Below are 57,671 nucleotides of genomic sequence, written 5' to 3' on the forward strand. Positions count from 1 at the left end.
GTATTTCGTTCGGCGGGTTTGCTTCACTACTTCTCCTGGTCGAAAGTGGTGATGCATTCACCGCCTGAACCTACCGGCTTGAAAGTGTCATAAACTCACACAGTTTCACATCTGCAGCCCATAATTCTTGGAGTTGTCAGTTCTTGCGGCTAAGTAGCAAAAAATGTGCCCGCCAGCGATACGCCAAGCGGACACAATTTTGCTGCCTTCCCCACCCTGCCCCCCCCTGCTCAGGAACTTCCTGATCTTACGGTTTGTCTACTCCTTGCGCTTCTTGTTCTGGTAGACGATTGCGCCGGCAATGCCGATAAACACGGCGACCACTGCTACAACGGTGCCAATGACCAACGGGCTCATGCCCTCATCTTCCATGTCCGACGAGGATGCGGATGCCTGAGAATCCGTATCCGAGGAGTCAGATTCATTCGACGCATCTTCTGACGAGTCCTTTGACGTTTCCTGTTCCGACTCTCCCTTGGCCAGAATCGGCTTATCGGATGGAGTCGGGCCGTTCTTGTCAGTCGGTCGCCAGTCAGGCCCCTTAGTTGGCTTGTTGTCCAGGAGGAATGCGAGCTGGAACGGCTGATCGATGCCACTGACCTCTTCATCCGGGCGATAGTTAGCCATTCGGACAGTCGCGTAGTAGTAGCCGGCGTTGGCTACAGGTCGTCCTCCAACATTAGATTCTCGGTTGTTGTATTCGACCGGACGATCTGTTGACAAGTTCAGGTCCTCGGAATCCTGATAAAAGTGCATTGTTCCATCCGCAACGGAAACCTCGAACGGATTCAGCAGGGCAACTCCCATGGAATCGGCATTATCGCGCTCCGAATTTCCAGTGCGGGCAGCAATCACTGGTCGCTGACCCCACTCGACAGGGATCTTGTAGAACTTCTGTTCACCGGGCACGATTGTGTCAGAGATGGTATCCCCAGATTTAACTTCCGGCGCTTGGGCTGCGTTATTGCCACCGTTTACGGGCTTGGCCTCTCCAAAAGTGGCCTTTTTGTAGGCTTTGTCGCCGGTCGAAGAAGACCGCCCCTCATTTAGCTTGCCAGCATCCTGCTTCTTCAGGACTGGCTCAAACTGGACGCTAACCTCGACCTTCACCGGTTCATCACGATAGTCCGCTACTGAATCACCGTCATAGACCCACACGTTATTTGCGACGAGCCACTTGGTTTGATCGCAACTGGATTCGATGCGGTCACTATCCCATGCAAGAATGCTTGCATCAGCCGAAGTTGGAGTCCACGAATCGGCACTAGCTTCGGCGCCAGTCAGCGACCCCATACGACCGTCGTCCTGGCATTTTCCGCCAGTTTCATTGATGATTTCGTCAACTTCAGTTCGGACATCCTGCTGGCCTTTACCCTCAGCATCGATATTCGCTAACACCTTTGAGGTAACAATCGCGTTGTGTCCCTTCGGCACTGCGATTCGGTAGTAGAGCGGGGTGCGATCGTGCTGGGCAACCTCTGGCACCAGCGTCGTCTGGTACTTGCCCTCGCCGAGCCATTTCGCGCCTTCCTTAGTCTCGGAGAACTCGAAAGGAGTACCCGTGGTTTCGTAGCCCTGCACTGACCGCTGAGTCAAGAACTTCATGTGGTCTGCAAGCTGGGTAGCATCGTCCGCAGTCATGCTCTGTCCACCGGATACCTGCGCAACACACTCCAGCTCAGCGCGAGCTTCTTCATCGACCTTGAAGCCCACTGTGTGAATCGTCAGGCCAACACCCTGCCCTGCCAGTTCCTTCGCAACCTCACACACCGGTGGCGGCGCGCAGGTGTCGATACCGTCAGAGACCAAAATAATTGACCGCTCACCGTCTGGGCCAAGCTCATCAGCCGCCTTACGCAGTGCATTGCCGATCGGCGTATAGCCCTGAGCTTCCAACCCGGCAATCCTGCTCTTCAGGCCTTCTTTGTCGACCTTTTGGACAGGCGACAGCACCTCGATGTCCTGGCAACCACGTTCGCGGTTGGATTCATCACTGGATTCGCGCTGGCCATAAACCAGCATGCCAAGCAGCGCATCATCCGGGAGGGAGTCAATCAGCTCCGTGGATGCGCGCTTTGCCGCATCGAGGCGGGTGCCTCCGGCGTCGTCGGCAAGCATCGAACCAGACAGATCCATGATTAGCTCTGCTTTTGCTTCGCCCGTACCCCCTTCGCCCGTAGGAGCGGGCTGTTCCACCCCGGACGGCGAAGGCGAATCTTGGGCTGCCGCCACCGGAGCCGGAATCGCACTAAACCCAATCGTCCACGCAGCCAACAACAGAGTGACAACGATGGTTACCCTTAGGCGCTTTGAACTACTTGACGAAAAACTATCTTTAAAAAAGTCTTGAACTACCACCATCACAGCGCCTCAAACTGTTTTCCCAACTACAAAAATCAATCGTGTTGGTAGTTTTTCACAGTGACCCCGGTCACGCTAGAGGTGTTTTTAACGGCTAAACAAATGCCGCCTGAACAATTCATGAACCATGAGAAAATCGCACAGCCGTTGGGGAGCCAGCAAAGCAAAAACGCAGCCCCTGAACAGCGAATACTGAACAGGGGCTGCGAAAGTACTAATTCTAGTAACCACTATTAAATTTTTCTTAGCCGACCTACGCCGAAACTAAGCCTCAACGAGCTTGTAAATCCAACCGTGGGTATCCTCAACCTCGCCGTGCTGGATACCGGTCAGCCGCTCGCGCAGCTTCATAGTCCACTCACCGGTCTCGCCGCCGTTGATCTCGAACTCGCCCTCAGCGGACTTCACAAAACCGACCGGGGTGATGACTGCAGCAGTACCGCAGGCGAATGCCTCGCTCATAACACCGGAGGTGGCATCATTCTTCCATTCCTCGGTGGAAATGCGACGCTCCTCGACATTCATGCCCAGATCCTGAGCAGCCTGCAGCAGCGATGCCCGAGTAATGCCCGGCAGCAGCGAACCAGACAGCTCTGGAGTCACCAGCCGAACACCAGCGTCAGCATTCTCATCCGGGTAGATAAACGCCAGGTTCATGCCGCCCATCTCCTCGATGTACTTGCGCTCGACAGCGTCCAGCCACACAACCTGGTCGCAGCCCTTTTCCTCTGCCTGCTGCTGAGCCGCCAGCGAAGCTGCATAGTTACCTGCGAACTTCGCAGCACCGGTGCCGCCCGGCGCGGCACGCACGTACTCGTGGGAGATCCACACGGTCACCGGGTTAATGCCACCGGAGAAGTACGCGCCGGCAGGTGAAGCGATGAGCAGGAAGGTGTAAGAGTTCGACGGGTGCACGCCCAGGGTGCTCTCGGTGGAGAACATGATTGGACGCAGGTACAGGGATTCTTCGCCACCAGCTGGCGGCACCCATGCTGCATCGGCTTCAACCAGCAGGCGGATTGCCTCGAGGAAGGTCTCCTCCGGCAGCTGCGGCATTGCAATGCGGTCAGCGGAGCGCTGGAAGCGACGAGCGTTCTGCTCCGGGCGGAAAGTAACAATGGAACCATCCGGCATGCGATACGCCTTCAGTCCCTCAAAAATCGACTGCCCGTAATGCAGGACCGAAGAAGACGGCTGCATTTCAATCGAACCGTATGCCTGCAGCTTGGCGCCATGCCAGCCTTTGTCTGCAGTCCAGTCAATTCGGACCATGTGGTCGGTGAAGTGCTTACCGAAACCAGGGTTGGCCAAAATCTCCTCGCGCTCGGCATCAGAGAGTGGATTCGGGTTACGTTCGATTGCAAATTCCAAAGCAGACATGTCTTTCATCCTAAACCGTCGAGGATCGAGTCGTATCAATACTCGCCCCCGAAAGACCGTGTTAGTCAGGGCAATGTCAGCGTCGCGGGCACTAGGCGCGGGTACATTCCAATAGTCGTGGCGCTGGCTCGTCAGTCCGCTGTCCAGGGGTGAAGGACACGAACCGGCAAATAGGGATACGGTGGTGTACCACATAGTACGACTACAAGGAGATGCAACTACATGTCAGTCCCCGCTAACAATGATTCGGCACAGCTCGGCGCCTCTCGCAACGCCGCTATTTTGTCCAATTACCTGCCGGCTATCGGCACTCGCGTGGTCATCGCTGCCGACAACTCTCTGCCCGCGGACGCCGACGCGGTTCTCGTCGCGCTTATCGACGGCGAGGATGGCCTCGAGCTGGTCGCACCCGAGGCCATCGGTTCGGTTGCAGAGCAGCTGCTCGCCTCCTTTGAGGCAGTCTCCGCCAGCGCTAAGTCCGAGTCCGTGACCACCATCCCGGCTCCTGCTGGCCTGGATGTCGACAGTGTCACGGGCGTTGGCGTGGGTTCTGAGGATCTGGATGCCGAGGACATCCGCCGTGCCTGCGGCGCCGCTGCGCGCCGTATGACCAAGGCCAAGGTGGTCTTTAACACTCTCGGCGCCATCGATCCGCAGGCTGCAGCCGAGGGCTTTGCGCTGGGCGCTTACGCTTACTCCGGTCAGAAGAGCGACGAAGAAAGCAACGAGGCCACCCAGAAGGTGGTTGTGTTGGGCGCTGATGACGACGTCGTAAAGCGCGCTGCAGCGATTGTGGATGCCGTTGCCACCGCGCGTGACTTCGTCAATACAGCATCGTCGCACCTCTACCCCGAGACGTTTGCTGACGCTGCTGCAGCGCTAGGCCGTGACGCGGGGCTCGAGGTCGAGGTGCTTGACGACGACGCTCTGCGCGCCGGCGGTTTCGGAGGCCTCAATGCCGTGGGTGGTGGATCCTCGCGCGGGCCGCGCCTGGTGCGCCTGATTTGGAAGGGCGATGAGTCGGCAGAGAATTCGCTGGGACTGGTCGGTAAGGGCATCACCTTTGATACCGGCGGTATTTCGCTGAAGCCGGGCGCCAGCATGGAGAACATGATCTCCGATATGGGCGGCGCTGCGGCTGTTATTGCCACAGTCGTCCTGGCTGCTCGCCTAGGCGTATCCACCCCGGTGACCGCAACTGTTCCAATGGCGGAGAACATGCCGGGTGGTAAGGCGTACCGTCCGGGCGATGTCATTACGCAGTACGGCGGTAAGACCATTGAGATTCTGAATACCGACGCTGAGGGCCGCCTCGTACTCGCAGACGCCATTGTCCGCGCCTGCGAAGACAAGCCGACTCACCTGATTGACACCGCTACCCTGACCGGTGCGCAGCTAGTCGCTCTTGGCGAGCGCACCCCGGGCATCCTGGGTAACGACGAGTTCCGTGACCGTGTTGCAGAGCTGTCTCAGAGCATTGGTGAAAATGGTTGGGCAATGCCGATTCCAGTTGAGCTAGCAGAGGCCCTGAAGTCGCCGGTAGCTGACCTGCGGAATGTCACGAACTCTCGCCTTGGTGGCATGAGCGTTGCAGCTGCATACCTGCGCGAATTCGTTGGCGAGGATGTTGAATGGGTTCACATCGACGTTGCCGGTCCGGCCTTCAACACCACCGGGGAGTATGGTTATACCCCGAAGCGGGGCACTGGTGTTCCGGTTCGGACGATGTTCTCTGTGATTGAGGATTTGGCAACGAAGTAGCCGGTCATCCGACTGCGTCCCGCCCGGCTGGAATCATGGCTGGAATGAGCTATTCCAAGCACCAGTCGAAAGCGGGCGCAGCCCACGGGGCAAGCAGAGTTTTCAACCTGTAAGCTAATTTGTAATAACCGTCTTAAAACGAGATTTCTTAACTTTTCGAGGAGTGCACAAACATGGCGACCTCTATTGAGATGCCGGAGCTCGGTGAATCAGTTACCGAAGGCACCATTACCACCTGGCTGAAGAAGGTCGGCGACACCGTCGAGGTCGACGAACCGTTGCTCGAGATTTCCACCGACAAGGTCGACACCGAAATTCCATCTCCGGTCGCCGGTGTTCTCACCGAGATTCTCTTTGAAGAAGACGACACCGTCGATGTTGGCGAGGTCATCGCAAAGGTCGGCGAGCCGGGCGAAGAGCCGGAAGGCACTGACGATTCCGCTGAGGAGACCGAGGAAGAGGCTCCGAAGGAAGACGCTGAAGAGCCAAAGAAGGAAGCACCGAAGGCTGCCTCCGGTTCCGCTACTGATGTTGAGATGCCGGAGCTCGGCGAGTCCGTCACCGAAGGCACGATTACCACTTGGCTGAAGAAGGTCGGCGACACCGTCGAGGTCGACGAACCGTTGCTCGAGGTTTCCACCGACAAGGTCGACACCGAAATTCCTTCCCCGGTCGCAGGCACCCTGCTCGAGGTCCTCTACGACGAAGACGACACCGTTGACGTCGGCGAAGTCATCGCTCGCGTTGGCGATGCAGACGCTGCTCCGGCCGCCAAGGAAGAGGCCGAGGAGGCATCTGCCGCAGTCGAGAAGGACGAGGAGCCAGTAAAGGCTAACGAGGAGACTGAGGAAGACTCCACTGACGTTGACGCTGGCGACGCTACTGACGTTGAGATGCCGGAGCTCGGCGAATCCGTCACCGAAGGCACCATCACCACCTGGCTGAAGAAGGTCGGCGACACCGTCGAGGTCGACGAGCCACTGCTCGAGGTTTCCACCGACAAGGTCGACACCGAAATTCCTTCCCCGGTCGCAGGCACCCTGCTCGAGGTCCTCTACGACGAAGACGACACTGTTGACGTCGGCGAGGTCATCGCTCGCGTTGGCAGTGGCCAGCCAAAGAAGGCTGCACCGAAGAAGGAAGCTCCAAAGGCTGAATCCAAGCCGGAGCCAAAGAAGGAAGAGCCGAAGGCAGAGTCCAAGCCGGAGCCGAAGAAGGAAGAGCCGAAGAAGGAGACTCCGAAGGCTGAGGCTCCGAAGGCTGAATCCAAGCCTTCCGCTAACAAGGACGTTCCTTACGTCACCCCGCTGGTCCGCAAGCTGGCTGACAAGCACGGCGTTGACCTGACTAAGGTCGAGGGCTCTGGAATCGGCGGCCGCATTCGTAAGCAGGATGTTCTGCGCGCTGCCGAGGGCGGCCAGGAGACTACTGCTGAGTCCGGCTCCAACTGGTCCACCAAGGGCGTTCGCCCTGAGCTCGCTGAGCTGCGCGGCACCACCCAGCGTGTCAACCGCATCCGCGAGATCACCGCTGCCAAGACCCTCGAGTCTCTGCAGACTTCCGCACAGCTGACCCAGGTCCACGAGGCCGATATGACTGCCATCTGGGATTTGCGCGCTACTAAGAAGGCTGAGTTCGAGAAGAAGCACGGCGCAAAGCTGACCTTCCTGCCATTCTTTGCAAAGGCAATCGTTGAGGCTCTGGTCAGCCACCCGAACGTCAACGCTTCCTGGAACGAAGAGACCAAGGAGATTACCTACCACGAGCAGGTCAACCTGGGTATCGCTGTCGATACCGAGCGTGGTTTGCTCTCCCCGGTCATCCACAACGCTCAGGATATGTCCCTGCCGGAGCTGGCTGCTGCTATTGCGGACATCGCAGACCGCGCTCGCAACAACAAGCTGACCCCGAACGACCTGTCCGGCGGCACCTTCACCATTACCAACATCGGCTCCGAGGGCGCTCTGACCGACACTCCGATTCTGGTTCCGCCGCAGGCCGCAATGGTCGGCACCGGCGCGATTAAGAAGCGCGCAGTAGTCGTCACCGAGAATGAGGCAGATGCCATTGGTATTCGCGCCATGGTCTTCCTGCCAATTACCTACGATCACCGCCTGATCGACGGCGCTGATGCAGGTCGCTTCATGACGACCGTTGTTGACCGCCTCGAGGTTGCTAACTTCGAATCGGATCTGCAGCTCTAAGCAGCTTGCTCCCCTCCTGGGGTAGTAGCGCCGCGGGAATCTAGCTGGCTTGCTAGCAGGAGGTTCTGCCTCTTCCCTGCCCGCGTTAGTCGCACTTTGCGGCTGACGCGGGTATTTCTTTTGCCGCATTCGTCCCGCAGTTGAACCTAATCAGCGATTCCTTCAAATGCGCAGGCCCCCTATTCTTGGCTAGTGCTCAGATTTCACGTAGCCACACATAGCTAGCAAAGGCTCCATCGGCACAAAGAATTAACGTGCTGTTATTGCGCCGTTAAGCCATTAGCAGACAGCGGGAGGGTCGAACCGAAAGCAAAGCTGCAAGTAGCAAATGCGCATACTTTTTGTCCTGCCGAAATGCGAGAACACCACACACCCCCGCACACAGTTCCGGCTATCGCTTTCAGCTACACCGACGAGAGCTGAAGATAGCGATAATTAAATTCATTATTTGTTAACCTCGCCGTCACCTAGTTAGCAATTAGCCTTTACCAATCTAAGAAATCATTAGACAGCAGGCTTCTTTGGCGTGCCTATTTTTGCTCTCTGTACGTAACTTAGAAAGGTGGAGCATGTCCTCGGCTCCAGCGAATACTAGTTCGTCGACCGGGACCACATCATCTGAGCAATCGAGCTCCTCAGATAAGTGGTGGCACCTCTTCTTCGGCGGGCTTCTCGCAATCAACATCGTAATTTTTGTCTTCTGGGCTTATGACTTTGTGGGCCCGCAGGCAAATACGGCAATCCTTCTGATTACCATCGCGTTCGCCGTCTTCATGGCGTTCAACATCGGCGGTAACGACGTTGCTAACTCCTTCGGTACTTCAGTCGGTGCCGGCACCCTGAGCATGAAGCAGGCGCTTGTTGTCGCTTCAGTCTTTGAGGTTTCGGGCGCCGTCCTCGCTGGTGGCGAGGTTACTGACACCGTCCGTTCCGGCATTGTGGACCTGAACGCAATCCACGGTTTGGACCCGATGGAGTTCGCCTTCATCATGATGTCCGCGCTTCTCGGCGCGGCAGTGTGGCTCCTCGTTGCCACCCGCATGGGTTGGCCAGTCTCCACTACCCACTCCATCGTCGGCGGTATCGTCGGTGCCGCACTGACGGTCGGTTTCATCACCGGCAAGGGTGGCTGGAGCATGGTCCAGTGGGATCAGATTGGTCAGATCGCCGTTTCCTGGGTCCTCTCTCCGCTCCTCGGCGGTTTGGTCGCGTTCCTCCTGTTCGGCGGCATTAAGAACTCGATTCTCGTCTACAACGACAAGGCTTCCAAGCAGCTGCAGGCCATCCACCAGGAAAAGGCGGACCTCAAGGCGCAGCACCGCGACGACTTCGAAAAGCTCCCTGAGCACGATCAGATCTCGTACACCAACGCGATGCTTCGCGACGCTACGACGATGCGTGACAACGACTGGAATCCGGATGACCTGGAGTCTGAGTACTTCCGCAAGCTCGTCCACATCGAATCCAAGGTTGATGATGTCCGCGCTCACCGTGCGCTGGAAGCTTGGGTTCCGGGTCTAGCAGCCCTGGGCTCTATTGTCATCTCCGCGATGATGCTGTTCAAGGGTCTGAAGAACCTTCACCTAGGGCTTTCCAGCCTGGACAACTTCCTGATTATGGGCATGATCGCCACCGCAGTGTGGCTTGCCGTTTACATCTTCGCGCGTACTTTGAAGCGTCAGGATTTGGATCGTTCCACCTTCCTGCTGTTCAGCTGGATGCAGGTCTTCACCGCTGCTGCGTTCGCTTTCTCCCACGGCTCGAACGACATCGCTAACGCGCTTGGCCCGTTCGTGGCAATTCTGGATGTTCTCCGTACCAACGAGATCTCTTCCGAGTCCGGCGTCCCGCTGGCAGTCATGACCACCATGGGTGTCGCTCTCATCTCCGGTCTGTGGTTTATCGGCCGCTTCGTTATCAAGACCGTCGGATCCGGCCTGACTGAGATCCACCCAGCATCGGGTTTTGCCGCAGAGCTTTCCGCTGCTGTGGTCGTTATGATTGCTTCCCTGCTGGGTCTGCCGGTTTCCTCCACCCACATTCTGATTGGTGCCGTTCTCGGTGTCGGTATCGTTAACCGTGCCGCTAACTGGAACCTGATGAAGCCGATTGGTTTGGCCTGGGTTATTACCCTTCCGGCCGCTGCAGGTATCTCGGCAATCACCGTTTCCATCCTCCGCGTCGTCTTCGGCTAAGCCCACAAAAGCACGCCACTTTTACCCCGGTGGTCACTTTCTAGTGACCACCGGGGTATTTTTACGTCTGGCGCTATCCAAGTAAGTTTGGCGCTATCCAAGTAACAAGTAATCTGAGGCCTACAGAATTTCGGCGTATCCTATAGGCCACCATGACTGCCCCAAGAAAACCTTTTACTCGCGCAGATAAATCCATTCGGGAATCAAGCTCCGACATCGAGATTCAACATCTCGGCCTTGTCGACTACGAAGAGACCTGGCACCTACAGGCAGACCTTGCTGCCAAGCGTGCGAAAGACCTAATTCCAGATCAGGTTCTCGTGCTTGAGCACCCGAGTCTTTACACAGCAGGAAAGCGCACCCAGCCGGAGGACCGTCCTACCAATGGGTTGCCGGTCGTCGATGTCGACCGCGGTGGCCGCATCACCTGGCACGGCCCGGGCCAGCTTGTGATGTATCCCATCATCAAGCTCGCTCAGCCGGTCGATGTGGTGGACTACGTCCGCAGACTGGAAGAAGCCCTCATTCAAACCGTTCGCCGAGCCGGCATCGCGGCTGCTGGGCGCATCGATGGCCGCTCGGGGGTATGGGTTCCCGCATCAAACGGACTGAGCGACCGAAAGATTGCGGCACTGGGAATCCGCGTGACCCATGGTGTAACCATGCACGGACTCAGTCTGAACTGCGACAACTCTATGGAGTTCTACAACTACATCATCCCGTGTGGCATCTCCGATGCTGGAGTGACCACCCTATCCCGGGAGCTTGACCGAAATGTTAGCGTGTCAGAGATGACAGAGCCGCTTCTGGCAGATTTGCAAGATGCTTTGGAAGGCCGTTTGACCGTTGCCGACCATTCCTTCGGCTCCGCGCCCGACCCCACGAAGGACCTGCCACACCGGGTGAAGCACAACTCCACCACCGGCATATTCGAGTACTCATCAACAAAAGAGTAGGATGAAACTGTGACTGTTAAGCCAGAAGGACGTAAGTTACTGCGCGTCGAGGCACGAAATGCCGAGACCCCTATCGAGAACAAGCCCCGGTGGATTCGCAACCAGGTTCGTCCGGGCCCCAGCTACAAGGACATGAAAAACCGTGTCTCGGGTGCCTCTTTGCACACGGTCTGTCAGGAGGCTGGCTGCCCGAACATTCACGAATGTTGGGAAGACCGCGAGGCCACCTTCCTCATCGGCGGCGATAAGTGCACCCGCCGCTGCGACTTCTGCCAGATTAACTCAGCCAAGCCCGACCCATTGGATAAGGATGAGCCGCGTCGTGTTGCGGAATCCGTCCGCGAGATGGGTCTTCGTTACGCCACTATCACCGGTGTCGCCCGCGACGATCTGCCCGACGGTGCATCCTGGCTCTACGCTGAGACCTGCCGCCAGATCCACGAACTCAACCCGAATACCGGAGTCGAGCTCCTTGTCGATGACTTCCGTGGCGACGAATCTGCAGCACAGCAGGTATTCGACGCCAAGCCCGAGGTTTTCGCCCACAACGTGGAAACGGTGCCGCGTATCTTCAAGCGCATCCGCCCCGCATTCCGCTACGAGCGTTCCTTGGAACTCATCACTCGCGCTCGCGAAGCTGGGCTAGTTACCAAGTCCAACCTCATCCTGGGCATGGGCGAATCCTACGACGAGATCATCTCCGCTATGCAAGATTTGCACGATGCCGGCTGCGATATTCTGACAATCACTCAGTACCTCCGCCCCACTCCACTGCACCATCCAATTGAACGTTGGGTTAAGCCGGAGGAGTTCGTCAAGCTCTCCAAGACCGCTGAAGAGATGGGCTTTGCCGGCGTCATGTCCGGCCCGCTGGTCCGCTCTTCCTACCGCGCTGGACGGCTCTACGCCCGCGCACTGGCGCACCGCGGTCAGGAGCTGCCTGCGCATCTGTCCGCGCTTGCCGACGACAACGACAACAACCTCGCGCTTCAGGAAGCCTCGACTCTGCTTGACCGCTATGGCGCATCGGAGGATACGCCAGTCACTTCGGCTATTCCGGCTTCCTAGAGGCTGACGGCCACAGCGCCGTCGTAAAGCGAAACGGCGCTACGGCGCGGTCTATTGCCTAAAACTACATCGCATGCCCTAAAGTTGGTGATTATGGCGACCAATGATGCGAAAGAAATGAAGAAGGCGAACCGCGCCGCCAAGCGCGCTCAGCGTAAGCAGACTCGTAGCCAGATGTGGCAGGCGTTTAAGCTGCAGCGCTCGCGGGACAACAAGCTCGTGCCTTACATGGCACTGGGCTTCTTCGGTCCGATCATCCTGCTGTTACTGATTGGTCTGCTCATTGGTGGAGTCTGGCCCTGGATTCTGACGATTATTGGTATTTCGATCGGCTTTATGGTCGCGATGTACATCTTCTCTAAGCGTCTTGAGGCCTCCTTCTACACAGAGGCGGAAGGCCAGGCCGGCGCTGCAGCGTGGACGCTGGACAATATGCGTCAGGGCGTTGGCTATGTCTGGCACGTCAAGACCGGTGTTGTCGCTAATCAGCACATGGATGCTGTTCACCGTGTTATTGGTAACGCCGGTGTTGTGCTGGTCGGTGAAGGTGATCCGAACCGCGTCAAGCAGATGATTGCTCGTGAAAAGAAGTCGCTGGCACGCATTGCGGGCGAAGCTCCGATTTACGACATGATTGCTGGTAGCGACGAGGGCCAGGTCCCGCCGAAGAAGCTGCAGCGCGAACTCATGCGTTTGCCGCGCAACCTGAATAAGGATCAGGCTAACGCTCTGAATGAGCGCATCCAGTCGATGGACCGTATTCGCGATGCGCGCGCGAACATGCCCAAGGGTCCAATGCCGAAGGGCGCTAACCCACAGGCCGGCATGAACCGTCGTGCGCGCCGTGCCGCCAATCGCGGCAAGAAGCACTAGAGGTTTTAGCTAGGTTTCACCAGGGTCGGTTGCTCGGGCAACCCACCGAGGGGCAATCTAGGTTGAAGCAGAAAAAAGGGGCTTTCGGGCCCCCTTTTTTTGTGCTTTAAAGCTTTAAAACGATGCCTAAAGCCATGTCTTCACACACAGTTATTGATGTCTTGTTGAAGTGATTGCTCTCACTTATCACGCTGTCAGCAAAGGTCGTATCCTTGCTGGAAACAATGCTTAATGAAGATTACTGCTAGTTGTGCCACCATGGGATATGTGCAACTCTTGGCTGAAAATGAACTCTTAGCGCTTCTAGTGATTTTGTTTCTTGGCCTGGCAATTGGCCAGATCAAGATCTTCGGCTTCAAGCTTGGCGTGGCTGCCGTCCTCTTCGTCGGCCTTATCCTCGCGACTATTGAGCCGGAAATTCAAATCTCCCCGTTGATTTACATCGTGGGCCTGGCATTATTCGTCTACACCATCGGGTTGGAGGCGGGCCCCGAGTTCTTCAGCTCGTTACGCTCGCGCGGTATCAAGCACAACCTGTTCGGCATTGGTGTGCTCGCAGTTGTCACTATCGAGTCTTTCTTGCTGATCAAGTTTTTGCCTATCGACCCGGTGGAGGGCGCAGGCGCCTTCACAGGCGCCCTGACCAACACCCCGGCTATGGCCGCAATCGTCGATGCTCTTCCTAGCCTCATTTCGGATAAGGGCGAGCTGGCCGCTGCCCACGATATGCCGGTGATTGGTTACTCCCTGGCCTACCCAATCGGCGTGCTGGCAGTGATTGCCTCTATCGGTATTATGTCGAAGGTCTTCCGCGTCGATCACGACCAGGAAGCTATTGACGCAGGTGTCGCCGCGCTTCCGCTACATACTCGGGACATCAAGATTCTCAAGGACGACCTGCCTTCCATCACTGACCTTCCGTCGAAGTTCGGTTTGGACATTACGGTTTCGCGCATTGAGTACAAGGGCCACCTCTACATTCCGTCTCCGGGTGACACTGTCTCCGTCGGCGATATTATTTCCGTCGTCGGTACAGAGGAAGAAATTGCTCGTGCCGCCGAGTACATTGGCGAGCTTATGCCGGGTGATCCGACACACGACGGTCGCCTGGACTTCCGTCGCATCTTCGTCTCTGCATCTGACGTGGTCGGTGTACCCATTGCGGAACTTCAGACTCGCATGGACGGCATAATCATTACGCGTATTCGCCGCGGCGACCACGACATCGTCGCAGAGCCAAACATGCGCCTAGAGCTTGGTGATCGCGTCCGCGTAGTTGCACCGCCAGAGAAAATCAAGGACGCAACAAAGTTCTTCGGCGACTCCTACAAGAAGCTTTCCGACGTCAACCTCTTGCCCCTCACCCTTGGGCTTACGCTGGGTGTCTTGGTGGGTCTCATCAAGATTCCGCTTCCGGGCGGCAGCTCGCTCGCCCTGGGATCCGCTGGTGGTCCACTGGTTGTGGCGCTGATTCTGGGTGCTGTCGGTCGCACTGGCCCGTTGGTCTGGCCTATCCCCTACTCGGCCAACCTGGCGTTCCGCACCATGGGTCTAGCACTGTTCCTGGCAGGTATCGGCACCACTGCCGGTAAGGGATTCCAGGCTGCGTTGTCTGACCCGGCATCACTGACAGTTCTGGGTCTTGCCGCCATCATCGCGTTTAGCTCCGCACTGTTGACCCTCATTGTCGGTCACCGTGTGCTGAAGATTCCATTCGGCCAAACTGCGGGTATCCTCTCGGGCTTGCAGACTCACCCGGCAGTGCTCTCATACGTCAACGACCAGGCCAAGAACGAGTTGCCGGCAATGGGATACACAACGGTGTATCCAATGGCCATGATCATGAAGATTATTCTCGCCCAGGTCCTGGTCGTGTTGGTGCTATAGCGCTAACCCAAAATGACGGCCGTGCCAGTGGCACGGTCGTGCATGCCGCGCATATCCGAGTCGGTGATTGCTGGCGGCAGCAAGAAAAGAGTAAGCAAGCTGCGGAAGAAGGCACGAACAAAGCCAACTCGCTCGCCGGGCTTGTCCACGCGAGCGACACCCATCTTCATCATCCACTGGCCCGGAGTGCGGGCGAACAGCCAAACCGACACCGTGCCAATAATGAGGAAGACAACTGGCGAATAGGTCGCAAGGAATGACTGCCAGGCGATAAACGAATCCCCGAACTGGTCAATCTGCGCCTCGCTCGGGCCGAAGAACATCGAAAAAGCGCCGGCAATCATCAAGGAAATAATCCAGTCAATGAGAATGCCGCCGACGCGACGCATCAACGTCGCTTGCGATCCTGGGCCATCGGGGGCAAGACCCAATGCCTGGCCGGGATAGTCCGAGAGCTTGTCCGGATTATCGAACTCTCCCGGAATCTGAGGGCCATCTAGCCAACTGTGCTTTTCTTCCATGTGTTCATAGTCTAATGCAGCAATCCGGCTATCAAATCACGGGCTGGGACAGCCATTCAGCGCGTGCGGGGGTAATCCGGGGGCGATGTTGCGTCGCCTTTTCCATTTTCTTATCAGCACGGGAGCTAAAGGCGCGTCGTAAAGCGTGTGTGACATGAATGCGCAGGGTATTGCCTTGTTTCCACAAATAGATAACCTGCTCCCTATTTGCGTAACCTGTTCCGTATTGGCGAATTTCTCACGCACCATGCCAGAAATTCGTGGTTCTAATTCCAGAATGAATGCGTGGTTCGTTAAGCTTGAAGGCGTCAACCGGCCAGTCCTTGACAGCGCGGCAGGTGCACGAAACATCGTGCAAGAATTCCCTACTGCGTACTAAACAAGGCCAACTAAGGAGACCGCACATGTCCTTCAAAACTCCCGAGGAAGTAGTCGCGTATATCAAGGAAGAGGGCGTCGAGTTCGTCGACGTCCGCTTCACGGATGTTCCCGGCATCGAGCAGCACTTCACCATCCCGGCATCCGCATTTGACGAGGACGCGATGGCCGAAGGCCTGGCATTCGACGGTTCCTCGATTCGTGGTTTCACTTCCATCGACGAGTCCGACATGGCACTGCTGCCCGACCTGAGCACCGCGCGCATTGACCCGTTCCGCAAGGCAAAGACCCTGAACGTCAAGTTCTTCGTCCACGATCCGTTTACCCTCGAGCCGTTCTCCCGCGACCCGCGTAACGTCGCGAAGAAGGCGGAGGAATACCTCATCTCTACCGGCATCGCCGACACCTGCTTCTTCGGCGCTGAGGCGGAGTTTTACATCTTCGACAACGTCAAGTTCGAGACCGACACCAACCGCGGCTTCTACGAAGTTGATTCCATCGAAGGCTGGTGGAACCGCGGCAAGGACCAGAACCCGGACGGCTCTGCAAACCTGGGTTACAAGACCCGTCTAAAGGGCGGCTACTTCCCTACCGCTCCGTACGACCACTACCAGGACCTGCGCGACAAGATGTGCCTGAAGCTCGCTGACGCCGGCTTCGACCTGGAGCGCGCCCACCACGAGGTCGGCACTGGTGGCCAGCAGGAGATCAACTACAAGTTCAACACGATGTTGCACGCTGCAGACGACCTGCAAACCTTCAAGTACATCATCAAGAACACCGCCTGGGAAGAGGGCAAGTCCGTCACCTTTATGCCGAAGCCGCTGGCTGGCGACAACGGCTCGGGCATGCACGCTCACCAGTCGCTGTGGAAGGACGGCAAGCCACTGTTCCACGATGAGGCCGGTTATGCAGGCCTGTCGGACATCGCTCGCTGGTACATCGGCGGCATCCTGCACCACGCAGGTGCGGTACTGGCCTTCACCAACCCGACCCTGAACTCCTACCACCGCCTGGTCAAGGGCTTCGAGGCTCCGATCAACCTGGTCTACTCGCAGCGCAATCGCTCTGCCGCTGTTCGCATTCCGATCACCGGCTCCAACCCGAAGGCAAAGCGCATCGAGTTCCGCGCCCCGGACCCGTCGGGCAACCCGTACCTTGGCTTCGCTGCCATGATGATGGCCGGACTGGACGGCGTGAAGAACCGCATCGAGCCGCACGCTCCGGTCGACAAGGATCTCTACGAGCTCCCGCCGGAGGAAGCTGCCGACATCCCGCAGGCTCCGACCTCTCTCGAGGCCGCACTCGAGGCCCTGCGCAATGACCACGAGTTCCTGCTCGAGGGCGATGTCTTCACCGAGGACCTCATCCAGACCTACATCGACTACAAGTACGAAAACGAGATCGAACCGGTTCGCCTGCGCCCGACTCCGCAGGAATACGAAATGTACTACGACTGCTAAAGTTTTCGCTTCACGACGGCCACAGCAAGCACCCCCCATTGCTCCTCATGGCCGCCCAACGAGCTTGTTAGATGCCGCCTGACCACAGTTAATGTGGTCAGGCGGTTTTTCATTGCGGTCATGCTGGCTGCGGGCGCCTGGGCCCGCATACGCGCGCGTATGTGAGCACGAATTTGTGCGCGGTTCCGGGCCACTCCCCTGAACAGGGTCATACACCACCACAAAAGGGCCGCGACCCCTGCACGAGTAGAGTTGCACACTCTCCGCCCCAGTCTTATCGATGCAATATTCACTTGTCGATGCGCTATATCGTGGCCATAAGTGAACAGCGCATCGACAAGTGACAGGGTGGGGAGGATACCGTGCGCATAAGTGCCGGACAGCCGTCGATAAGTGACGAAAAATCGTCGATAAGTGAAGGAAAATCATCGATAGTGCCAGAAAACTGGCCATAAGTGCGAGGGGCGCTAGGGACAACACGAGGGACGGATGCGAGGGACACCGCAAGGGGGCGGACACCAAGAGCGGATGGGGCATGCTGCGAAGGTAGGACGCCAGGCAATCACGCCCGTTGAACCAGAAATGTGTCGCAACTTAATGACATGTGACAAAGTTCATAAACATTGATGCGTGGGAGGATAATTCACTCATCTGTAATCGTTCTCAAAAAGTATCAATTGTGCATGTCGAAGTAGTTATTACGGGCAACTTATTGACGGAAGTTGGGCTCTGTCGCTGTGACCGTCGTAAAGCGGGAATGTCGTGCTGAAAACTGCGTAAACGCCCCTACGCTGTGGTTTTTCCGTATGGTGGTACGCCATACCCCTCGGAAATGGCGACTCGAGAGCCCACGCCGAGGCGATTTGATTGATTCTGGAGAGCATGCATCTGGAATTTCTTAAGCAGAGCCGCCGCATAGGGTGGCCGATGAACATTAAGAAGGATTTGAGCATTCTTGACTAACGAAAACGCTGCCAACCCAGAAAACTCAACTCGCATTGATTTTCTCTACCTCAGCGAACCGGACATGGTTGAAGCTGGTGTCACGGATTTCGCCAAGTGTGTTGAGACCATGGAAGAAACCCTGATTCTGCTGGCTGACGGCGACTACCGCATGGCCGGTGCTTCCGCTAACTCCCACGGTGCCCAGATCAACTTCCCGGATAACCCAATCCATGAGGGTATGCCGGCAAATGGCCCTGACCGTCGTTTCATGGCAATGCCCGCTTACCTCGGTGGTCGCTTCAACGGCGCAGGTGTGAAGTGGTACGGCTCCAATGCCGATAACCGCCAGAACGACCTGCCACGTTCGATCCACCTGTTCATTCTCAACGATGCAATTACGGGTGCCCCGAAGGCTGTCATGTCGGCAAACCTCCTGTCGGCATACCGCACTGGCGCTGTTCCGGGTGTCGGCGTCAAGCACCTTGCCGTCGAAGACGCCGAGGTCGTTGGCATCATTGGCCCGGGTGTTATGAGCCGCACCATTCTCGGCTCTGCCATGTCGCAGCGTCCGGGCATTAAGAAGGTCAAGGTCAAGGGCCGCTCCCAGGCCTCGACTCAGAAGGCTGTCGATTGGATTAAGAACGAGTTCCCGCAGCTGGAAGAGGTCCGTATCGTCGAGACCGAAGAAGAGGCCATCCGCGACTCCGACATCCTCATCGCCGGCACCTCGACTTCCTCCGATGGTCCGGCCGGTTTCCCGTACTTCAAGAAGGAGTATCTGAAGCCCGGCGCGCTGCTGCTCATGCCGGCCGCTGCACGCCTCGACGACGACTTCGTGCGTTCCGACGACTGCAACCTCGTCGTTGACTACACCGGCCTGTACGAAGAGTGGTTCAACGAGAACGGCCCAGACGTGACCTATGAGCGCTTGCTCGGTATTCCGGGTAACCGCTGGTGGGACATGAAGGAAGAGGGCACCCTTCCCGCCGAGAAGCTTGTCAACATTGGTGATATCGCTTCCGGTAAGGCTCCGGGTCGCCAGAACGACGAGGAAATCTTCTGCTACTCCATCGGAGGCATGCCAGTCGAGGACGTCGCCTGGGCCACCGATGTCTACGACAACGCCCTGGCAAAGGGCATCGGCACCAAGCTGAACCTGTGGGATGTTCCGCTGCTGAAGTAGTAGTGACCAGTAAGTTCGACAACACGATTAGTAAGCTCAACAAGCTAGACGCGAAGTAGGCGAGTTTTACCAATGGGTAAGTTCAAACCCAGCAGTGACCAGACAACTCCGGAAGGAATCCAACGATACATCCGGGACAATGACATTCGCTGGGTAGACGTCCAGTTCACCGACGTTCCCGGCATCGAACAGCACCTAACCGTTCCGGTATCCGAGTTTGATGAGGACTCCGCTTACGAGGGCCTTGCCTTCGACGGATCGTCCATTGCGGGTTACACCTCGGTGGATAACTCCGACATGATGCTGCTGCCCGACCTGGACACGGCTTTCATCGACCCGTTCCGCAAATCGAAGACGCTGAACATGAAGTTCTTCGTCCATGACCCGCACACCCGCGAGCCATTTAGCCGCGACCCGCGCAATATTGCCCGTAAGGCCGAGAACTACCTGAACGAACTGGGCTTCGCCGATACCTGTAATTTTGGCGCTGAGGCAGAGTTCTACATCTTCGACTCCGTCCGCTACGACTCCAGTTCAAACAAGTCATTCCACGAGGTGGACTCGGTTGAGGGCTGGTGGAACTCCGGTGTGAAGGTAAACCCGGACGGATCGCGCAACCTCGGCCACAAGGTGCGCACCAAAGGCGGCTACTTCCCTACTGCTCCGTATGACCACATGCAGGATCTTCGTGACGAAATCGGCGAGCACCTGCAGGATGTTGGCTTCCATGTTGAGCGCTCCCACCACGAGATGGGCTCCGGCGGTCAGCAGGAGATTAACTATCGTTTCAATACCCTGCTGCACGCCGCCGATGACATGCAGACTTTCAAGTACGTGGTGAAGAACACCGCCAAGTTCAACCAGAAGTCCGCTACCTTCATGCCGAAGCCGTTGGCCGGCGATGGCGGCTCTGGTATGCACATCCACCAGTCACTGTGGAAGGATGGCAAGCCACTATTCCACGATGAAAACGGTTACGGTGGCCTGTCCGACATGGCGCGCTACTACATTGGCGGCATCTTGAAGCACGCCGGTGCAGTCCTGGCTTTCACCAACCCGACAATGAACAGCTACCACCGCCTGGTTCCGGGATTCGAGGCTCCCGTCAACTTGGTCTACAGCCAGGAGAACCGCTCGGCCGCCATCCGAATCCCGATTACCGGCGCAAACCCGAAGGCCAAGCGCATCGAGTTCCGCGCTCCGGACCCGTCGGGCAACCCGTACTTGGCTTTCACCGCCGCAATGATGGCTGGTCTCGACGGCATCAAGAACCGCATCGAGCCTGGCAAGCCGATTGACAAGGATCTCTACGAGCTGCCACCAGAGGAACTCAAGGACGTCCCCACCGTCCCGCATTCGCTGGAGGGTGCGCTGAAGGCGCTGGAAGAGGACCACGAGTTCCTGCTTGCCGGCGATGTCTTCACACAGGATCTCATCGACGCGCATATCCGCTACAAGTTCGAGCAGGAGATTATGCCGGCACGTCTGCGCCCGACGACGCAGGAGTTCGAGCTCTACTACGACTGCTAGCATTCGCCCCGTAAAGCTCGCTTGACGACGCCCACACCGCTACCCCACCTAACCGTCTTGGGGTAGCGGTGTTTTTAGCTGGGGCATACTTTTTAGTCGGCACATTTAGTAGAGCTAGCACCACTGCGAACTAGACGGATCAGGGCTACCCTTGATTGTTATGAACAACAAGTCACTGACCCGTTCCACCAATAACAAAATGGTTGCAGGTGTGCTCGGTGGATTCGCTGAGTATTTCAACTGGGATGCGACTTTGCTGCGCGTTATATTTGTCGCGTCTTTCCTGATGCCTGGTCCGCAGTTTCTTCTCTACCTCGCAGCATGGATTATCATGCCGAAGGAAACTTACGTATAAGCGCGGTCGACCGAAAAATGCCTAAATAGCCATACCTTGGAGTTTTTATCTGATGAGCGACGCCGCTCCCGAAAAGTCCACCAAGAAAACTTACCGCTCGCGTAATGACCGCCTCCTCGGTGGCGTCCTCGCAGGAATCGCGGAAAGCCAAGGCTGGGATATCACTTTCACACGAATGGTCTACATCATCCTTCCCTGCGTTGGATCGATGATTGGCTGGAAGATTGGCGCTGGGTTCCTAGCTCTTTACCTCTTGGCCTGGTTCGTCCTGCCAGATGGCGAGTACACGCTTGACGACGATGCTCGCGGCTCCAACCCCGCAGGGAAAGAAAATAAGCAATAAACGTCAAGCTTAATAAGATTGATACCTTTCCGTTACTCGCAACGCCCTCACCAGCACTATTCCAATTTCGCAATCACGCAAATTCGGTAACAAATAGTGCATAGAGTGCACAGATTCACGCTATTTGACTTGCGCAAGCCTCAGAATTACCTAGTGTTCCTTCTGTACGGCTTTAAAGCCACGCCCTCTTCCAATGCCTGATATTCAAAAGAATTGTCAATTTCTCTTTGAATTTAATTCTGGCGAATAGTGGAAGATGCCAATAATTGAATAGGTAACTTAGTTAGCTCTCAAGAAAGTGGTTTTGAAATGCAGAACAAGAAGATGACCCGTATCGCTACCGCAATCGTCGGCTCCGCCGCCCTACTCGGCGGCCTGGCTGCATGTTCTTCCGATGATGCACAGGATGCTGCTAACAACGCCAAGGATCAGGCTGGCCAGGTAGCAACCGACGCCACTGATAAGGCTGGCGACGCTATGGACGGCGCTAAGGACAAGGCCGGCGAGGCTGCTGATGGCGCTAAGGACAAGGCCGGCGAGGCTATGAACGGTCTGGGTCTGGGCGACGCTGCTGGCGAGGATGTGGCAGAGGCTGACCTGCCTGAGTCCATCACCGAGGCAGCTTCTTCCTTCACCTCCCCGTACGATTCTGAGGCTGGCGAGTTCAAGTCCGCTAAGAAGGTCGGCGACGCAGTTGCCGCTGAATACGAGAACGTCACCTTCGTTGAGTCCCCGGAGACCAACGGTGCACAGCCGCTGATTGGTAAGATTCGCGAGACCTGGGTTGCCAACGGCGCACTGGAAAACGAGATTGGTCTGCCGACCGCTCCGGAGTCCGAGATTGAAAACGGCTGGGAGCAGCCGTTCACTAAGGACACCATGAAGTGGACCTCTGAGGACGGCCAGAACTACTCCGACTCCTACGAGAACAAGTAGTTCTACACGAACCGAAAGATTTTGAGCGTGCCGGGTGGCACGCTCTTTTCTTTCCCCCTAGCTAGTTAAATCCCCCTTTCCCCTAGCCAAAAACGCCAGAGGCACCGCGCCGATGTGCGCCAACAATGTTGATATCGACAATCCCCACGGCAGCCATTGATGCAAAGACCGTGGTGGGGCCTACGAACTTAAAACCAGCTTTCTTCAATGCCTTGGCAAGCGCCTTGGACTCCTCGGAGTAGCTGGGCACCTCTTCGATTGAACGTGGCTCGGGAGACTTCTCCGGTTTAAACGACCACATCAACTCGGCTAAGCCGCCGTTTTCACGCAGAGCAATCGTCGCCGCGGCGTTATTGATTACCGCGGTAATCTTCCTGTGATTCCGAATGATTCGTTCATCATTCATCAATCTTTCGACATCTTCGTCATCGAAATCAGCAACCGCATCGGGGTCGAAGTTCGCGAAGGCTTCCTGAAACGCGGGCCGCTTCTTCAGCACTGTCTCCCACGACAACCCCGCCTGAAATACCTCCAGGCTGAGCCGTTCGAATAGTCCTTGCTCATCGCGCACCGGCATCCCCCACTCGGTGTCGTAGTACTCTCTCAGCAGCTCACTGTGAGCAGCCCATACCGGTCGAGCCAATCCATCCTCACCGATGATGAGCCCATTGTTTTCCGTGTAGTCCGATCCAATTTTCATCAGTCTTTCCAATCCCCCAATTCCGGTTTGACTTAGCTGAGCACCGCAGCTCTTAATTCTTATGCTTGTGTTGACGCCCAACCAGAGCGCCATACACCAGATCCAGCGTCGGCGTTTCCACTTTCGCCTTCTGCCCCATCCGGCGGATTGCGCCAATCTGGGCATCGAGCTCATTGGTAAGTCCCGCGGTGTAGTCGCGCTGCATCGACGAGGTGTTGTCGTACCCTTGATCATCAGTAAAGGCCAAGGTCCGCGACACGATGTCCTCTGGCAGCGCAACGCCGCAGGCTCGACCGACTGCCTCGGTTTCTTCAAACATCCGCGTCAAGCTGTCGCGCATTTCCGAACGCAAGTAACCAATCGGACTATCAGCCAGGGCACCTAGGGCACCGAGGTTAGCCACGAACATCGCTTTTGCCCAGATATCGACCCAGATATCCGGGAGCTGTTCGCCACCGAGCCCAGCCATGTGCAATGCCTCGATAACTGCCCCGACCAGGTCATTAGTGGAGTCATCGAATGTGCCGATGTTCAGGCTCATCGGTCCTGGTCGGAAGGTGACTTCTGCCGGGCCAGTGTGGATAAAGAAACCGCGGATAACACCCGGGAACACCTTGTCCTCACCGAACCGCCCCGCTGCCAAATAAGGGATTTCCACCGAGTTATGGGTGGTCACCACTGCTGCACCAGCCGGAACTTGCGGGAAAGGATCGTTGCCCGGCAGCGCCTTGGTTGCCGCAATCACAACATCGACGTCGACGCCATCGGCAGTGAGTTCACCCCAATTGTCGGCTGCTTTGACGGGGATAATGCTGCGTTCCCCGTGCTCGTCGATAAGCGTGAGCCCCACCTCACGAAGACGTGTCAGAGTCTCGCCGCGGGCGAGAAAGACGACATCATAACCCGCTTGCACGAGGCGACCGCCAAACCAGCCGCCGACAGCTCCTACACCTAAAACTCCAATCCTCATAGCTGCCACCTTACGGCTTCCGCACTGAGCGCGAAATAGGTTGCATGCGGTTGTCCACAGGCAATCCAGGCTATCCCCAAATGTGAAATTTGAGCTTGATTTACTACCTTGTCAAAACTATGTAAAGCGGAGTAGGGTCGAAGTTAATAGATATCAACCCAGGGTTGTTACTCTTTTGAGGCAAGACCTGAGGCCCACAGTTTGTGGCGCCTCGGGTCTTTTTGCGTTTAACGGCCCTGCTTACTGTGAAGGAAGGTCACGATGGGGTCGTCAAAAGATTCCAGCGCGAGGGCAATAGTTGAAAACCTCGGTGGACCCGGAAACATCACAAGCATGACGCACTGTGCGACGCGTCTGCGTTTTGAACTCGGTGATGTCTCCAAGATCAACGAGGACAAGATTGACAAGGTGCCGGGCGTACTCGGTGTCGTTCACCAGGGCGATAACCGCTACCAGGTCATCTGTGGCGGTGGCGTCGAATCGATGTACACGGCAATTAAGCATCTACCGGAAATGAAGGGCGCCGGCGCAGTCGCCACTAAGTCCGACGCAGACGTTAAGGCAGAAGCTCGCTCGAAGGCACGCGGCAAGTACTCCTGGTTGGACAACTTCTTCGAGTACCTCTCCGATTCGTTCCGCCCAATCCTGGGCGTGCTGTTGGGCGCATCGCTGATTATCGCTATTGCCGCGGTTCTCGACGGTCTGAACATCGTCGACTTCCGCGCTGAGGATAAGTCCGCTACTTGGATCTTTGTTGACGCCATGTGGCGCAGCGTCTTCTACTTCCTGCCAATCATGGTCGCCTACAACGCAGCGAAGAAGCTGCGGGTAGATCCATGGCTGGGCGCAGCCATCATGGCTGCCCTAATGACGCCGGAGTTTATGAGTCTGCAGGATACCGATCGCTTCTCGGACACCATCAAGACAGTCAACGAGGAACTCGGTACCGAAACTTTCACCGCCAACATCTTCGGCCTGCCAATGCAGCTCAATGACTACGGCGGACAGGTCTTTGTACCGCTGATCATGGTCGCCATCCTGGCAGTGGTCTACCACGGTTTGAAGAAGATCTTCCCGGAGAATGTGCAGATGGTCTTCGTGCCGTTTATCTCCATGTTGATTATGATTCCGCTGACCGCTTTCCTCATCGGCCCACTGGGAATCTGGCTGGGTAACGGCATCGGCTCCGGCCTGGCATGGATGAACTCGAACGCACCGTTTGTGTTCGCAATTCTCATCCCGATGCTCTACCCGTTCCTGGTGCCACTGGGTCTGCACTGGCCACTGAATGCGCTGATGCTGGTCAATATCCAGACTCTCGGCTACGACTTCATCCAAGGCCCGATGGGTGCCTGGAACTTCGCCTGCTTCGGAGCAACTGCCGGTGTGCTGGTTCTTTCCATGCGCGACCACGACACTCAGATGCGCCAAACTGCAACGGGTGCACTCGCTGCCGGTCTCTTCGGTGGTATCTCCGAGCCGTCCCTCTACGGTATTCACCTGCGCTTCAAGCGGATCTACCCACGCATGCTGCTCGGTTGTTTTGCCGGCGGTCTGACTATCGCCATCCTGTCGGCTCCGTTCGGTGGTGTGACAACCAACGCCTTCGTCTTCACCTCCCTCATCACCACTGTCGTGTTCAAACCGATGTGGGTCTACCTGATTTCCGTCGCCGTGGCATTCTTCGTCGCCATGTTCGCCATCATTCTCACCGACTACCGCACGCCGGAAGAGAAGGCTGAGGCCGAGGCCGCACGCGCCGCAGAGCTTGACAACGAACCCAGCGACGCCACCCCACACGCTGCCACCAGTGGCTCCGATTCGGCTCCAGCTGAGGCTTCCGGTGACGCTGGTACCAACGCCGAGGCTGCCGCACCGGCTGCTGCGGCAGCTGGCGCCGGTGGTGTCGCAACTGCCGTTGATACCAAGCCTGTACAGGTGCAGGCCCCGGTTGCCGGTGAGGTTGTCAGCCTTGCCGAGGCCGGCGACGCGGTCTTTGCCTCCGGTGCTCTCGGTGACGGTGTCGGTATCAAGCCAACCAGTTCTACCGTGGTCGCACCCGTATCGGGCACGTTGATGACTGTGGCAAAGACCGGTCACGCCTTCGGTATTAAGACCGATGACGGTGTAGAGGTACTCGTCCACGTCGGTATCGACACAGTCAAGATGGCCGGTGAAGGCTTCGATGTCCAGGTTTCCAAGAAGCAGCACGTCGAGGCCGGCGATGTACTTGCCGAGGTCGATTTCGACAAGGTCAAGGAAGCTGGTTACCCAACCACGACACTGATGACCATCACCAATACCAAGAAGCTGACCGAGGTTTCCCCGGTCACCGGCATCTCCGTCCAAGCCGGCGACACGGTCATCGAAGTTCAGCCATAATTGATTTCTAGAAGGCATACCGGCCTGAAATCCCTCAACTTATGGAGGAGTTCACGGTTACCGACATGGAAATCCTGAGAGTATTCAATAACAACGTGGTCCTGGCCAAGGACGCGACCGGCGAGAAAATCATCACCGGCCGCGGCATTGGCTTCAAGGCCCGCCCGGGGCAGCCGGTTGATTCGAGCAAAGTTGTTCGCATCTTTGTCCCAGCGGAAGGCCGTGATCCGGACCATATTGCCACGATGCTCACAGAAATTCCGCTGGCTCACATGACTCTTGTGACCGATGCGGTAACCGCAGCCGGCCTGCCGGAATCGATGACGAAGAACGCTTCCCTCCTTGTGGCGTTAGCCGATCACATTGGTTTCGCCATCATGAGGGCAGCTAACGGGCAGCGAGCAGATTACCCGCTGCTCGCGGAAGTCAGCCAACTTTATAGTGAAGAATACGCGCAGGCGCAGGCGATTTTGTCGCATATCAATCACGCTCTCAATGACCGTCGTATAGCACCATTGCCCCGTTCCGAAGCAGTGGCTATTACGTTGCACCTGGTCAACGCCGGGTTTGCCACGGGTGATTTGAGCTTCACCTACACCATGACGGGCGTGCTGCAGCAGCTGCTCACAATCATTGAAAGTGATTTTGGCATCACGCTGGAGCCAGAGACTGTCAATGTAGGGCGCTTCATCACGCACCTGCGCTACTTGTTCGTCCGGATTGCCAAGCATGAGCAGTTGAAAGATCACTCCTCCGCTATTGGCCAGGCCATCCGTGACTCCGCCCCAGAGGCGTTTCGCTGCGCACAGCGTATCTCCGCAGTCATTGAACTGCGTCTGGGGTCGGGGCTGACGGAAGACGAAGTTTCCTACCTCACCCTGCACATTGCACGCATTGTGCAGGCAGCGGCTGTATCTCCCACCGCCTCCAGGGTTTCCCGGAGCGTGCGCGACGTTGATGCTAAGCAAGCACCAGCGGTGGGGTGTACAGGCACTGTGCCTGAGTCAGAAAATTTCACATATTCGACCCGAAAGGATTCAACCATGATTACTCGTACCGCTACCATCGGTTCCTCCGTAGGCCTGCACGCTCGCCCGGCTTCCCTGTTCACTCAGGCTGCTGCTGAGTACGACTACGACATTGTCATTTCCCTTGACGACGAAGAGGCCGATGCCGCCTCGATCCTGGAGGTCATGACCCTCGGCGCTAAGCACGGCGACGAAGTCACGCTGAGCTGCGAGGACGACTCCGCAGCTGCAGCTCTGGACGAGCTTGCAGCCATGCTCGAGCGCGACCTTGATGCCGAGTAAGCCCAGCTAGAACGCTCCTGGATAACACCACGGCACACCACGACCGACGAGTATCCCCGCAGAGGTCCCGAAAAGGAGATCGGAAGCAATGAACGAGCAGCACACTGTCATCTATGGCATCGGTGTCTCGACCGGTACGGCCAGCGCTGAAGTAGTAAAGGTACTCCCCGCCCCGGGAGTTGATACTCAAGAGCCGTCGTCGACCGATCCCGTCGCCGATGGTGAGCGCGTCCGCGCGGCGATGGCCAACGTCGCAGAGTCGCTGAAGAAGCAGGCTGAGCACTCCAGCCCGCAGGCACGCCCGATTCTGGAGGCCACTGCGCAACTGGCTTCCGATAGGGCGCTCGCCAAGGCCGTGGTGAAGAAACTCAAGGCAGGCTCCGGCATCACCCAGGCCGTTCACGATGCCGTTGAAGACTACGCGCAGCTCCTAACCAGTCTCGGTGGCTACATGGCTGAACGTGTCACCGACCTCTACGATGTTCGCGACCGCACAATTTGCGAGCTGCGTGGCCTGCCAAAACCGGGCGTCCCGGATGTTTCCACCCCAACTATTCTGCTTGCCGACGATCTCGCGCCCGCCGAAACCGTGGGTCTTGACCCCGAGTTTGTCGTAGGCATTGCCACCGCCGGTGGCGGGCCGACCAGTCACACGGCTATCCTCGCAGCACAGCTGGGCATTCCAGCCGTCGTTAAGGCGAAGGGCGTCATGGAACTCGAGGCCGGTACCTTCGTCGCCATTGACGGCGGCGCCGGTGAGGTAATTGCGAATCCGACCGCCGATGAGGTCGCCGCGTTAGAAGAGCGCGCTCGACGCCGGGAAGCAGCCCTGGCACAGTCTGTGGGCGCAGGCAAGACCGCTGATGGGTACCCCGTGAATCTGCTGGCCAACATTGGTACGGCGGAAGATGGTGAGTCTGCAGCAGCGCAAGATAATGAGGGCACCGGCCTGTTCCGTACTGAGTTCCTTTTCCTCGACCGCGACAAGGCTCCGAGTTTGGAGGAACAAACGGAAACCTACACTCGTGTGCTGAAGGCATTCGGTGAGCGACGCGTGGTTGTGCGCACGCTGGATGCGGGTGCGGATAAGCCGCTGAGCTTTGCCGACCTAGGCGAGGAAGAAAACCCGGCGCTGGGTCGCCGCGGACTGCGCCTGTCGCAGGCTCGGGAAGATTTGCTGGATACGCAGCTGGATGCACTCGCCGCTGCGTTTGACGCCACCGGGCGCAAGGCTGACCTACGGGTTATGGCTCCGATGATCGCAACGGTCGAAGAAACAAAGTGGTTTGCGGACAAAGCGCGTGAGCGTGGCCTGCCGAAGGTCGGCATCATGATTGAGGTCCCCGCAGCAGCGATTCGTGCGAAGCAGCTGCTGTCCATTGTGGACTTTGCCTCCATTGGTACTAACGACTTGTCGCAGTACACTATGGCGGCCGACCGTATGCAGGGGGCTCTGGCGGATCTCCTATCGCCATGGCAGCCGGCTGTGCTGCAAATGATTAAGTCCGCATGCAAGGGCGGCAATGCTACCGGCAAGCCCATTAGTGTCTGCGGTGAAGCCGGCGGTGACCCGCTGCTGGCACTGGTCCTGGTGGGCCTCGGCGTGAGCTCGCTGTCCATGGCTTCCAAGAAGGTGCCGGCCGTCCGCGCCGCTCTCCGCCTCCACGACCGCGCTACCTGCCAGCAGATGGCAGCATACGCTGTCGATGCCGAAACTGCGGCCGATGCGAAGGCCGCAGTGACCGCGCTGGTGGATCCGAAGGTGAAGGATCTGCTGTAGAGCGACGGAATTAGCACTAAGCCTGGCGTACACACGCTGTCAGCGTAAACGTGTGCGCCAGGCTCTTTCTCTTATGTTCGCTGCCCCATCACAGGCAGCAAATTTTCTGGGAAATTTCTTGATTTTCTCTCTCTCGAACGCCCCATTAGGATAAATAGAGTGCCTTCGTCGGCACCACCAACGCCGTCGAAGCCCCTTAATAATTCCAATAAAGACGGCTCATACAAGCCGCAACTTAATTCACGCATCAGGCTCCACCCAGCCCGTGAAAATTCACAATTTCACATTAAGAGTGTCAGTTTTCGACATCGTGGCCTTTCATCTACATGGGCACACGAACTGCAATTGCGCTGTTGTAACGGGCGTTTGCGCCACCGCAGCACAGGCAACAACGGCGTCGCCACAGCAGCTTGCAGCATCGCCCTTGACCTTACGGGCGACACTAATTTAGAAAGAACACAATTCTCATGACCAAGTCGAGCGGAGTGGAGTCCCCGAAGTCTTTCGCTTCCATTATCGTTGTTACAGCTCTCATGCTGTTTTCGATGTTCTTCGGCGCGGGCAACCTCATCTTCCCGCCGAAGCTCGGAGTGGATTCCGGTACCAATTTTGGCCCCTCAATCACCGGCTTCCTGCTCACCGGTGTGGCGTTGCCAGTTCTGGCCATCATCGCCATCGCCATTTCAGGCAACAACCTGCGTGACCTAGCGTTTCGCGCAGGCCGCATCTTTTCCTTGGGCTTCCCGGTAATCGCATACCTTTCCATCGGTGCTTTCTACGCTCTGCCGCGTACCGGTGCCGTGTCGTACGAAACCGGTGTCCAGCCGATTTTCGGCAGTGATTCACTGGCCGTCGCTGCGGCCTTCTACTTTGTTTTCTTCGGTATCGCCTTAGCATTGGCGTGGAATCCGAATGAGATTGTGTCCAAACTGGGCAAGATTCTCACTCCGGCTCTGCTGATTCTCTTGGTTGTATTGGTTGGAATGTCGGCATTCAAATTCGATGCCGCTCCAGCTGCGCCAATTGAGAAGTACTCCTCTACCCCATTTGCCTCCGGCCTAGTCGAGGGCTACCTCACCATGGACTCCATCGCCGGCCTGGCATTCGGCATTATTGTCATTTCTGCCCTCCGCGTCAGCGGTGTCCCAGAGGGCAAGCGTATGGTTCGCGGCACAATGATCTCAGGCCTGTTCGCCGGCATTTTGCTGGCCATCATCTACTTGGGTCTGGGCTATGTCGGCCAGGTGCTGCCGAATGCCGCCTCCTTCGATAACGGCTCGGGCATTCTCGCAGAGGCTTCCAAGCTGGCCATGGGCCAGGTCGGACAGATTGTCTTCGGCCTCATCGTTCTGCTCGCATGTATGACCACCGCTGTCGGCCTGATTGCCGCCACCAGCGAGTTCTTCAACCTGCTACTTCCGGGCATCAGTTACAAGGCCTGGGCGATTATCTTCACGGTCATGTCCTTCGTAATGGCAACACAGGGGCTGTCTCAGGTACTGGCGATTGCCGCGCCAATCATCACCTTTATTTACCCGCCGGCTATCACGCTGATTGCACTGACTCTTCTCGACCCGGTCATTTCCTACTCCTTCAAGCTGCATTACACCTACCGCCTGGGCGTCTGGGTTGCCACCATCTGGTCGGGTATCTCGGTGCTCTCCGGTTTGGGTGTCGGTGGTTCTGCTTTGGCGGACTTCCTCAGTCTCGTACCTGGTCAGACCATCGAGTTCGGATGGTTCCTGCCAACTCTGGCAGCGACGGTAATTGGTTACGCAATTGACGTCGTCACGCGAAAGCAGCGCGCAAATCGCCCGGCGAGTGTGCTTGCCGACGAGACCGTTGCAGAAGAGGTAGCCGAAAAGGCGTAAAACCACACCCGGTTATTTGCGTTGCATAACGTAAATACCGCACGCTAGAGAAGTAAATTCCATCCGAACAAGGATTGACTATGAGTACCCGAATGCGTTTTACGCAAACGCTCCTATTCCGCGTTATTGTCGCGATTATTCTGGGCATTGTCTGCAGCTTTTTCTTCCCGGAATGGCTGGCTCGAATTTTTGTCACTTTCAATGGCCTCTTTGGTAACTTCCTGGGCTTCTTTATCCCGGTGCTGATTTTTGCCCTCATCACGCCGGCGATTGCCAGCCTGGGCCGCGGCGCCGGAAAGTGGCTGGGTATTACCACTGCTATCGCCTACGGCTCGACGGTGTTTTCAGGCTTGCTGGCCTACGCCGCCACCCAGGGGCTCTACCCTTGGCTGCTCGGCGCTGACCAAGCCGGCGCATCGGTGGATATTGATGAGGGCGCGCTGGAGAGCTTCTTCAATGTGGAGATGCCACCGCCGTTTGACGTCATGACCGCCCTGTTGCTGGCTTTCACGGTCGGTGTGGCGATGACCACCGTGAAGTCGGACTCGCTCTACCGCGGTGCGACGCAGCTGCGCGACGTGATTATGAAGATCATCTCGGCGTTTATCATCCCGCTGCTGCCGATTTACATCTTTGGCATGTTCCTGTCTATGGGCATGAACGGCAACCTGACCACGACGCTGTCGATGTTCTTCAAGGTGCTGCTTCTGGCAGTCATCGGCACCGTGCTCCTGTTGGCAATCCAGTTCTCCATCGCTGGCGCCATCGCTGGCCGTAGCCCGTGGACGTCCCTGAAGAACATGCTGCCGGCTTACGTCACCGCACTCGGCACCTCCTCCTCGGCCGCTACCATTCCGGTGACGTACAAGGCCGCGCTGAAGAATGGTGTCTCGGAGAAGGTCGCTGGCTTTACCGTGCCGCTGTGCGCAACCATCCACCTGGCCGGTTCGATGATGAAGATCACGCTGTTCGCGTTTGCGGTGATGTTCATGGCGGACAAGCCGCTTTCGCCGGGCATGGCCATCGGCTTCATTCTCACTTTGGGTATCACCATGATTGCGGCTCCGGGCGTTCCGGGTGGCGCAATTATGGCCGCGGTCGGTGTGCTGCAGTCCATGCTGGGCTTCGATCAGGAGCAGGTCGCTTTGATGATTGCCGCCTACATCGCCATCGACTCCTTCGGTACCGCATGTAATGTCACTGGTGACGGTGCAATTGCCATGATTGTTAACCGCTTTGCCAAGGATGATGTCATCGACCGTTCCGAAGAGCTCAGCTTCGACGCTGAAGAGGCCAATTCCGCATCTTCCACAACCGAGGCCTAACTGGCTTCGGTGCATATGTAAAAATTAAAGAAAACATCCACCGGTCAACCCCGTCGCAATCTTTCAAAAGGCCTTCTTATGGGCCGATGCGGCGGGTGTTGGCATACATGTAAGGGGCCCGCCTTGGACTTCATTTCGACTCGCGACCCAGAGCGCACGCCGCACAAGTTCTCAGACATTCTCCTGGGAGGTCTCGCTAACGACGGTGGCCTCTACCTGCCGGTCGAGTACCCACAGGTTGACGATGCCACTTTGACGCGTTGGCGCTCCGTGCTTGTCGACGACGGTTACGCAGCCTTGGCTGCAGAGGTCGTCAGCCTTTTTGTGGACGACATTCCACTGGAGGATTTGCGCGGTATCTGTGCACGGGCGTACACCTACCCGAAGTTCTCCGATCCGGATATTGTGCCGGTGACGAAGCTGGAAGATCAGCTCTACATCGGTCACTTGTCCATGGGCCCCACAGCGGCATTCAAGGATATGGCGATGCAGCTGCTCGGTGAGTTCTTCGAGTATGAACTGGCTCGTCGTGGCGAGACCCTGAACATCCTCGGCGCCACCTCTGGTGACACGGGTTCCTCGGCCGAGTATGCAATGCGCGGCCGTGAGGGAATCAGCGTGTTCATGCTAACTCCGGCTGGTCGAATGACCGCGTTCCAGCAGGCTCAGATGTTTGGTCTGCAGGATGCCAACATTCACAACGTCGCCCTCGACGGTGTCTTCGACGATTGCCAGGACATCGTTAAGGCCGTCTCCGGTGACTTGGAGTACAAGGCCAGCCGCCACATTGGTGCAGTCAACTCGATTAACTGGGCTCGCCTGATGGCTCAGATCGTGTACTACGTCTCCTCGTGGATTCGTGTCACTGGCGGCAACGGTGCTGAGGCGAACAACGCGCAGAAGGTCAGCTTCAGTGTGCCGACCGGCAACTTCGGTGATATTTGCGCCGGCCATATTGCGCGCCAGATGGGTGTGCCAATTGACCGCCTGATTGTGGCTACCAATGAAAACGATGTCTTGGATGAGTTCTTCCGCACGGGTGCCTACCGCGTGCGCAGCGCTGCGGAGACTCAGGCTACCTCTTCCCCATCGATGGATATCTCCCGCGCGTCTAACTTCGAGCGTTTCATCTTCGATCTGCTGGGGCGCGATGCTGAGCGCACTGCAGACCTCTTTGGTGTCAAGGTCAAGGAGGGCGGCTTCTCTCTTACTGCTGATCCGATCTTCCCGGAGGCTTCTGCCCAGTACGGTTTCCTCTCCGGTCGCTCGACTCACGCTGACCGCGTCGAGACCATCAAGGACTGCTGGGAGCGCCTAGAGGTCATGGTCGATCCGCACACCGCTGACGGCATCCACGTCGCCCGCGGCCTGGTAGACCAGGTATCCACCCCAATTGTCTGCCTGGAGACCGCTCTGCCGGTAAAGTTCTCCGAGACCATCCTGGAGGCCACCGGACGCGAGCCGGACTGCCCGGAGCGTTTCGCGGACATCATGAATGCCCCGCGCCGCGTTACCGAGCTGCCGAATGATGTCGATGTGGTGAAGAAGTTCATCGACGACAACGTGGCTTAAAACCGGGCATAGCCCAACGTCCCCCCCCCCCATCCGCGCAGCAGCGATGTGGAATAGTGCCCTCTTTTTTAAGGGCAAACGGCATTATCTTGGGCTATAGGGCTGTTATTACCCCCGTGATTACCTCACAATTGTTCACATGAGTTTCACTCGAGTTAATAGCCGTCCTATGCCCCACGCGCCAGCATCTTCCCCGCAGGAAGGTTCCCAAAAGACCACCACGGTCTCGCGGGCGCTGGCCGACACACTGGCCCAGCACTGCGACCACTGCTTCGGTCTCATCGGCAACGCGAACTCCCACTTCACGTCAGCCCTTACTGAATCGGGATTCGGCTACTCCTCCGTCCGACACGAATCGGCTGCTGTCGGGGCCGCCGATGCCTTCCACCGTGCAGGTGGAGGGCTTGCTATCGCGACCGCCACTTGCGGCGCAGGATTCACCAATGCGCTGACTACTCTGGCCGAGGCTCGGGTAGCCCGTATTCCGCTGGTTTTTGTCGTCGGCACGCACCCGGAACGCCCACGTCCCTTTGACCTCAATCAGGCGGCGCTCCTCGACGCACTCGATGTCTGTCATCGCACCGTTACTCCCGAGTCCGCGCTTGACGACGCAAACTTTGCGGTTCAGCACGCACTAAGCTCTCGGCAGCCTGTCGTGCTGCTGCTCCCCTATGACATCCAAGAAGCACCGATAACGACATCTGCATCTGAAACACAGTCGGCTAACCAGGAACATCTGCACACGGGCCGACCAGAATGGCTGGAGTCAACTGTCACGTCGCTGGCCGAGGAACTGCAGACTGCCCGTCGCCCACTCATTATTGCTGGTAGAGGTGTGCTGCTCTCTGATACCGCAGACCTAGTCCGTCGCATCGGGGACAGTGCAGGGGCACTGTTTATGCACTCAGCGATGGCTCGTCATGTGCTTTCCAGTCCGTGGCAGATTGGCACCGTGGGCGGTTTTGCGCATGCGTGGCAGGTGGAGCTAGCTCGACAGGCCGATGTGGTGCTGTTCCTAGGAGCAAGCTTCAACGCTTTCCAAAACCGTGGCGGCAACATGTTTGCACCGGACGCGAAGATTATCCAGGTTGTCGACGAGCCCCATCCCGCTGCTCAGCCGTCGGTGACACCGCTATTGGCTAAGTTGGAGGAACTTCTGCCCGTACTGGCAGAGCAGCTGGAGAAGTCCCGGGGGGCGTCGTCAAGCACATGGCGTGCGGAGTTGAAGACACTGCCGACGACAGCGGAGGTCGAGTCGCTGACGTGCGCGGATGGCCGGTTGGATCCGCGGGCGTGCCTGCAGTATCTGAATCGTATCCTGCCCAATCAGCGCGCTGTGTGTACTGACGGTGGCCATTTCCTGGGGTGGGTACCGAAGTATCTCGATGTGCCTGGTCCGCAGCAGCAAGTGATTGTGGGCACGGCGATTCAGTCAATTGGTTTGGGCATGGGGTCACTTGTCGGCCTCGCGGCAGCACGGCCCGAGGACTATTGCGTGCTAGTCGCCGGTGACGGGGGCGGCACGATGGGTATTGCGGATTTACCTGCGGCGATTGAGCAGCTGCGGCGTGGTCGTGGCGGTTGCGTGGTGTTCATTAACGATGCTGCCTATGGCGCGGAGCTGCACCAGTTTGGCGATGTCGGGTTGGACACCTCGTCTATGGAGATTGCCGACTACGACTTCGCCGCAGTCGGACGTGCCTATGGCGCTCACGGTTTCAGTGTCGGCAAACCTGAGGACTTTACCCAACTCGACGCCTACTTCCATGACGTTTCCAACTCCGATGAGGCTTCCGTTGCCGTAATTGATTTCAAGGTCTCACGGCTGGTGGTTGCGGACTTCGTGAAGGAAGTGCTGGCTAAGGCACAAAGGTAGTTTGCCGCAGGCATAATCGGGCTGCCTAGAACCCCGGTGCGACCCAACTTCAGGCCGGTTGGTTGATGGGGTCTACAATGTGGCGAGTGGTAAAGCAGCGTAACGGTAAAGATCAGATTTCATCAACAGATCAGCCCGCCACCGCAGTGGCAAAGGACCCGCGCGAGCACGTCACTGGCCGCGCGATTGCCGTCTGGCTGGCGGCGCTGATTACCTACATCGTTGCCATCGTCGGCCGCACCTCCATGGGTGTCGCTGGCGTCGAGGCGCTCGATCGCTTCCATATCAACGCCTCCCAACTCGCGCTGTTCACCGCCGTGCAGGTTGGCGTCTACGCCCTGGCGCAGATTCCGACGGGCATCATCATTGACCGCGTCGGCGCCAAGAAAACGATGGTCGTGGGCGCACTGATCATGGCACTGGGCCAGGTCATCATTGCGTTCACGACATCGTATCCGCTGGCTGTCATTGCTCGTGTGTTCATCGGCGCCGGCGATGCCACCGCATTCCTCGGTGCTATGCGGCTGCTTCCCGCGTGGTTCCCACTGCGCGTCACTCCGCTGTTCACGCAGCTCACGGCTGGTCTTGGCCAGCTCGGCCAGTTCATCTCTGCGGTCCCGTTCCTCGCGATTCTGCACGCCGCGGGGTGGGTGCCCGCGTTCTTGTCACTGAGCACCGCGGGTCTTCTCATCGCTATCGTAGGCATGATCGCGCTTGCCGACGTCCCGGAGAACTCCTCCACAGCCAAGATGTCACTTCGTAAACGCCGCGCCGCCGAGAAGGCCGCGAAAACGGCTGCCGATGGCGGAGCCTCTGCCGCAGCCGATGAGAAACTAACTATCGGCCAGACTCTGAAGATTGTGACCACTCACCCGGTGTGCTGGCAGGGTTTCTTCACTCACTGGACTGGTTTGATGCATCAGTGCATCTTCACATTGCTGTGGGGCATGCCTCTGATGATGCTAGGTATGGGTCTTAAGCCCTCCGAGGCCAGTGTGGTGCTGGTCGTTAACACGCTGTCAGTAATTATCGCCGGGCCGTTGATGGGCATGGTCTCGGCACGCACCGGCCGCGACCGTATCAAGGTTGTTGTCGCAATCGCGTTTATCAACATGGCCGTCTGGCTTGTGTTCCTGGCACCGAGCAACCCACCAGCGTACTGGGCAATTATCGTAGTCAACATCCTAATGGCCGGTCTTGGTGCAATGTCCAACTTCGGCTTTGACTCAGTGCGCGAAGAGGTCGATCGCAAGGTACTCGCCACCGGCACTGGGTTGGCGAATATGGGCGGTTTTGTGGCCACCATGCTCGCTGCACAAGGTGTCGGCTTCCTGCTGGATATTGCAGCTCCCGATGGAAATTACACCTGGGAGACCTTCCGCATTGGCTGGTTGGCTGTCGTCGGTGTGTGGGTGATTGGTTTCGTTGGCCTGCTGGTTGCAAAGCGTGCGGCGGCACGCTTTGTCGCCCAGCAGAGCCGTTTTGAGCTGGAACCTACGGAGTAGGAACTACAGGAAGTCGAGAGACGGAGCGGCTAGAACAGCGAAAGCTGCTCTGGTCCTTCCAGTCCCTCCGAGTCATCCGAGTCCTCCGAGTCCTCCGCTTGCTCGGAGGAGTCTGCGTGGCCGCTATCCTCCGTGCGTTCGCTGCCATCAGTCTGAGCACCATGGGAAACGCGCTCACCGGTGTCAGTTTCGGAGGCTGCGTTCTCCGGGACGTCGTCAAGCGAAGGCGTTGCTGCTACGGCCTCACGCTCATACATTTCCTGCAGCTTCTCGGTCTTGGTAATACGAACTAGCTCGGCGTAGATGACCAGCTTCATAGAACTATTGACCAGTGGCCCCAGCTGGGAAAACAGGACATCGACATCACCGTCAACCGCGAGGCATGCGCGACGCAGGCTCTCCTCGGAAATAATCCAGCGGGAGGTTTCCGCGCAGGTTTCGCGGTCACCGATGAAGTCCAACGCGAGGGCAACCTGGTTGCTGGCGACGCCATCCAGTGTGGCAGCCAGGCGCTCGTTAGGTGCGGCATCCTTGAACAGGCGGGCAATCTGGACTGCCTCCGCCGTCGGCACCTGGCCAGCGGCATACTCAGCGATGAGTTCGGCCATGCGCTGAGCACCGACGTGCTGATCAGTCAGCCAGATGTCGTGCAAGGCATACATGATGGCCATGGCTTGCCAGGAGGCGTGCCCATGATAGAGAATGCCCAAGATGCCGGCCTGCTCCAGCAGCCAACCGACCATCGCTTCCCCATCGGCGCCATTGCGAGCGCAGAGGTTGTCGACATTCCAAGCCATATGCCCTTCGACGCAGCAGCCATAGAACTTCTGATCTTCCTCCAGCTGCGCGGCCAGTGACACTACTTCACGCGCGGCATACGGGTAGCCGTAGGCAAGGGTGGCATGCGACAGATCATCGACGCCCATGGTCACCCACGGAAACTCGCCGTGCCACGGACCGCGACCAACGAGGAAGCCCGCCGCGAGATACGCCCATCGGGTCGAGGCATCAGCGTTGTACCAGTACTGCAGTGCGCGCGGCGTCGGATGCCCGCTGTCAGCGTGAATCAATCCCGCGTTGACCAGCATCTCCACAATCCAGGGCGCCGCGAAAGCACTCGCCCCTATTGACGCTGCGAAGTCCTGAATCCACAGCAGGCTCGATTCCTCATACATGTGCAACGGGTCCTTCAGACGTCCGTCGCCGCTGCCCGCAGCATCCATAAACGCCGAAGCAAACGCCACCGCAGCCACCGAAGCTTCGGTCAATTCCTTTGACTCCAGCGTTGCCGGGAAAGACTCCGTCGGATGCGGCTTACGAATCGACCACATGTCGCCCTTGAGCGCCAACGCGACTGCGCCCACCAGGCGGGCAACCACTGTCGATTCGTTGCGTGCTTCCGATTCTTGCTCAAATGTCGGCATCGCCGGTTCTTCTAGCACAGTCAGCAGCAGACGCTCTTCGGCCCAGCGCACCGCGTCGGCACGTAGTTCAGACCACATATAGGAGGGCAAGTACTTCTCGTCGGTTGCCATCCAGCGCAGCTCATTGCGAATATCCACCGGAGCTGTCATCACCAGAGCCCGCACCTTCACCGGATCGCAGAGGAAGCCTGCAATGAGCTCCACCTGGCGAGCCTGCACATTCCGCACCGTTAAATCGCTGGCGTTCAGGGCTCGCGGTGTGCCCTCTCCCGGCGCGTTATCCGGCTCCAGCCCCATGCGCTCCATACGGCGACTCAGCACATCCGCTGGCATATTCGCCACTAAGTCGGCGACGCGGAAGCTAAGGCTCGGTTCCGCCGGGAACACCTCCGAAATATGTGGCGGCACATGCCACACGCCCGCCGGTTCCTCCCACACGAGCCCCTGGCGCTGGCCACGGCGTAGCACATGCTCAAGCTGCTGCTTGCCGACGCGACGACGCTTGCGGTCAACGCCCTTCGGCGTATCGTGCGCCATCACGTCCGCATCCGATGCCCAATAGGCCACTTCTGTGAGGGTATCCAGCGATGCGGAATCCTCCAGAATATGAACCAAGTGGGCCACATCGAGAACATCGGGATCACAAAAAGACAGCGCCGTATGCGCTGAATCCTGTGACATCAGCAATTCCACCGCCTCTTGCCCAGCAGCTGAGGTATCAGCGGCTGGGCACGTGCGGCTCAATAAAAAACGCAGGTCAGTGCCATCGAGGTTGAGAATGAAATCCTCATACCTAGGGCGTACCGAGTAATCGACGTTGCGTTCCATAGCCCACCATTATGCCCGGTCGCCGTGCTAAGACAAAGGCTGCACCCCGCTGCCACATATTGAGCCTCGCAGCGAGGTGCGGCAGACCTCTGCCCGGCCTACTCGTGGTCGGGGTTCTCCTCACCCCAAAACACACGATTGACGACACGGCTGGAGTGACGAGTCAGACGCAAATAGTGCTCAATAAAACCGTTGGAATCCGATGCCTCCCACCCCGCCGCACCGGCGACCTGAGTCAGCTGACGCCCCGGCTGGGGCAGCTGATCCGTGCGCTTACCACGGGTGAGCACCAGCGCATTGCGAGCATTCGTCGCCATCAGCCAGGCATCCCGAAGTGCGTCGGTATCCTCCGCATCTAGAATTCCGCGGTCTTTCAGCACTTCCAGACACTCCAGCGTCGACGTGTTGTGCAACTCCGGCACCTCGTGGGCATGCAGCATGATTAGCAGCTGCACAGTCCATTCGATATCGGTCAGTGCACCGGAACCGAGTTTGGTGTGGGTACGGCGATCGGCTCCGCGAGGCAGTCGCTCGGAATCAACACGCGCTTTCATACGACGGACATCGCGGACCATCTTGGCATCAGCTCCGCCCTGTGGGTACCTCAGCGGATCGATGGCCTTAAGGAAGCGGGTGCCCAGGTCTTTGTCGCCGGCAATCCAGGTAGCCCGTAGCAGTGCCTGAATCTCCCAGGTTTCACCCCAGCGCTCGTAGTAGGTCACATAGGAATCCAGGGTCCTGACAATCGGGCCCGAGCGTCCTTCTGGGCGCAGGTCCACGTCGACCTCCAATGGCGGGTCCTGGCTTGGCTTTGCCAGCCGACGACGCAACGAGTCACAAATCCTGGTTGCCCACTTGACCGCCTCGGAATCGTCGACAAGCGGCGCTCCATCGGCGTCCTTGCGGGGTTCACAGATGAACATCACGTCGGCATCGGAGCCGTAGCCCAGTTCAGCACCGCCGAGTCGCCCCATACCGATTACGGAGATAATGCCCGGGACCTCCGAGTCAGGATGCTCCAGCGACCACGCACGGATTTCGGCGGCGAGGGCAGCTTCGAGTACGTTGTCCCACACCATCGACAGAGAATGACAGACCTCTTGCACATCCATCAGTCCGAAGAGATCTGCGGAGGCAATGCGCGCGAGCTCTGCACGGCGCAACGCACGTGCCACACCAATGGCCTTAGCTGGACTGTTGTGACGAGCAGCCGCTGCGACCAGCGCACGCCCGACTGCATCGGAGTCGGTATTCAGTAGCTTCGGCCCGGACGCGCCGTCGCCGAACCGTTTAATTACGTCCGGCGCACTCATAATCAGATCAGACGCGTACGGCGAAGAACCGAGCACCCGCATCAACCGCTGGCCGACGACGCCCTCATCGCGCAGCGTACGCAGGAACCACGTTTCGTCGTGGAGCTTCTCAGAGAGCTTGCGATAATTGAGCAGACCCGCGTCGGGGTCTGGCGTCGACGATAGCCACTCCATCAGCGTCGGTAGCAGCATCGCCTGAATACGCGACTTGCGCGAGGTGCCCGCCGCCAGCGCAGAAAGATGCTCGTAGGCGCGATCCGGGTACTGATAGCCCAGCGCGGCCAGCTGGCGCTTTGCCGCATCGGCCGATAGCTGCAGGGTTCCAATGTCCTGCTCCACCACGGAGTTCAGCAGTGGACGGTAGAAAAGCTTGTTGTGCAGGGAGCGGATCTGTGAGCTGGCCAGTCGAACCTGCTTGGCCAGCGGTTTGCTGGCATCGGTGCCGCCCTCACCGACGATGCCAGAGGCGCGACCGAGCCACTGAAGAGCTTCGGTGTCGTCGTCGGCAGGCAACAAATGCGTCCGCCGCATCTTTTGCAGCTGCAGGCGGTGCTCCAGCAGACGGACGAACTCGTAGGCGTTAATCAGCGCGGCACCGTCTTCGCGACCGATATAGCCAGCCTCGACAAGTGCGTCGAGTGCCATCACAGTTGGCAGCACGCGGAGGCTATCGTCATAGCGACCATGGACCAGCTGCAGCAGCTGCACCGCGAACTCGACATCACGCAGACCACCGCGACCGAGCTTGAGCTCTCGGTAGCGAAGCTCTTCGGGGACGTTTTGGACCACACGGGCGCGCATGCGTTGAACATCATCGACGAAGGATTCCCGCTGAGAGGCGGTCCACACCATCGGAGCTAGAGCATCGATGTATTCGCGGCCCAGCTCGATATCGCCTGTCATCGGCCGCGCCTTCAGTAACGCCTGGAACTCCCAGGTTTCAGCCCACCGCTTGTAGTAGGCGACGTGGGAATCCACGGTGCGTACGAGTGCACCCGACTTACCCTCCGGTCGGAGATTCGCGTCGACCTCAAAGAAGCAGTGGCAAGAAATCCGGATAAATTCGCTGGCCAAACGGGTGGCTCGGGCATCCGCCGGCTCTGCGACGAAAATGACATCCACATCGGAGATGTAGTTCAGCTCTTCCGCACCGCACTTGCCCATGGCGATTACGGCCAGGCGTGTTGAGACCGGCGACGAAGGAAAGACCTGTTGCACCGCGACAGAGAGTGCAGCCGTCAACGCCGCATCAGCCAGATCACTGAGTGCCTCCGAGACCTGACGGAATGGGACTTGTGGCTGTCCCGGACGGCGAGGGCCCCGTGGGTACGTGCCAGCCAAGTCGTAGCACGCAATACGCATAATCAAGTCGCGGTAGGCGCACTGCATCGCAACTTCGGCCTCACGGCCGGTTAGCTTCGCACGGTACAAACCGGGGCCTTCAAGCGTGGCGGGCGCAACGACGGGGTTGCGATACTCGGGATCCTCCTGCTTTTCCAGACTGGCCTCATCAGTGAGTTCGATGACCTCGGGCACAGCCCCGACGCTGGAGAGCATCTCGCGGAACATGTCTGCCTCAGTTGGAAACTCAGCTTGGAGCAGAACCCACTTTTCTGGGTGTGCAACCAGGTGATCGCCCAGTGCACTCGAGCCGCCGAGCAGCGCAAACATACGCGTACGTAGCGGCACCTGCTCGCGCATGGCTTCATCGAGACCGGACCAGGTGGCCCAGTTCTCCAGCTTTCCCTGCTGCTCCAGCTCGTCGAGAGCGCCTTTCAGCCGCACTAGCGCCATAAGCGCCAGCTTGGGGTCGCTGGCTCCGGCAAGACCCCACAACAGATGTAGGGACTCCTCGTTGTACCACCCCAAATCTTCCAGGTCAGCCCGCGTCCGATCGTCATTACGCAAGCCCAGCGCTGCGGGCCGCGGCACTGATTGGCGAGATGTGCGAGGTCGATTCATCACCATTGAAACTGGTCACCCAAAAAACAAATTAAAGACGAAAAAGGAAGGGGGCGGTACGGGGAAACTAGTAATCCAGAGTTGTGCGCAGCTCCCACTGCGTCACCTGACGCTGGAACTCGCGCCACTCGCGCCACTTATTGAGCAGGAAGAACTCGTAGACATGGTCACCGAGAGCATCGGCCACCAGATCGGAGCGTTCCATCTCCTGCAGCGCCACCTCCAGGGATGTCGGCAAATCGCGGTAGCCCATCGCACGTCGTTCCCGCTTGGTCAACTCGGAGATGTTGTCCTCTGCCTGCTCCGGAAGCTGGTAGCCCTCCTTAATTCCCTTCAAACCGGCGGCCAAAATCACCGAGTAAGCAAGATACGGGTTACAGGCCGAGTCCAAGGAACGAATTTCCACCCGGCGCGAATGTGCCTTACCCGGTGAGTACATGGGCACACGCACGAGAGCCGAGCGGTTGGCCATGCCCCATGTCGCGGACGTCGGAGCCTCATCGCCAAATGCCGTGCGCTTGTAGGAGTTGACCCACTGATTGGTCACAGCGGAAATTTCGCTGGCGTGAGTCAGAATGCCGGCAATGAAACCCTTTGCGGTGTCGGAGAGCTGGTTTTCATCATCCGGGTCGTGGAATGCATTAGTGTCCCCTTCAAAGAGGGAAATATGAGTGTGCATGCCATTGCCCGGCAAATCCTGGAAAGGTTTCGGCATGAATGTCGCCTGCACACCGTTTTTCATTGCGATCTGCTTAATGATGTAGCGGAAAGACATCACGTTATCCGCCATAGTCAGCGGATCGGCGTAGCGCAGATCGATTTCCTGCTGACCCGGCGCATTTTCGTGATGGGAGAACTCCACAGGGATTCCCATGTCTTCCAACACCGTGATCGCTTCTTGGCGAAAGCGGGGTGCGCGGTCGTAGACCGCCTGGTCAAAGTAACCGCCATTGTCCGTTGGCACCGGCGGCTTTCCATCAGTAGCCAGGCTCTCTACTAGGAAAAACTCAATCTCCGGGTGGATGAACGCGTGGAAGCCCTCGTCGGCAAGCGCCTTAATTTGGCGGCGCAGCACCTGGCGTGGATCTGCCCACGACGGCTGACCATCGGGCATGACGATGTCGCAGAACATGCGCGCGGACGTGATTGTGTCTTCTTTATGCAGACGCGGCATGACCTGGAACGTCGAAGGATCCGGTTGCGCGATAGTGTCAGCCTCGGAAACGCGGGAAAAGCCCTCCACCGCGGAGCCATCGAAACCAATGCCCTCTTCAAAGGAGCCCTCGAGCTCAGCCGGTGCGACGGCAACGGACTTCAGATACCCCAAAATATCGGTAAACCAGAGGCGGATATAACGGATATCTTGCTCTTCGATTGCGCGGAGGACGAATTCCTGCTGACTGTTCATACTTTCCAACGTTACCCAGGTGCCCGGATTCGCGGTACACATTTTGACCATCCGGCGTGGCTAGCCAACTGCCGCGCCCGTGTCATAACCGCTGCCCTCGTGGCCTCGAATTGCGGGTGACTATGGCATGCTCTATTGACATGAGCGGAAAAAAGATTCGTCTGAATAATCTGGCCGAATGGAAGGCTGAGTCTCGCCCCTGGGCAATGCTGACTTGCTACGACTACTCCACCGCGCGCGCTTTTTCCGCCGCCGGTGTCGAGCTGCTGTTGGTCGGCGACTCTGCAGCAAACGTTGTCTACGGCTACGACACCACCACCGAGATCTCGCTGGAAGAAATGATCCCGCTTGCTCGCGGTGTCGTCCGGGGCGCTGGCAACGCACTTGTGGTTGCCGATTTACCCTTCGGCACTTACGAGGCCTCCGATGAGCAGGCCGTGCTGTCCGCCGCGAAGATGATGCGCGAAACCGGCGCACACATGATCAAGATCGAAGGTGGCGTGCGTATCGCCCCGCGCATCCGTGCGCTGGTCAACGCCGGCATTCCGGTCATGGCGCACATCGGTTTCACCCCGCAGTCCGTCAACGCGCTGTCCGGTTTCAAGGTCCAGGGGCGCGGTGCGGGGGCGGACCAGCTGCGTGCCGACGCCCATGCGGTAGCCGATGCTGGTGCCGCGGCCGTGGTCCTTGAGATGGTGCCTGCGGATCTGGCCACCGAGATTACCCGCGAGCTATCCATCCCAACCTGTGGCATTGGCGCTGGTAACCAGTGCGATGGCCAGGTTCTCGTCTGGCAGGATGCCTTTGCAGTTCCGGCCGATGGCCGCAGGCCGTCGTTTAGTTCGGTGTTCGAAGAGGTCGGCGAGATGCTGACCAAGGGAGCGAAGCAGTATGTCGACCAGGTGCACTCCCGCGAGTTCCCTACTGAGGCGCAGAACTTTTCGGGTTAGCTCTTCGATTCGGGGGTAGAATTAGTGGTTATGGCATCTAAGTCTGGTTCTAAGTCCAAAACTCCAACTGCGGCGTTGGAGGTGGAATCTAAGTTCTCAGCTACCCCAGAAGTGGTAGCCCCATCGTTCGATTTCGTTCCACAGGTTGGCTCCACCACCACTGAGGTGCGAAATCTCTCCGCGATTTACCTGGACACGGCGGACCTGCGTCTGACCCGGTCCAAGCACACTCTGCGTCGCCGAACGGGCGGCCCCGATGAGGGGTGGCATCTGAAGGCGCCGGGTACCGGCGGTCGCCTCGAATATGGCGTCGGCCTGGAAGAGGGCTCTGTTAACGGTGAAGGCCGCGATGCTGACTACATCGTGCCTACCGAGTTGCTTGCTCCCGTGCGCGCAATTGTGCGCAATCACCCGCTGCAACCAATCGCGCAGGTAGACAATGAGCGCCACGTCACCACGGTGTTTGCCCTCGATGGCACGCCCATGGCGGAGTTTGCGGATGATCACGTCACGGCGACTTCCTTCCTCGATGGCGGCGAAACCACTACCTGGCGTGAGTGGGAGATTGAGCTGCTCGGGGATTGGGCAAATCACCCGGACGGTAAGGCCGTAATGGCAGCGATGTCCAAGGTCGCTGAGGTGGCTGGCGCCGTGCCGTCGGAAAGCCCATCGAAGTTGGCGACGGCGTTGGGTGACTCCATCGACTCCGCTCCCCTGCCGCCGGTTCCAGCGAAGCTGCCGAAGGGCACTCCGGGGCGCACTGTGGTCGATGCGCTGGCCGCTAACGTGGCCAAGATGGTCGAGTACGACCCGAAGGTACGCCGCGATGAGTTCGACTCGGTGCATCAGATGCGCGTCGCCACTCGCGAGCTACGCAGTCACATGCAGACCTTCCACGGCATTGTTGTGGGCGATAAGGTCGCTGAGTTGGAGAGCAACCTCAAGCAGCTGGCGGGTGTTCTCGGCGTGGCTCGTGACGCTGAGGTCGTCGCTATGCGCTGGGAGGAGTTGCTGGCCAATCGCGAAAGCGCCGCTTTGGGCGAGGAGCTGCGTGCGAATCTCGTCGAAGATGTCCAGAAGGACTACGACCGCGCTCATCAGCGCGTCATTTTCGCACTTAATTCAAGCGAGTACCTGCAACTTCTCGACGATCTCGATGAGTTCCTCGCCAATCCGCCAATTGCCGCAAATGCGGACGAGGCCGAGGCTGGGGAAAAGAAGTCTAAGAAGAAGGATGATTCGCTTGTCGACGGCGCGGAGAACGCAGCCGCAGAGGATTCTTCGGCAGCCGACTCCGAGGTCGCGGCTGAGGCTGATACTGCAGCCGCCGATGCAGCAGCTTCCACGACCTCAGACAAGGCCGCACCGGAGAAGGTAGCGGCACCGAAGGAACTCGACACCACTGCGGTGCTGCTCGATCACCTGCGCAGCGCGTTTTCGAAGTTCCGTCGTCGCCACAACCTGGTACTCGATGGCCGCGAGGATGCTGACCTGCCAGAGGCAGATCTGGACGAGCGTTACCACGATGTCCGCAAGGCTGCGAAGAAGCTCCGCTACAGCGCGGAAGCTGCTCAGAACGCGGACCTGCCGACCGAGAAGCTCTACGCTGCCTGCAAGAACCTGCAGTCAGTTCTCGGTGACTTCCAGGACACCTGTACTGCGCGCGACTTCGTGCTGGCTCGCGCTAAGCGTGCCTCCCGTGCGGGCAGGGACACCTTCGGCTACGGCGTGCTTTACCAGATGGAGTACTACGACGGTCTGAAGGCCCTGACTGAGTACGACGATGCCGTGGCAAAGGTTTTCAAGGCCTTCCGCAAGATGGAAAAGAAGATTAAGAAGGGCAAGAAGGCCTAAAGGCAAAGCCTTATTTCTCAGCTACGCCCCAGTCGTCATCTTCTTCATCCCAGTCGTCGGCCGCCTTGTTGCGCTCGGCGACTTTTTCCATGGCAGCGCGGGCTTCCTCTTCGGAATCGTAGGGGCCCATTCGGTCGTCCCAACCGGTTTTCTTCCCCTGAAACACCGTGCCCGTCGACGGCTGGTAGTACCACTTACTGCTGTTGTCGCTCACGATTTTTCTCCTCTTCCACATCGAGAACATGTCGAGTTATCAAGCGGTTCTGCCACCGCCAACTCCACACATAAGCAAACTTGCAGAGAGGCAACCATTTGCCTGCCATGTGCGCTGCGGCGACATAAAATCCCAGTATATAGGTTTGTCACTGTCCCCCGACCCGGGTATTATCGACGGAATTGTTCACCTTAGAACACAAGCGTTGAACGCGAACACTGCACACCAGCACTATGAGTCCGATCTCTGGAGAGGTTTCACCCATGCCCGCCGCACCCGCTGTCGTAAACGACGTCTTCGATGCCGTCGGTTCCAATGCTTCAGTTGCATACGCCCCGGGTTCCATCAACCTGTTGGGTGAGGACTGCGCGTCCTCCGGCGGCATGCTCCTAGCCACCGCCATTCCGGCCTATGCTGCGGTCGGTATCGAGGAAATCGACGAGCAGCAGCTCATTGTCGTGTACAAGCGCGAAACTACCAAGATGGATTTCCCGGATAGCGTCCCCGCCGCTTTTTCTCAGGTGCCGACCGCTGTCGCGGCTGCCATTGTCGCATTGCAACACTCGCTGCATCTCGTTCCGCGCAACAGCAACGGCCTGAAGGTCACCATTGCCTCCACCATCGCGCCAGGTCGCGGTTTTGGAGAGATTCCGGCAATTCAGTGTGCTCTCGCGCTGGCTCTCAATGCGCGTTTTGGCGACCGCGATGATGTGCCCACCCGCACGCGTATTGCCACCGCTATCCACGAGACCATGGTGCAGATTAAGGGACAGTCGTGGCCGCTGTACCCCTACACCACGGCGCTGCGCAGCCGCCCGGACAGCCTACTGTGCATCAACCACTCCGATGAGGCAGTCACGCAGACGGCGTTCCCGCAGTCGTTGGCGCTGACTGTCGCTTACTCCCCCGATGTCACCGGCGGTTCGCCCGACGAGGAGCGCTACGAGTTCTTCCAGCAAGCCTGCGCCGCTTTTGGCGTGCCGACTCTCGCTAGCCTCCCCGACTCACAGGAGCGGGTCGCGGACTGGGTGCGTGCTCGTCACGAGGTGCACCCGGACGACGAAGACATCCCGACCATCGGCCGTGCCATTCAGTGGCTTGACGAAGCCGACGCATCCTCCGACCGTGCCCGCGCAGTCATCGGCCACATCCGTCACAGCGATATTCAAGCAGCCATCGCAGGGGTTTCGCGCGATGTCAGTGAGCGTGGCTCCGCGCCGTCGGCAAGCTCTGTGCTGGGGCAGATTGCCGAGCTGACCGACACCATTGACTGCGAGAAGATTGCCCGTTGTGCGCCATGCCCGGGTGCGTCGCTGGTGATGTGGTCCCACGTCGACGACGCCGATCGGATTGCCTCCGCGCTTAACGACGGCGGTTCCGAGACCATCCGTGTGGAGAACACTGCAGCCGGCGCGGTGGTCGAGTAATAGAGCTTGTGTGAACGAGTCGGCCTATGAGCCGGATTCTGTCCCTCGGCGCTCCTTTCGGAAAGCGCCGGGTGGCGATCATCCATCTCGGTCTGCCATTGCTGACAGCCTGAAGCAGCACACCCGCGAGTATCGGACGGGCAGCCCTCAAACACTCGCGCACGCGCACGACGAAGCATGCGCGATTTTGCCTTGCTCCTGGTGGGGTTTACCTAGCCGGTGCAATCACTTGCCCCGCTGGTGCGCTCTTACCGCACCTTTTCACCCTCACCGGATCTCCACAGCTTTACGTCAAAGACATCGGCTGTGCGCCCGGCGGTCTATTTTCTGTGGCACTATTCCCGCAGGTCACCCTGGGTTGCTGTTAGCAACCACCATGCCCAGTGGAGTCCGGACTTTCCTCGACAGCGGCCTGGACACACTCTGTAAAAGAGGCGTCCGGTTCCGTTAACTGCCGCGATCACCCGGCCGGCTCGCTCGAATGGTTAGTGTACCCGCCACAACCGCAATTCAAATAACCCGCCGTGCTCGGCTGCTAACCACGCAGGTAGCTGGTGTCGTTAATCAGCCGCACCGATGTCGGCCCATCTGCGTAAAACTCCGCGATGGAGAGGCTGGCCAGGTCCAAGTGCAGGCGAGTGAAGATTTCAAAGCCGCAGCCGAGCCCCTGGCGCAGCAGCGACTTGATTGGCGTGACATGGCTGACTACCAGCACATCCGAGGCACCGAATTGTTGAGCGATGCGCTCACGCGCGGCGCTCACTCGGCTATCGACGGTAGGGAAATCCTCCCCCTCCGGTGGCGCCACGGCCGGATCCGCAAGCCAGGAACTGTGCAGCTCAGGGGTGGCGTTGTGAGCCTCGGAGAAAGTCATGCCCTCCCACTGCCCAAAGTCGGTCTCGCGCAGATCCTCTTCAACGTGGATGTCCAGCCCGAGCGCTTTGGCTGCCGCCTCTGCTGTCTGCTGTGCACGACGCTGTGGAGAGGCCACAATCGCCGAGAAACTCATGTTGCCGCTATCGACCAGCGCCGCCAGGTGACGTGCTGCCGCTTTCGCTTGCTGTCTGCCCACCTCTGTCAGGTCGGGGTTCGAACGGCTTCCCGAGTACTCCCGGCGAATCGACATTGGCGACTGCCCATGGCGCAGCAGCACCAACCGCGTGGGATCCGTAGTCGCCCCCGTCCAGCCCGGCGCGCTATCGCGCTTGTCTGCAGCCTGGCTCATCTACTTGCCTTTCACCGCTCCCAGCGTTTCCGCACGCACAATCATCGCGCCGCATTCAGGACAGAACGTCACTTCTTCCGGCGCGAGCGTGGTGAATTCATGCACGGTTCCGACATCGAGCTCCATGAAGCAGGATCCGCAGGTGCGTCCGTTCAGGCGTGCAACGGGGATGCCGTTAGCAAGCGCTAGACGACGGTAAAGCTTGGCTGCCGAACCATCAATAAGCTTGTCAGCCTCTTCGATTCGGGTCTCAGCGATGGAAATGCGCGCAATGAGGTCAACCTCGGCGTCGTTAAGCCTTTGCTTGGCAGCGACGATGTCATCGTGCGCCTCATCGGCGTCGTATTCGTGCTCAGCGTCGACCTGATAGGCCTCCTGCATGCGCTCATACTGCTGGAGTTCCTGTTCAGCGCGTTCGCGGCGCCGCTTGGTGGAGCGCAGGTCGTGTTCGAGGTCACGGCGCGTGGATGCGTCTTCTGCGGCACCGAGCGACAGACGATCAGCCTTTTCGCGGGCTTTCAGCTTGTTGATGTCCGATTCCAGCTTGGCAATATCGCGGCCGATATCGGAGGCGCTGAGCTTGGAGCGCGCTGCCTCACTGGTCTGACGGCTGTGCTTTTTGCGCAGCTCCTGCAACTCGGCACGCTCGGGCAGAACGTTCTGGCGGGCGGTGAGCCCATCCAACAGAGTTTGGTTTTCCGCCTTTTCCAACATCGCAACTTGGATTTGTGGACTAAGCCTCATGGTCTTCACTTCCTTGCCTGTGTCGACGATTCTGCCACTGTCCAGGGATCGGTGCGCACCTCAAGGACCTCGGTCGCGACCCCGAGCCTCTCGGCCAGGATCTCTGCGGCCTGGTAGCACCAGGGGAACTCGCTGGCCCAGTGAGCCGTGTCCACCACGCAGAAGTCCGCGGTTCGCAGTGTCTCATCGACAGGATGATGCCGCAGGTCAGAGGTAACGAACGCATCGACGCCCATCTTTGCCACAGTGTCCAGGAAAGAGTCACCTGAACCAGATGCGACGGCAACCGTGCGAATCATCCGCTCCGGATCGCCTGCGCCTCGCACGCCCCATGCCGTTGCAGGCAGGCGCTCAGCCACACGGGCGACGAATTCCTTAAATGGCATCGGCGTATCCAGCGTGCCCACTCGCCCAATGCCCACAGCCTGCTGCGGATCCAAGCCGGTGGCCTGATTGTCCACGATGTCGAAGGCAGGCTCCTCATACGGATGCGCTGCAACGAGAGCCTTGACAATCGCCGCGCGCACGGACCGTGGCGCGACCATCTCCAGGCGTACTTCCTCGACATACTCAATCTGCCCCTCGGCACCGATGAAGGGATTCGCCCCGCTCAGCGGGCGGAACTGGCCGCGGCCGTTAATGCGAAACGCACAGCTGTCGTAGTCGCCGATAGTGCCCGCGCCCGCCTCAAACATGGCTTGCGCGACCTTATCGACGTGATCTGCCGGAACCTTCACTGTCCAGGTATCCAAGCCGGGAGCCGGCTGCGGAGCTAGCGGCGCACCCGGTTCAACTCCGAGAACCGTGGCCAACTGGTCGTTGACACCCGGTCGGGCGCTGTCAGCGTTGGTGTGCGCTGCAAAGAGAGCCACACCTGCCCGAATCAGCTTATGAATAATCCGACCCTTCGGTGTATCCGCCGCCACGGAATTCACACCACGCAGAAGCAGCGGATGGTGCACAACGAGCATCTGAGCACCGGAGGCAATCGCGCGATCTGCAACCTCGTCAGTGCAGTCCAGCGCCAACGCGATGCGACGCACCTCATCCTGCGGGTCACCGCAGATCAGGCCAACTTTATCCCAGCTCTCCGCCAGTGCCGGCGGGTAGGCCGCGTCCATCGCCGCACGCACGTCGGCAACGGTCACCACCGTGTTATTGCCCTCGGCACGGGTCTGCGCAGAGTCCGTCATACATCCATCCCTTCAACATGCATTTCTCTCCAGCTTCTCTTCCAGCGTAGTGAACTCTGCCCCGACCCATCAGTTCTGCGACAGCAAATCCGCTACTTCCGCAATGAGCCGCCGCACACTTGTCTCGTCTCGCACAGCCAGCCGCCACCACGAACCGTCCAAACCGGCGAAGGTGTCGCAACGCCGCACGGCTACTCCGCGCGCAGCGAGCCGCTGTCTCAGGCGCTCGTGCTTGACGACGTCAACCTCCGCAGCGTCCGGACCATCATGCGTGCTCAGGGCAACCCCCGGGCGCGCCAGCACAAAGGGAGCCTTGGAATCCAACACCTGCCAGCCGGCGGCTACTAACAGCTGTGTCATAGCCTCGCGCTGCTGACCAATCTCAGCGCGGATTTGTGGCAACAGCTCTGCCTCGCGACACGCGATTGCCGCCATAGCGGTAAGTTGCAGCGTGCCCAGTGGCCAGTGCGGACGCAGTCGCCCCAACTTCGCCAGGAGCTCAGGGGTTCCCAGTGCGTAACCACAGCGCAGGCCTGCGATTGCCCAGGTCTTAGTCATGCTGCGGAAAACGATGACATTATCGGGGATACTGTTCGCTTCCCCCGGCCTGCAATCAGCTAGTGAGCACCGCCGAATAATCTCACCATCGGCGACGTCCATAAATGCCTCATCCACGACCAAGATCCCACAACGGCTGGCGAGCCCCCGCAGGTCATCCGCTGAATGAGCAACACCGGTGGGGTTAGTCGGATTGCCGATGATGACCATCCGACCGTCAAGCTGCTGGGAATGCGGGGAGGAGGCGTTCTCGTGGACGTCGGCAAGCGTAGGCGTGAGCGTGTACGGCGACGGTAGTACCAGCGAATCCACCCCGACTCCCGCGGCGCGGAACGCGGCTTCAGGTTCGGTGAACTGCGGCTGGACGATGGTGGCGGGCAAGCCCAGGTGCGGCAAGAGCGAAAAGCCCTCGGCGACGCCGTGGAGAAGCAGTACCTCGTCGGCGCTGCGATTGTGGTTGGTGGCAATGGCAGCGCGGACGTCGGCATCGAGCTGCGCAGACGGATACGCGGCAAGTTCTCCGAGGGACGTGGCCAGCGAGTCCTGCAGCCACTGCGGTGTGGTGCCGTGAACATTGACGGCAAAGTCCAGGTCAGCGCCATGGGCGGCCTGATCGCCGTGATAGCGCAGCGGGTCGTCTAACATGCCATCCAGCCTAATGACCTTTTAGGATGAACAATATGTCCACTGGCCATCGCCCCACTGTCCTTATTGATGTCGACGGCACCATCGCCGATTCTCTCCCCGCAATCGCACATGGGTTCCGCCTTGCATTGAAGGCAATTGACCACCCACTTCCGCCCGAGAGCTTTATCAACACGATCCCCGGCCCGCCAATGGTGGAGACACTCGCATCCCTCGGACTTTCCGACGAACAAGTCGACCGAGCCTTCGCTGTGTACATGGAGCATCAACACGCCGGTGCTTGGCAGCGTGCCGAGATGTTCCCCGGCTGGCCGGAGCTCCTGCGCGATTGGCGGGCAGCTGGTGTCCAACTAGCCACTGCGACGTCCAAGGGCGACTACTTCGCCCGCAAGACCCTGGACAATTTCGGGCTTCTCGACGCCTTTGACTTCATCGGCGCCGCCAGCGACGACGGCTCACGACAGACTAAGACTGAGGTCATTGAGTACACGCTCAAGGAGTTGGGCATTGAAACCGATGAAGCAGTGCGTCCGCACGGTTCGGTCGTAATGGTTGGCGATCGCATCCATGATTTTGAGGGCGCCGCACAGTTCGGCATCCCCGCCATCGCTGTTAAATGGGGCTACGGCTCGGAATCTGAGTGGGCATCGGCAGCGGCGGTGGCGTCCTCGCCTGAGGACCTGAATCGTGTTGTGCGGGAAATGTTGTATCTTTAAGACTCGTCAACGATTAGTGACAATCCTATTTTTATTTTCCGAGAAGTTTGGTTTTGCCTATTATGCTTATGAACTCGTCGCATCGTACTGAGTCCGTGTACGTCGTGTTTGTCTGCTCCGGAAATATCTGCCGCTCCCCCATGGCTGAAATCATCGTCCGTGACGCGGTTGAAGCCAATGCGCTTGCCGACGATGTCCTGCTCGCCTCCTGCGGAATCGGCGGCTGGCATGTCGGAGAACCCGCCGACGAGCGAGCACAAGCCGAGCTGGAAAATGCTGGCTACGATCCGAACCACACCGCGGCACAGCTGGGCGATGAGCACATGGATGCAACGCTTTTCATCGCCATGGATGAATCGCACATCAATGGTCTACTCCACGCTGGCGTGCCAAAAGAGAAGATTCGCCTGATGCGCTCCTTCGACCCGGCATCCCCGAAGGGGGCCGTCGTGGCCGATCCTTACTACGGAGGTCCGGAGGGATTCGTCCGCACTCGAAACGAAATTGAGGCCGCGACGCCGGGAATCATCGCATGGTTGCGTGAGACTCTGGCGCTGGCCTCTGAGCGCTAAGGTTTCAAAACAACCTTTTCTTTTGTTTTGCTGGCATTGCCCCGGTTTCGAAACGCCCAAATCTTATTCAAGATGAAGTTAGCGGGCGTGCCCAAAATAACGCCGATAAGGTTTGCCCAGTAGAGGCGGTTTCTAAAGCCGGTGGAGTCGTCGAAAATATCCACCGGCAGTGCCAGCGGCGAGGTGGGGTTAGTCAGCAGCGTGATGACTACCAGGTTCACAATCAGCGCTGAGATACCTGCAAATAAAAATGGGAAGAACTGCCTAAACCAGTTCGGGCGATTGTCAGTTCGGAAAGTCCAGGACCGGTTGAGCTGGAAGTTCCAGATGTTAGCCACGACAAACGCCAGAGTTGCATAGACGTGGGAGTAACGGATATTCCACCGCGTTCCGAACAAGTTCATAAACACGTCGTGCTCATTGGTGCCCAGACTGAGACCCAACTTGCGGGCAATAATCACGACAATCAGGTTGACAACCACACCTGTGCCGCCGACCAGACCGAACTTGATGAACTGGCGCGAGACTGTGCTGAAGCGGCGTGAAGGCGAAGATTTCGCTGTTTGCGTGCCCACCACGACACCTCTCTTTCCATCTATCCCGGGTAGATTCCCCGTCAAATACGCTCAAACAACTTTACCCGAAGTTCACTCAATCTCCGCACCGCCAATCACCTGCCGCTCTAGTGCCATCCACACCACCGGGTAAGCTCAATGAATGTGTTTAAGAATGTGCGCCAGTTTCTGACCCCTGGATGGGTTCTCACTGCGATTGTCGCCATTGCGTTTTCCTATCTCGCATTTACTGTTCTGGCTCCGTGGCAGTTGGGTAAGAACACCGCGACGCAGCATCGCAATCAGCAGCTTGAGCACTCATTCGAGCTCGACCCCGTAGATGTCAATGAGCTAATGCCCAAGGGCAAAGGCTTCGTCGAGGGCAACGAATGGCGTCGCGTTACCGCCACCGGGTCCTTCCTGCCGGATACCCGCGTACTATTGCGTAACCGCCCAGTAAATGGCGCACCCGCTGTCCAGGTACTCGATGTCTTCGTCGCTAACAATGGCGAAAACTACCTGGTCAACCGTGGCTTTGTACGCCCTACAGACTCCAGCACCCCCAATGTTGAGCCAGCCCCGAAGGGCACCTTGACTATCTCGGCCTTTACCCGCCGAAACGAGATTCCCGCCGAGACCGCTCCAATCGCCGGCACCCCGCCGCAGGTCTACGGAATCAATACCAAGGAAGTGTCCGAGCTAGTCGACACCGAACTCAACCCCGATTGGCTTCAGCTCTCGGACAAATCCGATGCCGTCATCGAGGCCATTCCGCTGCCCACTCTGGAGTCCGGCCCCTACCTCTCCTACGGCATTCAATGGATTTTCTTCGGCGCTCTCGTGCCGCTTGCCGTCGTCTGGTTCATTCGCGCTGAAATCGTCGAGCGCAGACGAGACCGCGCGGAGCAGGAGGAGATGGCCAAGAACCTCCGCGACGCCGAAGCCGCGGAACCAGTAGATGACGCTGATGCCACCGAGGCCGCAACACCCGAATCGGACGACGACGCCACTCCGACGCCTCCGCCGGCTAAGTCCGACGAGGATCGCGCCGCCGAGCTGCACCGTCAGCGCATGGCGCAACGCTACGGCAACACTGGCCACCGCGCCGCAGGTTATCGCGATAACCGATACGACGAGCGTTTCTAACTCTCAGCTCGCGCTTTCACGCGTCGGATACATCCGGCAATTACTGCTGCTCCGGCGCAGCTGAGCGCAACAATGTTTTGCACTCGCTTGCTCAGCCCTGCGGCACGCCGCACATCGGCCACCGCAGGCCTCCGACCACTGCCAAGCACCGGGCGCATCTCCACTCCGCTGGGATACACCGTCGCGCCGCCCAGCTGCAGCCCCAGCGCGCCTGCAGCGCTTGCCTCCACGACGCCCGCGTTTGGACTTGGGTGGTTGCCGGCGTCTCGTCGCCACGCTACCAATGCTTGACGACGGTCCGGACCTGCAACCACAGTTGCGACAGCTGTAAGTCTCGCGGGGAAGAACCCGGCGACGTCGTCAAGCCGTGCACTGGCCCACCCGAACTGTCGATAGCGAGCGTTGCGGTACCCCACCATCGCGTCGAGGGTATTAGCCGCTCGATGAGCGACCACACCAGGAGCGCCTGCAATGGCACCCCACATGAGAGTGCCGGTGACTGCGTCGGAGGTATTTTCAGCGAGCGATTCGACGGTCGCTCGGGCGATGCCATCAGCGTCGAGAGCTTCCGGATCACGCGAACACAACCACGGCACAAGTTCGCGGGCGGCATCGATGTCGCCGGAGGTGAGTCGGTCAGTCATGCGCTCGCCAGTACGGCGGAGAGTGGTGCCGCCGAGCGAAGCCCACGTGGCGGCAGCCAGCGTGAGACTCGGTGCGACTGTGCTGACTGCGGCGGTAAGCGCTACCGGTGTGGCCACGGCGATTGCGGTGAACGCCACTCCGCGCGCTTTGGAGTCGGCGTAGATTCGGCGCTCAAGTTTGCTGACGGCCTGCCCGTAGAGGGCCACCGGATGGTGATTGGTGGGGTCTGCGAAAATGCGGTCAAGTGCATACCCCACTGCGATAGCCGCACCACGCCGCCAGAGGTGTCGACTTCTGGCATGTGTACGCAATCTAATCAAACTGTCCCTGCAGAACGGCTGCGACATCGAGCGGAGTGACATGCGCTGCCGGATGGCGGTGCTGCGATGCAGCCATCAAGGTGTAATCACAAGTGTGCCGGATACCGAGCAAGTGCCCAAACTCGTGGGCAAGAGTGCTGCGAATTGCATCGGGATAGAGAGTGGAAGTAACGAAAACCGTCATCTCCTTACTAATTTCCGATGCAGAAGCTAAGACTCGCGAGTCCGGCCTTGGCACATAGCGAACGTTCACAGTATCCGAATCAGCCTTGTCCTTGGTCACTTCCCGAAGCACTACCTTGCCACCGAGCTTTTCATTCCACTCTTGAGTAGCAGCATCTAG

General features: G+C 58.5%; 42 protein-coding genes, 1 other RNA gene and 2 pseudogenes (1 of these 45 running past the window's edge). 28 read left to right on the forward strand and 17 right to left on the reverse strand.

All coding sequences use genetic code 11. The features are described from left to right. Nucleotides 1–258: 258 nt before the first annotated feature. Together QP982_RS04600 and QP982_RS04605 are read right to left on the reverse strand one after the other, a co-directional pair. The gene (locus tag QP982_RS04600; RefSeq protein ID WP_070566889.1) at nucleotides 259–2,136 is read right to left on the reverse strand and encodes a vWA domain-containing protein; all 1,878 of its coding nucleotides are present in this window, start codon (nucleotides 2,134–2,136) and stop codon (nucleotides 259–261) included. Nucleotides 2,137–2,625: 489 nt separating this feature from the next. Continuing rightward, nucleotides 2,626–3,741 (reverse strand): branched-chain amino acid aminotransferase, encoded by a 1,116-nt coding sequence (locus QP982_RS04605; RefSeq protein WP_016423039.1) that lies wholly within the window; start codon nucleotides 3,739–3,741, stop codon nucleotides 2,626–2,628. 222 nt (nucleotides 3,742–3,963) lie between these two features. Between QP982_RS04605 and QP982_RS04610 the strand changes: the two genes are divergently transcribed. From QP982_RS04610 to QP982_RS04640, 7 genes are all read left to right on the forward strand, one after another. Continuing rightward, nucleotides 3,964–5,502: a leucyl aminopeptidase gene (locus QP982_RS04610; protein ID WP_284870259.1), complete on the forward strand. Its 1,539-nt coding sequence runs from the start codon at nucleotides 3,964–3,966 to the stop codon at nucleotides 5,500–5,502. 173 nt (nucleotides 5,503–5,675) lie between these two features. Then, on the forward strand, nucleotides 5,676–7,706 hold the full coding sequence (sucB, locus tag QP982_RS04615) for a 2-oxoglutarate dehydrogenase, E2 component, dihydrolipoamide succinyltransferase (RefSeq protein WP_284870260.1): 2,031 nt from the start codon (nucleotides 5,676–5,678) through the stop codon (nucleotides 7,704–7,706). Between the two features lie 569 nt (nucleotides 7,707–8,275). Beyond that, entirely contained in the window at nucleotides 8,276–9,901 is a 1,626-nt protein-coding gene (locus QP982_RS04620) for an inorganic phosphate transporter (protein ID WP_284870261.1), read from the forward strand. Between the two features lie 152 nt (nucleotides 9,902–10,053). Beyond that, nucleotides 10,054–10,857 carry a lipoyl(octanoyl) transferase LipB gene (gene lipB / locus QP982_RS04625; protein ID WP_049170215.1) on the forward strand — a complete coding sequence of 268 codons (804 nt, stop codon included), beginning with the start codon at nucleotides 10,054–10,056 and terminating at the stop codon, nucleotides 10,855–10,857. A gap of 9 nt (nucleotides 10,858–10,866) precedes the next feature. Next, nucleotides 10,867–11,925, forward strand: coding sequence for a lipoyl synthase (gene lipA, locus QP982_RS04630; protein ID WP_049189578.1), 1,059 nt, complete (start codon nucleotides 10,867–10,869; stop codon nucleotides 11,923–11,925). 93 nt (nucleotides 11,926–12,018) lie between these two features. Beyond that, a complete protein-coding gene (locus QP982_RS04635; RefSeq protein WP_049170211.1) occupies nucleotides 12,019–12,798 on the forward strand; it encodes a DUF4191 domain-containing protein in 780 nt (259 codons plus the stop codon). A gap of 267 nt (nucleotides 12,799–13,065) precedes the next feature. Continuing rightward, nucleotides 13,066–14,685 (forward strand): aspartate:alanine exchanger family transporter, encoded by a 1,620-nt coding sequence (locus QP982_RS04640; protein ID WP_172954657.1) that lies wholly within the window; start codon nucleotides 13,066–13,068, stop codon nucleotides 14,683–14,685. A 2-nt stretch (nucleotides 14,686–14,687) separates the two neighbouring features. On the opposite strand, the gene QP982_RS04645 is transcribed toward QP982_RS04640, so the two are convergent. Beyond that, on the reverse strand, nucleotides 14,688–15,206 hold the full coding sequence (locus QP982_RS04645) for an RDD family protein (RefSeq protein ID WP_016423046.1): 519 nt from the start codon (nucleotides 15,204–15,206) through the stop codon (nucleotides 14,688–14,690). Nucleotides 15,207–15,610: 404 nt separating this feature from the next. Here QP982_RS04645 and glnA (QP982_RS04650) point away from each other — a divergent pair, with 404 nt between their 5' ends. The 6 genes from glnA (QP982_RS04650) to QP982_RS04675 all read left to right on the forward strand — a co-directional run bounded on the left by glnA (QP982_RS04650) (nucleotide 15,611) and on the right by QP982_RS04675 (nucleotide 22,339). Beyond that, a complete protein-coding gene (gene glnA / locus QP982_RS04650) occupies nucleotides 15,611–17,047 on the forward strand; it encodes a type I glutamate--ammonia ligase (protein ID WP_048732575.1) in 1,437 nt (478 codons plus the stop codon). A gap of 955 nt (nucleotides 17,048–18,002) precedes the next feature. After that, nucleotides 18,003–19,175: an ornithine cyclodeaminase family protein gene (locus QP982_RS04655; RefSeq protein WP_048732577.1), complete on the forward strand. Its 1,173-nt coding sequence runs from the start codon at nucleotides 18,003–18,005 to the stop codon at nucleotides 19,173–19,175. A 72-nt stretch (nucleotides 19,176–19,247) separates the two neighbouring features. Beyond that, entirely contained in the window at nucleotides 19,248–20,705 is a 1,458-nt protein-coding gene (gene glnA, locus QP982_RS04660; RefSeq protein ID WP_048732579.1) for a type I glutamate--ammonia ligase, read from the forward strand. A 160-nt stretch (nucleotides 20,706–20,865) separates the two neighbouring features. Beyond that, complete coding sequence (locus QP982_RS04665; protein ID WP_048732581.1) at nucleotides 20,866–21,060, forward strand: PspC domain-containing protein; 195 nt, start codon at nucleotides 20,866–20,868, stop codon at nucleotides 21,058–21,060. Between the two features lie 52 nt (nucleotides 21,061–21,112). Continuing rightward, a complete protein-coding gene (locus QP982_RS04670) occupies nucleotides 21,113–21,403 on the forward strand; it encodes a PspC domain-containing protein (protein WP_049170200.1) in 291 nt (96 codons plus the stop codon). A 309-nt stretch (nucleotides 21,404–21,712) separates the two neighbouring features. Beyond that, entirely contained in the window at nucleotides 21,713–22,339 is a 627-nt protein-coding gene (locus QP982_RS04675; protein ID WP_049170198.1) for a hypothetical protein, read from the forward strand. 82 nt (nucleotides 22,340–22,421) lie between these two features. On the opposite strand, the gene QP982_RS04680 is transcribed toward QP982_RS04675, so the two are convergent. Both QP982_RS04680 and QP982_RS04685 read right to left on the reverse strand, forming a co-directional pair. Continuing rightward, nucleotides 22,422–23,039 carry a DNA-3-methyladenine glycosylase I gene (locus QP982_RS04680; protein WP_284870262.1) on the reverse strand — a complete coding sequence of 206 codons (618 nt, stop codon included), beginning with the start codon at nucleotides 23,037–23,039 and terminating at the stop codon, nucleotides 22,422–22,424. Between the two features lie 52 nt (nucleotides 23,040–23,091). Continuing rightward, nucleotides 23,092–24,009, reverse strand: a complete 918-nt coding sequence (locus QP982_RS04685) for a 2-dehydropantoate 2-reductase (protein ID WP_048732590.1) — start codon at nucleotides 24,007–24,009, stop codon at nucleotides 23,092–23,094. A gap of 261 nt (nucleotides 24,010–24,270) precedes the next feature. Between QP982_RS04685 and QP982_RS04690 the strand changes: the two genes are divergently transcribed. From QP982_RS04690 to QP982_RS04730, 9 genes and pseudogenes are all read left to right on the forward strand, one after another. After that, nucleotides 24,271–26,391, forward strand: coding sequence for a glucose PTS transporter subunit IIA (locus QP982_RS04690; protein WP_284870263.1), 2,121 nt, complete (start codon nucleotides 24,271–24,273; stop codon nucleotides 26,389–26,391). Between the two features lie 65 nt (nucleotides 26,392–26,456). After that, nucleotides 26,457–27,272: pseudogene (locus tag QP982_RS04695) on the forward strand (PRD domain-containing protein); the annotation flags it as partial. A gap of 162 nt (nucleotides 27,273–27,434) precedes the next feature. Then, nucleotides 27,435–27,701 (forward strand): HPr family phosphocarrier protein, encoded by a 267-nt coding sequence (locus tag QP982_RS04700; RefSeq protein WP_224433282.1) that lies wholly within the window; start codon nucleotides 27,435–27,437, stop codon nucleotides 27,699–27,701. Between the two features lie 88 nt (nucleotides 27,702–27,789). Continuing rightward, nucleotides 27,790–29,481 carry a phosphoenolpyruvate--protein phosphotransferase gene (gene ptsP / locus QP982_RS04705; protein WP_070653252.1) on the forward strand — a complete coding sequence of 564 codons (1,692 nt, stop codon included), beginning with the start codon at nucleotides 27,790–27,792 and terminating at the stop codon, nucleotides 29,479–29,481. 467 nt (nucleotides 29,482–29,948) lie between these two features. Further along, on the forward strand, nucleotides 29,949–31,352 hold the full coding sequence (gene brnQ / locus QP982_RS04710) for a branched-chain amino acid transport system II carrier protein (RefSeq protein WP_070549801.1): 1,404 nt from the start codon (nucleotides 29,949–29,951) through the stop codon (nucleotides 31,350–31,352). A gap of 80 nt (nucleotides 31,353–31,432) precedes the next feature. Then, the gene (locus tag QP982_RS04715) at nucleotides 31,433–32,677 is read left to right on the forward strand and encodes a dicarboxylate/amino acid:cation symporter (RefSeq protein WP_049189588.1); all 1,245 of its coding nucleotides are present in this window, start codon (nucleotides 31,433–31,435) and stop codon (nucleotides 32,675–32,677) included. A 123-nt stretch (nucleotides 32,678–32,800) separates the two neighbouring features. Further along, nucleotides 32,801–34,249 (forward strand): threonine synthase, encoded by a 1,449-nt coding sequence (gene thrC, locus QP982_RS04720; protein WP_049189589.1) that lies wholly within the window; start codon nucleotides 32,801–32,803, stop codon nucleotides 34,247–34,249. 139 nt (nucleotides 34,250–34,388) lie between these two features. After that, on the forward strand, nucleotides 34,389–36,125 hold the full coding sequence (locus QP982_RS04725; RefSeq protein WP_284870264.1) for a thiamine pyrophosphate-binding protein: 1,737 nt from the start codon (nucleotides 34,389–34,391) through the stop codon (nucleotides 36,123–36,125). Between the two features lie 77 nt (nucleotides 36,126–36,202). Beyond that, a complete protein-coding gene (locus QP982_RS04730; protein ID WP_049189591.1) occupies nucleotides 36,203–37,630 on the forward strand; it encodes an MFS transporter in 1,428 nt (475 codons plus the stop codon). A gap of 29 nt (nucleotides 37,631–37,659) precedes the next feature. Here QP982_RS04730 and QP982_RS04735 read toward each other — a convergent pair whose 3' ends face one another. The 3 genes from QP982_RS04735 to QP982_RS04745 all read right to left on the reverse strand — a co-directional run bounded on the left by QP982_RS04735 (nucleotide 37,660) and on the right by QP982_RS04745 (nucleotide 44,565). Beyond that, nucleotides 37,660–39,882, reverse strand: a complete 2,223-nt coding sequence (locus QP982_RS04735; protein ID WP_284870265.1) for a hypothetical protein — start codon at nucleotides 39,880–39,882, stop codon at nucleotides 37,660–37,662. A gap of 98 nt (nucleotides 39,883–39,980) precedes the next feature. After that, the gene (locus tag QP982_RS04740; RefSeq protein WP_049189593.1) at nucleotides 39,981–43,163 is read right to left on the reverse strand and encodes a bifunctional [glutamine synthetase] adenylyltransferase/[glutamine synthetase]-adenylyl-L-tyrosine phosphorylase; all 3,183 of its coding nucleotides are present in this window, start codon (nucleotides 43,161–43,163) and stop codon (nucleotides 39,981–39,983) included. Nucleotides 43,164–43,224: 61 nt separating this feature from the next. Beyond that, the gene (locus QP982_RS04745; RefSeq protein ID WP_005511085.1) at nucleotides 43,225–44,565 is read right to left on the reverse strand and encodes a glutamine synthetase family protein; all 1,341 of its coding nucleotides are present in this window, start codon (nucleotides 44,563–44,565) and stop codon (nucleotides 43,225–43,227) included. A gap of 140 nt (nucleotides 44,566–44,705) precedes the next feature. Between QP982_RS04745 and panB the strand changes: the two genes are divergently transcribed. Beyond that, a complete protein-coding gene (panB, locus tag QP982_RS04750; RefSeq protein ID WP_224783789.1) occupies nucleotides 44,706–45,515 on the forward strand; it encodes a 3-methyl-2-oxobutanoate hydroxymethyltransferase in 810 nt (269 codons plus the stop codon). Between the two features lie 30 nt (nucleotides 45,516–45,545). Continuing rightward, nucleotides 45,546–47,369: a CYTH and CHAD domain-containing protein gene (locus tag QP982_RS04755; protein WP_069359216.1), complete on the forward strand. Its 1,824-nt coding sequence runs from the start codon at nucleotides 45,546–45,548 to the stop codon at nucleotides 47,367–47,369. A gap of 10 nt (nucleotides 47,370–47,379) precedes the next feature. On the opposite strand, the gene QP982_RS04760 is transcribed toward QP982_RS04755, so the two are convergent. Continuing rightward, entirely contained in the window at nucleotides 47,380–47,583 is a 204-nt protein-coding gene (locus QP982_RS04760) for an SPOR domain-containing protein (protein WP_016423068.1), read from the reverse strand. A 263-nt stretch (nucleotides 47,584–47,846) separates the two neighbouring features. Here QP982_RS04760 and QP982_RS04765 point away from each other — a divergent pair, with 263 nt between their 5' ends. Beyond that, nucleotides 47,847–49,010, forward strand: coding sequence for a galactokinase family protein (locus tag QP982_RS04765; protein ID WP_048732617.1), 1,164 nt, complete (start codon nucleotides 47,847–47,849; stop codon nucleotides 49,008–49,010). An 11-nt stretch (nucleotides 49,011–49,021) separates the two neighbouring features. On the opposite strand, the gene rnpB is transcribed toward QP982_RS04765, so the two are convergent. The 5 genes and pseudogenes from rnpB to QP982_RS04790 form a co-directional block, all read right to left on the reverse strand. Beyond that, an RNA gene (gene rnpB, locus QP982_RS04770) (RNase P RNA component class A) lies at nucleotides 49,022–49,486 on the reverse strand. 59 nt (nucleotides 49,487–49,545) lie between these two features. Beyond that, nucleotides 49,546–50,211, reverse strand: a pseudogene (locus QP982_RS04775) (histidine phosphatase family protein); the annotation flags it as partial. Between the two features lie 24 nt (nucleotides 50,212–50,235). Then, nucleotides 50,236–50,979, reverse strand: a complete 744-nt coding sequence (locus QP982_RS04780) for a zinc ribbon domain-containing protein (protein ID WP_284870266.1) — start codon at nucleotides 50,977–50,979, stop codon at nucleotides 50,236–50,238. Nucleotides 50,980–50,984: 5 nt separating this feature from the next. Next, a complete protein-coding gene (locus tag QP982_RS04785; RefSeq protein WP_049192886.1) occupies nucleotides 50,985–52,172 on the reverse strand; it encodes a Nif3-like dinuclear metal center hexameric protein in 1,188 nt (395 codons plus the stop codon). 69 nt (nucleotides 52,173–52,241) lie between these two features. After that, nucleotides 52,242–53,375, reverse strand: a complete 1,134-nt coding sequence (locus QP982_RS04790) for an aminotransferase class I/II-fold pyridoxal phosphate-dependent enzyme (protein WP_049170167.1) — start codon at nucleotides 53,373–53,375, stop codon at nucleotides 52,242–52,244. 35 nt (nucleotides 53,376–53,410) lie between these two features. Here QP982_RS04790 and QP982_RS04795 point away from each other — a divergent pair, with 35 nt between their 5' ends. Together QP982_RS04795 and QP982_RS04800 are read left to right on the forward strand one after the other, a co-directional pair. Then, complete coding sequence (locus QP982_RS04795; RefSeq protein WP_049170165.1) at nucleotides 53,411–54,091, forward strand: HAD hydrolase-like protein; 681 nt, start codon at nucleotides 53,411–53,413, stop codon at nucleotides 54,089–54,091. Between the two features lie 68 nt (nucleotides 54,092–54,159). Further along, nucleotides 54,160–54,663 carry a low molecular weight protein-tyrosine-phosphatase gene (locus QP982_RS04800; protein WP_369707166.1) on the forward strand — a complete coding sequence of 168 codons (504 nt, stop codon included), beginning with the start codon at nucleotides 54,160–54,162 and terminating at the stop codon, nucleotides 54,661–54,663. On the opposite strand, the gene QP982_RS04805 is transcribed toward QP982_RS04800, so the two are convergent. Continuing rightward, entirely contained in the window at nucleotides 54,660–55,241 is a 582-nt protein-coding gene (locus QP982_RS04805) for a GtrA family protein (protein ID WP_042388795.1), read from the reverse strand. The two genes, QP982_RS04800 and QP982_RS04805, sit on opposite strands and share 4 nt — an antisense overlap. Before the next feature lie 135 nt (nucleotides 55,242–55,376). On the opposite strand from QP982_RS04805, the gene QP982_RS04810 reads away from it, so the two are divergent. After that, nucleotides 55,377–56,363: an SURF1 family cytochrome oxidase biogenesis protein gene (locus tag QP982_RS04810; RefSeq protein ID WP_049189600.1), complete on the forward strand. Its 987-nt coding sequence runs from the start codon at nucleotides 55,377–55,379 to the stop codon at nucleotides 56,361–56,363. Here QP982_RS04810 and QP982_RS04815 read toward each other — a convergent pair. Further along, complete coding sequence (locus QP982_RS04815) at nucleotides 56,360–57,355, reverse strand: cobalamin biosynthesis protein (RefSeq protein WP_370449428.1); 996 nt, start codon at nucleotides 57,353–57,355, stop codon at nucleotides 56,360–56,362. The two genes, QP982_RS04810 and QP982_RS04815, sit on opposite strands and share 4 nt — an antisense overlap. Continuing rightward, nucleotides 57,321–57,671, reverse strand: the 3' portion of a protein-coding gene (locus QP982_RS04820; RefSeq protein WP_126108112.1) for a zinc metalloprotease. 255 nt of this gene lie beyond the right edge of the window; only the last 351 of its 606 coding nucleotides appear in the window; the start codon falls outside the window, past its right edge; it ends in the stop codon at nucleotides 57,321–57,323. The genes QP982_RS04815 and QP982_RS04820 overlap by 35 nt, the downstream gene beginning before the upstream one ends.

Source organism: Corynebacterium sp. MSK019 (genome assembly GCF_030232425.1).
Classification (GTDB): Bacteria; Actinomycetota; Actinomycetes; order Mycobacteriales; family Mycobacteriaceae; genus Corynebacterium; species Corynebacterium jeikeium_D.

Coding starts and splice junctions, on each gene's coding strand:
- QP982_RS04780 (WP_284870266.1), bottom strand. CDS start 50,979: ATGAGGCTTAGTCCACAAATCCAAGTTGCGATGTTGGAAAAGGCGGAA.
- QP982_RS04685 (WP_048732590.1), bottom strand. CDS start 24,009: ATGAGGATTGGAGTTTTAGGTGTAGGAGCTGTCGGCGGCTGGTTTGGC.
- sucB (WP_284870260.1), top strand. CDS start 5,676: ATGGCGACCTCTATTGAGATGCCGGAGCTCGGTGAATCAGTTACCGAA.
- glnA (WP_048732575.1), top strand. CDS start 15,611: ATGTCCTTCAAAACTCCCGAGGAAGTAGTCGCGTATATCAAGGAAGAG.
- QP982_RS04800 (WP_369707166.1), top strand. CDS start 54,160: ATGAACTCGTCGCATCGTACTGAGTCCGTGTACGTCGTGTTTGTCTGC.
- lipB (WP_049170215.1), top strand. CDS start 10,054: ATGACTGCCCCAAGAAAACCTTTTACTCGCGCAGATAAATCCATTCGG.
- brnQ (WP_070549801.1), top strand. CDS start 29,949: ATGACCAAGTCGAGCGGAGTGGAGTCCCCGAAGTCTTTCGCTTCCATT.
- ptsP (WP_070653252.1), top strand. CDS start 27,790: ATGAACGAGCAGCACACTGTCATCTATGGCATCGGTGTCTCGACCGGT.
- QP982_RS04815 (WP_370449428.1), bottom strand. CDS start 57,355: ATGTCGCAGCCGTTCTGCAGGGACAGTTTGATTAGATTGCGTACACAT.
- QP982_RS04610 (WP_284870259.1), top strand. CDS start 3,964: ATGTCAGTCCCCGCTAACAATGATTCGGCACAGCTCGGCGCCTCTCGC.
- QP982_RS04725 (WP_284870264.1), top strand. CDS start 34,389: ATGAGTTTCACTCGAGTTAATAGCCGTCCTATGCCCCACGCGCCAGCA.
- QP982_RS04730 (WP_049189591.1), top strand. CDS start 36,203: ATGTGGCGAGTGGTAAAGCAGCGTAACGGTAAAGATCAGATTTCATCA.
- QP982_RS04600 (WP_070566889.1), bottom strand. CDS start 2,136: ATGGATCTGTCTGGTTCGATGCTTGCCGACGACGCCGGAGGCACCCGC.
- QP982_RS04665 (WP_048732581.1), top strand. CDS start 20,866: ATGAACAACAAGTCACTGACCCGTTCCACCAATAACAAAATGGTTGCA.
- QP982_RS04645 (WP_016423046.1), bottom strand. CDS start 15,206: ATGGAAGAAAAGCACAGTTGGCTAGATGGCCCTCAGATTCCGGGAGAG.
- QP982_RS04745 (WP_005511085.1), bottom strand. CDS start 44,565: ATGAACAGTCAGCAGGAATTCGTCCTCCGCGCAATCGAAGAGCAAGAT.
- QP982_RS04700 (WP_224433282.1), top strand. CDS start 27,435: ATGATTACTCGTACCGCTACCATCGGTTCCTCCGTAGGCCTGCACGCT.
- QP982_RS04675 (WP_049170198.1), top strand. CDS start 21,713: ATGCAGAACAAGAAGATGACCCGTATCGCTACCGCAATCGTCGGCTCC.
- QP982_RS04620 (WP_284870261.1), top strand. CDS start 8,276: ATGTCCTCGGCTCCAGCGAATACTAGTTCGTCGACCGGGACCACATCA.
- QP982_RS04605 (WP_016423039.1), bottom strand. CDS start 3,741: ATGTCTGCTTTGGAATTTGCAATCGAACGTAACCCGAATCCACTCTCT.
- QP982_RS04715 (WP_049189588.1), top strand. CDS start 31,433: ATGAGTACCCGAATGCGTTTTACGCAAACGCTCCTATTCCGCGTTATT.
- QP982_RS04735 (WP_284870265.1), bottom strand. CDS start 39,882: ATGGAACGCAACGTCGATTACTCGGTACGCCCTAGGTATGAGGATTTC.
- QP982_RS04670 (WP_049170200.1), top strand. CDS start 21,113: ATGAGCGACGCCGCTCCCGAAAAGTCCACCAAGAAAACTTACCGCTCG.
- QP982_RS04755 (WP_069359216.1), top strand. CDS start 45,546: ATGGCATCTAAGTCTGGTTCTAAGTCCAAAACTCCAACTGCGGCGTTG.
- QP982_RS04635 (WP_049170211.1), top strand. CDS start 12,019: ATGGCGACCAATGATGCGAAAGAAATGAAGAAGGCGAACCGCGCCGCC.
- QP982_RS04765 (WP_048732617.1), top strand. CDS start 47,847: ATGCCCGCCGCACCCGCTGTCGTAAACGACGTCTTCGATGCCGTCGGT.
- QP982_RS04810 (WP_049189600.1), top strand. CDS start 55,377: ATGAATGTGTTTAAGAATGTGCGCCAGTTTCTGACCCCTGGATGGGTT.
- QP982_RS04740 (WP_049189593.1), bottom strand. CDS start 43,163: ATGGTGATGAATCGACCTCGCACATCTCGCCAATCAGTGCCGCGGCCC.
- QP982_RS04795 (WP_049170165.1), top strand. CDS start 53,411: ATGTCCACTGGCCATCGCCCCACTGTCCTTATTGATGTCGACGGCACC.
- glnA (WP_048732579.1), top strand. CDS start 19,248: ATGGGTAAGTTCAAACCCAGCAGTGACCAGACAACTCCGGAAGGAATC.
- panB (WP_224783789.1), top strand. CDS start 44,706: ATGAGCGGAAAAAAGATTCGTCTGAATAATCTGGCCGAATGGAAGGCT.
- QP982_RS04790 (WP_049170167.1), bottom strand. CDS start 53,375: ATGTTAGACGACCCGCTGCGCTATCACGGCGATCAGGCCGCCCATGGC.
- QP982_RS04680 (WP_284870262.1), bottom strand. CDS start 23,039: ATGAAAATTGGATCGGACTACACGGAAAACAATGGGCTCATCATCGGT.
- QP982_RS04690 (WP_284870263.1), top strand. CDS start 24,271: ATGGGGTCGTCAAAAGATTCCAGCGCGAGGGCAATAGTTGAAAACCTC.
- QP982_RS04785 (WP_049192886.1), bottom strand. CDS start 52,172: ATGACGGACTCTGCGCAGACCCGTGCCGAGGGCAATAACACGGTGGTG.